We start from the raw sequence: 44366 nt of genomic DNA, 5'->3' as shown, positions 1-44366 counted from the left end.
AACTGCCGGACCGGGTAGTCTGCCGGGATGGACTCCTGGCACACTAACCGCCTCAGCGCCCAGCAGGCCAAGCTCGTGGAAACATGGCTCCCGGGGGTCCAGTTGGTGAGTGATCTTTCCTGGGACCTCTCCGATACGGCGGTTCTGGAAGTGGAGAGCGGGCAGCGCAGGCACATCGTCAAGGCCGGCGGTCCCGCGAATCACCACATTGGGCGGGAGATGAGGGCCCACCAATCCTGGGTCCATGTCCTGTCCCTCCAGAACCGCGCACCACGGCTTGTCCACGCGGACGGCCCTGCGAACGTCCTGGTGTCGGAGTATCTGGAAGGCTGCGTGGTAGAAGGCATGGACGCCGAATATGCTGCGGAGACCTACGTTCAAGCCGGAGCCCTCCTGCGCGCTTTTCATGACCAGGACGTGCGCCGTGACGCGGACTATGAGGCAGCGGCCACCGCCAAGGCCCTCGCGTGGCTTGAAGAACCCCACCGCATCAAGGAGTCTGCCGCAGACGGGGCACGGGCCATCCTCAGCGCTTGCTAGCCGGAGCCGGTCGATGTCGTCCCGACCCACGGCGACTGGCAGCCCCGCAACTGGCTGGTCGACGGGAATGAGGTAAGGGTCATCGACTTTGGCAGGTTTGACTTCAGGCCGGCTGCCAGCGATTTCTGTCGTCTTGCCGTACAGCAATGGCGTACGGATCCGCAGCTGGAGACGGCTTTCTTCTCGGGCTACGGCCCAGATCCCCGGGGTAGCCGGCTGTGGAAGGTGATGCAGCTGCGTGAGGCCGTTGCCACGGCTGCCTGGGCATACAAGGTTGGCGATATCGAATTTGAAAGCCAAGGCCACCGGATGCTTCACGACGCCTTACAGGGATTCTGAAGCAATCACCTCTCTCAGATTGTTGAACAATCCGTCTTTTTAGGGCATTCTTGAAGGACACCAATCCGAGACGGAGATCACAATGCCCAGCATCGACCTGAACAGCGACGTCGGCGAGTCCTTTGGGAACTGGTCCTTCGGCGATGACGCCGCCATTTTCGAAAGTGTATCCAGCGCCAACGTCGCCTGCGGCTTCCACGCCGGGGATCCCGTAGGCATTATGGCTACCTGCCAGGCCGCTGTGAAGGCCGGCGTCACCGTTGGCGCCCACCCCGGCTACCGTGACCTGGCCGGCTTCGGCCGCCGCTTCGTGGATATGACGCCGGATGAGCTGACCGCTGACGTGGTCTACCAGATCGGCGCTGTCCAGGCAGTGGCCCTCGCAGCCGGAACGGCCGTCCGCTACGTCAAGCCCCACGGTGCCCTCTACAACACCATCGTGGACCATCCCAAGCAGGCCGGCGCCGTGGTGGCCGCGATCCTGGCCGTGGACCCCACGCTTCCCCTGATGGTGCTCCCCAACTCCGAGATCCAGCGCCAGGCCGAAGCTGCCGGACTCCGCACGGTGGCCGAAGCCTTCGCCGACCGGGCCTACAACCCCGACGGCACCTTGGTCTCCCGGCGCGAACCCGGCGCAGTGCTGCACGAGGTGGGCGACGTCGTCGACCATGTCCTGCGCCTGGCCACCGACGGCGTGGTCCGTGCCATCGACGGATCGCTTGTCCCGGTCAAGGCGGAAAGCATCTGCCTGCACGGTGACACCCCCGGGTCCGTGGCGATGGCCGCTGCCGTCCGCGCCGCACTGGTGGACGCCGGCATCCAGATCCAGAGCTTCGCCTAGCCATGACCACGCAGCAGCACGAGACTCAAGCAGCTCCTGTCCAGCTGACCGGGATCCGACCTGCCGGAGACAGGGCGATCCTGGTTGAACTGCCCACCCTGCATGCCGTCCTCAGCCTCCATGCCCAGCTCATGGCCCATCCGCGCCCGGGCCAGGTGGACGTCATTGCCGCCGCCCGGACAGTCCTCATCACCGCTGATTCGCCGCAAGCGGCGCAGGCCCTCGCAGCGCACGTGCGCACCCTGGACCTCGAGGCCCCCGCGGAGGCCGAGAGCGCACTGGTCACCATTGACGTGGTGTACGACGGCGAGGACCTCGACGAGGTAGCCGCGCTCACCGGACTGGACCGTGCGGGTGTGGTGGCAGCCCACACGGGGCAGCTGTGGACCGCGGCCTTCGCCGGCTTCGCTCCCGGCTTCGCCTACCTCACCGGCGAGAACCACAGCCTGGAGGTTCCCCGCCGACGCTCGCCACGTACCGCCGTCCCCGCCGGCGCCGTTGCCCTGGGTGGAGCTTATTCGGCCGTCTATCCCCGCCAGTCACCGGGCGGCTGGCAACTGATCGGCCGGACTGCTGCAGCCATGTGGGACCTGGGCCGGGAACGTCCCGCCCTGGTCCGGCCCGGGGACACTGTCCGGTTCAAGGCCATCCGTGCCCAGGCGACCCTGACCCACCACCACCAAACCAGTACCGGCGCGGCATTAACCGAAGAACAGGCCACCGAAGGCCTCGCCGTCCGCAAGCCCGGCCTCCAGTCCACTATCCAGGACCTCGGCCGCCCCGGCTACGCGTCCCTTGGTGTCAGCAGCGCCGGCGCCATGGACCGCGGAGCACTACGCCGCGCCAACCGCCTGGTGGGCAACGGCGAAGGCGACGCCGGCATCGAACTCCTCTTCGGCGGACTGGAACTCGTGGCCCTCAGCGACCAGGTCCTTGCCGTCACCGGCGCAGCCGTTCCGCTGGAGATCACGCCACCGGAAGAGCCACGGGATGGCGAAGAACAGCGGACGACGGCGGTACGCCACCCCGCGTGCGACGCCCCGTTCGCCCTCCTGGCAGGGGAGCAACTGACTGTTGGCACTCCCACGGCAGGCCTGCGCTCCTACGTAGGTGTCCGTGGCGGTCTGGGCGGCCCTGTTGCCCTGGGCAGCCGTTCCACGGACACTATGTCCGGCATCGGCCCCGAACCGCTCCAGGCCGGCACCGTCCTGCCCGTCCGGACTCCGGGACGCGGGAGCATCGTGGGCCACCCAGAGATTTCGCCCCTGCCGGACCAGGAAAAAGCCACCGTACTGCGCGTGGTCCCCGGACCCCGGCGGGACTGGTTCAGCGACGAGACTTTGGAAGCGTTCCTTCAGCAGGAGTGGACCGTCACGCCCCAGTCCAACCGGATCGGCCTCAGGCTGAACGGCCAGGCACTTGCCCGCAGCCGGGACGGCGAACTTGCCAGCGAAGGAACCGTCCGCGGTGCCGTGCAGGTACCCCCGGAAGGCCAGCCCGTGCTGTTTCTCTCTGACCACCCGGTGACCGGCGGGTATCCGGTGATTGCCGTCGTCGTCCACGCAGACCTGGACAAAGCCGCCCAACTTCCCCCCGGCACCACCGTGCGGTTCGCCGCCGCCACGGTCCCGGCAGCACAGCCCGAAACACCGAAGGAAAGCCCCCATGCGTAAAGTCCTCATTGCCAACCGTGGCGAGATTGCCGTCCGGATCGCCCGCGCCTGCGACGATGCAGGCCTGGAGAGCGTGGCCGTCTACGCCGATCCCGATGCCGACGCGCTGCACGTCTCCGCCGCCACCGAGGCGTACGCGCTGCCCGGATCCCGACCCCAGGACACCTACCTGGACATCGAAAAGATCCTCGCCATCGCGGTGAAAAGCGGAGCCGATGCCGTCCACCCCGGCTACGGCTTCCTGTCCGAGAACGCAGGCTTCGCCCAGGCGGTCCTCGACGCCGGCCTGACCTGGATTGGCCCGTCCCCGGAGACCATCCGGCTCCTGGGCGACAAAGTCAGCGCCCGCGAGGTGGCCGTGCGCGCCGGCGCCCCGCTGGCCCCGGGCAGCGACGGCCCGGTGGCCAGCGCAGCCGAGGTCCGCGCGTTCGCCGAGCAGGTGGGCCTCCCGGTGGCCATCAAGGCTGCCTTTGGCGGCGGCGGCCGCGGCCTGAAGGTGGTCCGGAACCAGGCCGACATCGAGGAGAGCTTCGACTCTGCCGTCCGCGAATCCCTGGCCGCCTTCGGCCGCAGCGAGTGCTACGTGGAGAAGTTCCTGGACCGGCCCCGCCACGTGGAAGCCCAGGTCATCGCCGACACGCACGGCAACGTGGTGGTGGTGGGTACCCGTGACTGCTCGCTGCAGCGCCGCCACCAGAAACTCGTGGAGGAGGCCCCGGCGCCCTTCCTCACCCCCGACCAGCGGGCGGCCATCCACGCCTCGGCCAAGGCCATCTGCCGCGAGGCCGGCTACGTGGGTGCCGGCACGGTGGAGTACCTGCTGGACGGCAGCGGCTTCCTGAGCTTCCTGGAGGTGAACACCCGCCTGCAGGTGGAGCACCCCATCACCGAGGAGACCTCGGGCGTGGACCTGGTGGCCGCCCAGCTGGCGATCGCCGCGGGGGAGGAGCTGCCCATCCTGACGGATCCGGAGCCGCGCGGCCACGCGTTCGAGTTCCGGATCAACGCCGAGGATCCGGGCCGCGGCTTCCTGCCGTCCCCGGGTGCCGTCACCGAATTCGACGTGCCCACCGGGCCTGGTATTCGCGTGGACACCGGTGTCCGCGCGGGGTCCGTGGTGCCGGGCCAGTACGATTCCCTGCTCGCCAAACTGGTGGTGACCGGCGCGGACCGGCAGCAGGCACTGCGCCGTGCCCGCCGTGCCCTGCGCGAGTTCCGCATCGGTGGCCTGGCCACCGTGCTGCCGTTCCACCGGGCCGTGGTGGACGCACCGGACTTCACCCGCGCCGACGGACTGGACATCTACACCACCTGGATCGAGAGCGAATTCGCCACGGCCCTGGAAGCGGATCCGGCCTTCAGCCCCGCAGCCCCGGAGGAGCCCCGCCGGACCATCGGCATTGAGGTGGACGGCAAGCGGATGGAACTCGGGCTGCCCAAGACGCTGCTGGATTCACTGCTCGACGGCGGCGGCCGGCGGGGTGCGGACGCCCCGAAGCATCAGGCCGAGGAAGAGGCGGAGCAGAACGACGGCGACCTGCTGGCCACCATGGCCGGCACCGTGGTGAAGTGGCTGGCGGAGCCGGGCGCTTCGGTGGAAGAAGGGGAGACGGTCCTGGTGCTCGAAGCCATGAAGATGGAGACCGCCGTCGCCGCCCACCGCACCGGCACGCTGGGGGAGCAGTTCGCGGCGGCGGGGGACGCCGTCGCCCCCGGACAGGTGCTTACCAGCATCGGGTGACACGGACGCCGCCACTGGCCCGGGCCGATATCGTGGTCCCATGACGTTTGACGAGGTGCTGGCCGATCTCCAGGCCCAGGCCAGGACCACAAAGCACGCCGAAACGGGCCTCTGGGTGGCCGCCCAGCTGCGCAGCCGCATCGAAGCCGGCAAGCTGAAGCCCGGCTCCAAGCTCGCGGAGGAAGCCCTCCGCGAGGCCCTGGGCGTCTCCCGCAACACCCTGCGGGAGGCGTTCACCGCGCTCCACGCCGAGCACATCGTCACCCGCATCCCCAACCGCGGCGTGTTCGTCGCCCACCCCACGGCTGATGACATCCGCGAGATCTACCGCGTCCGCCGCTTCCTGGAACCCGCTGCCGTGCTGTGGGCCGGAGAGGCCCCGCTGGAGCCGCTGGAAGCCATCGTCAAAGCTGCCAGGGCCGCCGCCACGGCAGGGGACATTTCCGGCATGGCCGGCGCCAACCAGGACTTCCACCGCGCCCTGGTGAACCGTGCAGGCAGCGAGCGGCTCAACAGCCTCATGGACCAGGTCCTGGCCGAGATGCGCCTGGTGTTCCACTCGATGGCAGCCAACCCCGCGTTCCACCAGCCGTATGTGGAGGACAACGCCAGGATCGTGGAGCTCATGGACGCCGGGGACCGGGCCGCGGCAGCGGACTTCCTCTCCGCCTACCTGGGCCGCGCCGAGGCGCAGCTGCTGGCCGCCGTCGAACGCTGACCGCCGCCCTTCCCGAAAAGGGGTTGCAGGATTGTTGAACAAAACGGTATGCTGTGGATCACACCGTTGTTCTGCAGCCCACTACATCCTGCAGTTCTGACGTACCCGGGGCTCCCGCCCCCCGGCGCCGCCCAACCACATCACACGGGGCACGGACGCGCCGGCCCCCACTTTCGCAGACCCGTCACGGGTCCCCTGGGAAGGGATAATCATGCTTGTACTCATCGGGGTGCTGCTGGTGATCGTTGGCTTCGCCATCCGCCTGAACCCCCTGATTGTCGTCACCGTCGCCGGCATCGTCACCGCACTGCTGGGCGGGATGAACCCCGCCCAGATCCTCGATTCGTTCGGCACCGGCTTCGCCAGCAGCCGCTCGGTCACCATCTTCGTGGCGGTGCTTCCGGTGGTGGGCATCATTGAGTTCTTCGGGCTGCAGGAGCAGGCCAAGACGCTCATTGGCCGGCTCGCCAAGCTGACCGCCGGGCGCGTCCTGATCGGGTACCTGGCCGTCCGCCAGATCACCGCTGCGGTGGGCCTGACCAGCATCGGCGGCCATGCCCAGACCGTCCGCCCGCTGGTGTTCCCAATGGCGGAGGGAGCAGCGCTGCGCCGCTACGGCCACGTGCCGGAAAAGATCAGCGAGAAGATCAAGGGCCACGCCGCCGGCGCCGACAACGTTGGTGTGTTCTTCGGCGAGGACGTGTTCGTGGCGGTCGGCTCCATCCTGCTGATCACCACGTTCGTGGACACCACCTACCACCTGCACCTGGAACCGCTCCAGCTGGCGCTCTGGGCCATCCCCACCGCCATCGCCGCCTTCCTCATCCACGGCTTCAGGCTGCTGCGCCTGGACAAGCAGCTGGACAAGGAATACCGCGAGTTTGAGCTCACCGCCCAGAAGGAAACCGCAGGAGAAGCCAAATGATTAGCGTTGAAGCCGTTTACTGGCTGGTCGGCCTTCTGTTCGTCGCGTGGGCGTCGCTGATTGCCGCCGATACCAACCACCCCCGCCGCTGGGGCAGCTCGGCGTTCTGGGGCCTGCTGGGCCTGTGCTTCTTCTACAGCACCTGGGTCCAGGCCGGAACCGCACCCGCCTGGATCCTGGGCGTCGCCGTCTTGGTCCTGGTGGTACTGGCATCCACCGGCCTGCTGGGCCACGGCAAGCACCGCACCTCCACCGGGCCCGAGCGCGAGGCCTACGCCAAACGCTTCGGCAACAAGCTCTTTATCCCCGCCCTGACGCTTCCCTTGGTCACCGTGATCCTGGTGCTGGCAGCTCCTGTGTTGGTGATCGGCGGCACCCCGCTGCTGGACCCCAAGAACACCACACTGGTGGCCCTGGCCATCGGCGCCGTGGCCGCCGTCGTCGTCGCCCTCCTGATCCTCAAGCCCAAGAACCCGGCCACACCCATTTTCGAAAGCCGCCGCATCCTCGAATCCATCGGCTGGGCCGCGCTGCTGCCGCAGATGCTCACCACGCTGGGCATCCTCTTCACCAAGGCCGGCGTGGGAACCGCCGTGGGCACCCTGGCCTCCGGGCTGCTGCCCAAGGGCTCGCTGATCGCAGGCGTGCTGGTCTACTGCATCGGCATGTTCCTCTTCACCGTGCTCATGGGCAACGGCTTCGCCGCCTTCCCCATCATGACCGCCGCCATCGGCTGGCCCGTGCTGGTGCAGACCTTCCACGGCGACCCCGCCATCATCTTCGCGATCGGCATGCTCGCCGGATTCTGCGGCACCCTCTGCACGCCCATGGCAGCCAACTTCAACCTGGTGCCGTCCGCGCTGCTGGAGATGAAGAACAAGTACGGCGTCATCACGGCGCAGGTAGGCACGGCCATCCCGCTGCTGGCTGTGAACATCGCGCTGATGTACTTCCTGGCCTTCCACTAGCACTGACTCTCTGACCCGGCTTCAAAGGAGCATGATGGACAACGATCTTCGCCTACAGGCGGCCCCGGACTACGCCGCCGTGGTGCTGGGCAACCTCGCCGAGCCCTACCCGCACTCGGCCCACCACACCCAGGCGTCCGCCGACGACCGGCCCACTCCCGAGCAGGTCCATCCCGCGTTCTACACCTCCTTCGACTGGCACTCCTGCGTGCACATGCACTGGCTGGGGGCCAGCCTGCTGGGCGGCACTCCCGGGTCACCTCTTGGCGGGGCTGCTCGTGAGGGAGCGTCCGACGGCGCCGCGGCGGCCTGGGTGGACAGCTCCACGGAGGCGTCGCTCCGGGCAGCGCTGGGCTCCAACCTGACGCAGGCCAAGCTGGCGGTGGAACGGGACTACCTGGTGGCCAACCCGTCCTGGGAGCGTCCCTACGGGTGGGCCTGGCTGATGCGGTTGGCCGCGACATGCTCCGCCTCCTCCGACCCGCGGCTGTGCGGATGGGGCGCGGCGCTGGAGCCGCTGGTGGATGCGGTGGCGGAGCTCAGCGTGGCGTGGATGGCCAAGGCCCAATACCCGGTCCGGCACGGGCTGCACACCAACGCCGCGTTCGGTGTCGGCTACATGCTGGATGCCTTCCGGTCGCTGGGCCGGGCTGATGCTGCCGCGGCGTGCGAGGAAGCGGCCCGCACCTGGTTCGGGAACGACCGTGGCTGGCCGGGCGACTGGGAGCTCAGCGGCCAGGACTTCCTCTCCGCCGGGCTGAGCGAGGCGGACCTGATGCGCCGTGTCCTGTCCGCCGACGAGTTCTCCGCCTGGTTCGCGGCGTTCCTCCCAGGCCTCTCCGCTGAGTCGCGGATCCTGCAGCCTGTCAGCGTCACGGACGAGACCGACGGCTACCTGGTGCACCTCCACGGGCTCAACCTGACCCGCGCCGGGCAGGTGGCCCGGATCATCGCCACGCTCCGGGAATCCTCCACGTCCGGGGCGTGCGCCTCGGCAGCTGTGCTCAACGAGGCCCTGGACCCGCTGTTGAAGGCCGGCCTCCGCGGAATGGAGAGCGGCGACTTCATGTCCACGCACTGGCTGGCCAGCTTCGCCTGGGATGCGCTGGGCTCCGTGGCGGCGCTGGACTGACCATCCAGCAGGTGACGGGATGAACCAGTCACACTCGGTGTGAAGGGACGCGGCGGTGCCCATATGGGCGCCGCCGCGTTAGTCTTTTCCCACCACGCCCAGTGCGTGACCTGGGAGCAGCGGGCAGGGTCGTAATGAGCTGACCGTCCGCCCGCGAGCCCAGAGGAATTCCATGCGCCAGCACGCCAGCACCTGCACGCCAGACCCTGCAACGGCAGGGCAAACCGCCCTCAAGCCCAGGAGGAAGCGGACCAGGCATCCCCGGATCGCCGTGGGGGACAGGGTCCACTTCGCCGAGGGAACCGTCTCCGGCACCGGGGTGGTGGATGCCGTGACCTCCGACTACTCCGTTATCTGGGTATGGACGGACGAAGGCCAGGGCCGGCGGATGTTCCTGCAGGGGTACGGAAGCATCGTCACCGCAGTGGAAGCCTAATTCAGCTGTTCGGAGCGCGCGGCGCGCCGCGCGTCCGCTTGGAGGATGCCGTCCCGGACCCCCGCGCGGATCACGCCGTACAGGATGTAGAAGAAGACGGCTCCCACGAGGACAAACAGGACCAGCCCGGTAAGGTCACCCATCAGTGCGCTCCTCCTCCGGCCAGTACGGCTGAACGGACGCCGCCGCCTGACGCAAGGCCCCGCCGTCGAGCATCAAGGACGTTTCCGCCAGGCCGAAGTCGGTCCATTGGGCTACCATCCGGAGATCCCCGGCAGGCGGCAGCGGCCACAGCCAGAGGGTGCCGCTGCCGGAGAACTCCGCATCGCCCCCGCCGCCACCGCCGCCGTTCAGGGCGAGGACCGGAGGCTCCGGGTTGGTGCCCGGTTCCATCAGCCCGGAGGGAATTTGGCTGCCGGTGCTCGCTTTTGAACCGTCAGGGAATTCGACGCCGAACATCAGCCCGGTCTGCCGTTCGCTGCGCCCCCGAAAGCCCCTGCCGGGCTGGAAGAACAGCGGCTGCAAATCGTCCCAGTCCCTATCGGATTGATCGGTCCGGCGGAAGAGCCAGGACAGACTGAACAGGCACCCGGTAGAGAAGACTTCGGCGCCTTTGACCGCCACCACCATTCCCGGTGTCCGGCTCACGAACCTGCCCAGATGGACAACGGCAGGCAGTTCGTAGGCGGGTGCAGCCACCCACGGCGGCGGGACGTACCTCGTGGTCCGCGGCCGGGGCGGCAGGGGAGGGACGGGAAAGTCCTGGAAGAAGGTCATGATGGTCCTTGGGTCCGCTGGCGGCGACCGACCAGCGGAACAAGCGGCTGCGCCGTCCTGGATCCCCCAATCCGTCCTTGCCCGGCCAGTCTAGCGGGGTTGCGTCAGGGCCGGGTGGCCTCCTCGAGGATTTCCAGCAGGTGGCGGTAGGAGTGGCCGGTCGCCTTGGACATCCCCAGCTCGCAGGTGCGGTTGGTGGAGGCATAGGCATCGAACTCCCGCTCGTTGATCTCGCCGGCCTGCCGGTTGGTGGCGGAGTCGGTGAGTTCAGGGTGGAGCAGGCCCCGGTCGCCGGCGAACGCGCAGCACCCCCAGTTGAGCGGCACGAACACGTCATCCGTGACGGCCCCGGCGATGTCGAGCAGCGCGGGGTTGGTTCCCAGCTGGGTGGATGAGCACGTGGGGTGCAGGGCCATGGAACCCAGGGGAGCGGTCACCGTGAGCTGGCCCAGGACGTGCTGGTGGACGAACTCCACCGAGTCAACGAAGCGCAGTCCGGCATACCGTTCCCCGTCCGCGCCGGCAAGACGCTTCATGGTCTCCAGGCCTTCCGTGCAGGAAGCGGCATCGCACACCACGGGCAGCCTGCCGCGGCCGCTGGCCTCGTACAGCTGGTCCAGGACCTTCGCGGTCATGGCGTCGTAGCCCTGGGAGAAGCCCTTGGATTTCCACGGGGTGCCGCAGCACAGGCTCTCGATGCCTTCGGGGACGGTTATGCCCACTCCGGCACGTTCGCAGAGGTCCAGGAATGCCTGGGCCGAGCCCTTTCCCTTGCCTTCCGGGCCCTCCGCGGGGCCGAACATGGTGCCGATGCAGGCCGGGAAGAACACCGCCACGCTGCCTGGGTCCCGGCGTTCCCGGCGCCTGGAACCGCCGCCTGGCAGCACGTCGGCGTAGGCGGGCACCGCCTCCGGTCCCAGCAGCGCACGGCCGACGGCGGTGGCGGCCTTTGGCAGCGGCGCCGGCATGGCCTTGGCTACAGTTAGGGCCAGGCCGCCGCCGGCGGTCACGGCGCCCCAGTTTTCGGCGGCCTTGTTCCAGCCTGCCGCGGCGACGGTGTTGGCATTTTCCTTGCGCAGCCGCCGGACCAGGTCCCCGGTGTTGATCAGCACCGGGCAGGCGGTGACGCACATGCCGTCCGCAGCGCAGGTCTGCACGCCGTCGTAGTCATAGTCCTTGCGCAGTCTGGCGGCGAGGGCGTGGTCGCCGCGTTGCTCAGCGGCAGCAATGTCGCGCCGAAGCACGATGCGTTGACGCGGAGTAAGCGTGATGTCCTTGCTGGGGCACACCGGTTCGCAGTACCCGCACTCGACGCACCGGTCCACTTCCTCCTCGACGGTGGGAGCCACCTTGAGGTTTTCGATGTAGGAGAGGGGTTCGTCGGCGAGCAGCACGCCCGGGTTCAGGAGGTTGGCCGGGTCGATCAGCCGCTTGATTTCCTGCATAACCCCATAGAGCTCGTCGCCGTACTGGCGGCGGACGAAAGGCGCCATGATCCGGCCCGTCCCATGCTCGGCCTTGAGTGAACCGCCCGCGCCGAGGACCAGGTCCACCATCTCGTCGGTGAAGGCCTGGTAGCGCAGCAGTTGGTCCGGATCGTCGAAGCGCTCGTTGAGCATGAAGTGGACGTTTCCGTCTTTGGCGTGCCCGAAGATCACCGATTCCTTGTAATGGTGCTCGTGGAAGAGCCGTGTCAGTTCGCCGCAGGTGCCGGCAAGGGCGGGAACCGGGACAACGATGTCCTCCAGCAGTGCGTTGGTTCCGGAGGGGCGGGCGCCTGCCACGGCCGTGTACAGGCCCTTGCGGACGTGCCACAGGGCAGCCCGGTCTTTCGGGTCCGAGGTCAGCGCGAAGGGTGTTGCAAGGTCCAGCGAGTCGAACAGCTGCTGCGAGCCTGCCCGCTTGCCGGACAGTTCGGCGGCGTCCGAGCCCTGGTGTTCCACCAGCAGCGCGGCGTGTCCTTGGACCGGCAGGGTACGGATCGCGGCGGGGGCGTCGGCGGCGGCCTGGGCCACCTTCAACGCTGCCGCGTCCATGAGTTCGATGGTGGCAAGGCCGGTGGACACCAGGTCCGGCAGGGCTCCCATTGCCACGTCGAGGGTGTTGAAGACCAGCAGCCCGGTGGCGGCGGCGGGTTTGACCTCGACGGTCCGGAAGACAGCCTCCGCGACGAAGCCCAGGGTTCCCTCGCTGCCGATCATCAGGTGCATCAGGATGTCCACGGGGCGTTCGTAATCCAGGAAGGAGTTCACGCCGTAGCCCATGGTGTTCTTCATCGAGAACAGTGAACGGATGATGCGGACGGACTGGTCGTTTCCCACCACCCGCCGGCGCAGCTTCAGGAGCCCCTCGTGGAGTTCCGGTTCCAGCTCGCGCAGCCGCCGGTCGGCGTCCGCATCAGCGGTGTCGATGACCGTGCCCGAGGGCAGCACCAGCACCATTGATTCCAGCGTCCGGTAGGTGTTGAGCTCAGTGCCGCACGCCATTCCTGAGGAGTTGTTGGCGATGACACCGCCCACGGTGCAGGCGATTTCGCTGGCGGGATCCGGGCCGAGCTTGCGTCCAAAGGGGGCAAGCCTGGCGTTGACGCTGCGCACCGTGGCGCCGGGCTGGACACGGACCCGGGCGCCGCCGTCGAGCACCTCAACACCGCGGAAATGCTGGCGGGTGTTGATCAGCAGGCTGTCACTCAGGGCCTGACCGGACAGGCTCGTGCCACCGGAACGAAAGGTGGCGGGAAGCCCAAGCTCCCGGCTGCGCCGGAGCAGGGCGCCAACGTCGGCGGCATTGCGTGGGGTGGCCACCCCTTGCGGGACCAGGAGGTAGTGCGAGGCGTCATGTGCCATGGCATGGCGGTCCAGGTCCCGCGTGCTGACGGTATCCGGATCCAGCAGGTGGACGGGGGATTCGGCTCCTGCGGCTGTGGTTCTCATGCGTGGCTCCAAGAAATCAGGTAATGGGGTGGGGCGGGGTGGCGTCCCCGGCGCGCTGGTAGAACCATTCGATGTGTTCGCGCAGCAGGCGTGCGGCGAGTTCGCCGTCACGGGACTGGACGGCATCAAAGATTCCGTGGTGTTGGGTGCGCAGGGCTGCCAGGACCGCCGGCCAGTCCTCCATCGCGTCCATGGCTCCCTTGACGTAGCCCACGATCGAGCCGCTGAGGGACTCCATGATGGTGGCCATGACTTCGTTGCCTGCAAGCGAACTCAGCGCCACATGGAACCTGGCGTCCAGCTCGTGGAAGGTTGCCCGGTCCAGCTCGGGCTGGTCCATAGCCTCCAGCAGTTGGGCCGCCTGTTTCCGCTCCGCGTCGCCACCTTCGCGCGCGGCACCGGCCCGGGCAGTCCACGTCTCCAGGAGGATACGGGTTTGGACGATGTCCTGGACCGGCAGCCGGTTGCTGGCAACATGCAGCCGGAGGGCGGAGGAGAGTCCGGCGGACGGATCGGAGACCACAATGGCACCGGAGGTGGGACCGGAGCCTACCGAGCTGCGGACCACGCCCATGGCGTCGAGGATACGGATGGCCTCGCGTACGGACGCCCTGGATATTCCATAGTTTTCCGACAGGGTCCGTTCGCCCGGGAGCCGGTCTCCGACCTTGATTGTGCCGGCCCGCAGGTCCGCTTCAATGTCTTTCAGGAGCGCATCGTGGGTTCGACGTCGGGGGGCTGCTCCGGCTGCGGCGGGTGTCACGGGCGATCCTCTGGAGTGGGGGAGTGCGGGCCGGGAGGGCCCGCACCCCGGTTGTGCGCGGGTGGAGGGCTACGGGAGCATCCAGCCCAGGACTGGGGTGGATTGCAGGTAGACGATGGTGCACAGCACCAGAAGCAACCCCACGCTCCATCCGACTACCTTACGCAGAAGGACCGACTCCTGGCCGTCAAGGTTCACGGCAGTGGCGGCAATGGCGAGGTTCTGCGGGCTGATGAGCTTGCCCACCACACCGCCCGCCGTATTGCCGGCCACGAGCAGGTTCGGGTCGATGCCTGCATTCAGGCCGGCGGTCTGCTGCAGCTTGGCAAACAGTGCGTTCGCGGAGGTGTCCGAACCTGTCACGGCCGTGCCCAACCAGCCGAGCACCGGGGAGAGGAACGCGAAGAAGCTTCCGGTGCCGGCCAGCCAGACGCCGATCGAGACCGTCTGGCCCGAGTTGTTCATGACGTAGGCGAGGGCGAGCACCGTGATGATGGTCAGGCCGGCCCAGCGCATCTTGAAGATGGTCCGTCCGATTTCGGCCACGGCGTTGCCTACTGTCATGTGGAAGCGGCCGCCGTCATCGAAGCGGGCGTAGACGGCCGCGACGATCAACCCCGTGATCAGCAGGAGCGTGCCCGGGCTGGACAGCCACTGGAAGACGTAGACGGTGGAGGACAGCGGCTTGCCGTCGGCGCCCACCAGGGCGTCGTGCAGGACAGGCCATGGAACCTTGACATCGGTGGCGGCGAGGGCGGCCGGAAGGTCGACGCCGAGCTTCCACAGTTTGGCGATGCCGAACACCACAATGACCAGGAAGTAGGGAAACAGTGCCAGCCACGTGCGTGCCGGGGTGAGGCTTTCGCCGTCGGCCGCCTCTACGGTGGCGACACTGCCGGACCGGGCGCTTCGCGGACCCTGGCCTGCCGGTGTGGTGCCGGCCGCAGCGGCCTCCGCGGCGACGCCCAGCCGGTCACGCGCTGCTGTGGTGCCCCGGGGCTTCCAGAAGCGGAAGAACAGCACAGCAGCGCCCAGGCCCACCAGCGAAGCCATGATGTCGGTGAGTTCGTAGGAGAAGAAGTTCGAGCAGAGGAACTGCGCTGCGGCGAAGGAGAATCCGATGACCAGCGCGGCCGGCCAGCAGTCCTTCAAACCCTTGCGTCCGTCCAGGATGAAGAGCAGGATCAGCGGAACGAAGGTTGCCAGCAACGGCGCCTGGCGGCCCACCATGGCACCAATGTCCGTGGCGTGCAGGCCGGTGAGTCCGGCAGCAGTGGTGATCGGGATGGCCATGGCACCAAAGGCGACCGGGGCGGTGTTTGCCACCAGCACGGCAGCAGCGGCCCGGAGCGGGGGCAGTCCCAGGGCAAGCAGCATGGTGGCGGTGATGGCCACGGGCGCACCAAAGCCGGCAAGGGCCTCGAGCAGGCCGCCGAAGCAGAACGCGATCAGGACGCCCTGCAGCCGGACGTCGCCGCCGCCAATGACATCGAACACCCGCCGGAGGTCTTCAAATCGGCCGCTAAGTACCGTGACCTGGTAGAGCCAGACGGCCATGACCACGATCCACAGCACAGGGAAGGCGCCGAAGACTCCGCCCTGGGTGGCGGACAGAAGCGCCAGTCCGGCGGGCATCTTGAAAGCCAGGATGCCTACCGCCAGGGCCACCAGCAGGGCGAAGGCCCCGGCCACGTGGGCTTTGGTCCTGACGACGGCGAGAAGGACAAAGAAGGTCAGCAGCGGCAGCAGGCCGACGATGGCCGACCAGGCAACGCTGTTCAGCACCGGGTCTGTGCTGGGGGTGAAGTGGTCCACGAAGTTCCTCCACGATGAGGGCGATGGGGATGGCTTTGGTCAGACCACAATGGTCCGACCACAGAAGTGTAGCCCACTTTCGGCCAAGATGTGAGCCGGTTCACCCTCCGCCGGCGGGGTTGTCAGTGGCCGCCATCACGTGGTCTACTGTGGTCAGACCATACCCTCACCCTTCCGGAAGGCCGTCATGAGAATTGCCTTGTTCGCCACCTGCATCGTGGACGCGATGTACCCGGCCACGGCGAAGGCCACAGTCAGGATCCTGGAGCGGCTGGGACACGAAGTGGTGTTCCCCTCCGGCCAGGCCTGCTGCGGCCAGATGCACGTCAACAGCGGCTACCTCAAAGAAGCTGTCCCGGTGGTCGCCAACCACGTGGCCGCATTCGATACCTCGGATTACGACGTCGCCGTCGCCCCGTCCGGGTCCTGCGTGGCCTCGGTCAAGCACCAGCACCCCATGGTGGCGCGCGCCTGCGGCGACGCTGCCCTGGAAGCCCGGGCCACCGCCGTCGGCACCAAAACCTACGAGCTGTCCGAACTCCTGGTGGACGTGCTGGGCGTGACCGACGCCGGGGCGCAGCTGGGTTCCTACTTCCCGCACCGGGTGACCTACCATCCCAGCTGCCACGGGATGCGGCTGCTGCGGCTCGGGGACAGGCAGTCCCGCCTGCTGCGGACCGTGCAGGGAATCGACCTTGCCGAGCTGCCCGAACAGGACCAGTGCTGCGGCTTCGGCGGCACGTTTTCCGTGAAGAACGCCGATGTTTCGTCGGCCATGCTCCAGGACAAGGCGGCCAACATCGAGTCCACCGGGGCCGAGCTCTGCACCGGCGGGGACGCCTCCTGCCTGATGCACATCGGCGGCGGACTGTCCCGCCAGGGCAGCTCCACCACCACCCTCCACCTGGCTGAAATCCTCGCCAGCACCTTGGAAGAACCGGCGTCCGTCACCGGCGAAGTCCGCGTCTCCACCGGAAAGGCCCTGCGATGACCACCTTCCTGGGAATGCCCTCCCTGCCGGCCTTCGGCTCGGGCAACCTGTTCGCCGGGGAGTCCTTCCCCACGGCGGCGCACCGTGAACTGGGCAACGCGCAGTTGCGCGCCAACCTTGGCCATGCCACCCACACCATCCGCGACAAGCGCCAGGCGGTGGTCTCCGAACTGCCTGACTGGGAACAGCTGCGTGATGCGGGGTCCGCCATCAAGCAGGCGGTGATGTCCAGGCTGCCCGAGCTCCTGGAGGAGTTTGAAACGAACTTCACCGCACGCGGCGGCGTGATCCACTGGGCACGCGACGCCGGGGAAGCCAACGAAATCGTGGCCGGACTGGTCCGGGACACCGGCGAAACCGAAGTGGTCAAGATCAAGTCCATGGCCACCCAGGAAATCGGTCTTAACGAGTACCTCGAGGAGCAGGGCATCGGGGCCTTCGAAACCGATCTCGCCGAGCTCATCGTGCAGCTGGACCACGACAAGCCCAGCCACATCCTGGTTCCCGCCATCCACAAGAACCGCACCGAAATCCGGGACATCTTCCTCCGTGAAATGCCCGGTGCCGATCCTGCGCTGACCGACGATCCCTCCGTCCTGGCCATGGCTGCCCGCGAGCACCTGCGCCGGAAGTTCCTCACGGCGAAGGTAGCCGTGTCCGGGGCCAACTTTGCCCTTGCCGATTCGGGCACCCTGGCGGTCGTGGAATCCGAAGGCAACGGCCGCATGTGCCTCACGCTTCCGGAAACGCTGATCACGGTGATGGGCATCGAGAAGCTGCTGCCCACCTGGCAGGACCTGGAAGTGTTCATGCAGCTGCTCCCGCGTTCTTCCACCGGGGAACGGATGAACCCGTACACCTCCCTGTGGACCGGAGTGACGGAGGGCGACGGGCCGCAGAACGTGCACCTGGTGCTCCTGGACAACGGCCGCAGCGCCGCGCTCGCCGATGAAATGGGCCGCTCCGCCCTGCACTGCATCCGCTGCAGCGCCTGCATGAACGTCTGCCCGGTGTACGAGCGCACGGGCGGCCACGCCTACGGCTCCACCTACCCGGGTCCCATCGGCGCGATTCTTTCCCCGCTGCTCACCGGCATCCAGGCGGAAGAAAACAACTCCCTGCCGTACGCCTCCTCCCTGTGCGGTGCCTGCTACGACGCCTGCCCCGTCAAGATCAACATCCCGGACATCCTGGTGCACCTGCGCAGCGTGGATGTGGACAGCAAACGCGGCAAGAAGAAGGTCCCCAGCCAGATGGACGTGGGCATGAAAGCCGCATCCTGGGCTTTGTCCTCGGGCAAACGGCTGGGCCTGGTGGAGAAGGGGCTGCCGCTGGGCCGCCTGGCTGCGGGGCCGGACAGGAAGATCACCAAGCTGCCCGGCATCGCCGCCGGCTGGACCCAAAGCCGCGACATCCCGGCGCCGCCGGCACAGTCATTCCGGGACTGGTGGGCCAAGGAACACCGGAACGCCGGCGACGCTCCCGGCACACCGGAAGCCGGTCCGTCCCGCACGCCGTCCCCAGACACAAAGGAAACCCCGCAATGACCGCACGCGAAGACATCCTCTCCCGGATCAGGGCCGCATTGCAGGACAGCCCGCAGGCGCCGCAGATTCCGCGGGACTACCGGGCAGCATCCGAACTCGACACGGACGCACTCATCGAGCTCCTGGTGGACCGGCTGGTGGACTACAAGGCGCAGGTGGCGGTGGTTCCGGAAACGGAGGTGCCCGCACGGATTGCCTCGCTCCTTGACGGGGCGAACAGCTTCGTCGTGCCCGAAGGGTTCGACGCCGGGTGGCTGGCAGGGACCGATGAAGGCGGCGGCGGCGGGTCCCGCCGCCGCGTCGACTCTCCGGCGGCACCGCTCAGCGTCGCCGAGCTCGATGGCATCGATGCCGTGGTCACCGGCAGCGCCGTGGCCGTCGCGGAGACGGGAACCATCATCCTGGACGGCCGCGCCAACCAGGGCCGCCGCGCCATCAGCCTGGTCCCGGACCACCATATCTGCGTGGTGAAGGCCGCCGATATTACCGGGATCCTGCCCGAGGCGCTGGGCCGGATCGACGGGACCCGGCCCATCACGATGATCAGCGGGCCGAGTGCCACAAGCGACATCGAGCTTGAACGCGTGGAAGGCGTCCATGGCCCGCGCAGGCTGGACGTCATCATTGCCCGCTAGAGTCATCCCATGACCACTGCTGCTCTACGGCCTGTCTACTTCCTGTCGGACAGCACCGGCATCACCGCGGAAACCCTGGGGAATACGCTGCTGACGCAGTTCCCCGTGGACAACTTCGACCGCGTCACCATCCCCTTCATCACCACGGCTGAACAGGCCCGCTCCGTAGTGCGGACCATTGACGGCCTGGCTGCCACAGGGCCGCAGCCGCTGGTCTTTTCCACCGCCGTCAGCAGCGAGATACGGCAGATCCTGGCCGGCTGCAAGGGTGTCATCGTGGACCTGATCGGTACGCACGTGGGGGTCCTGGAACAGGCGCTGGGGGCACCGGCCAGCGGCGAACCGGGCCGGGCGCACGGGCTGGGGAACGCCGCGCGCTACCAGTCCCGGATGGCGGCGGTGGAGTACGCGATGGAGCACGACGACGGGCAGAGCCTGCGTGCGCTGGAGAAGGCCCAGGTGATCCTGGTGGCCCCGTCCCGGTGCGGCAAGACGCCCACCACCATGTACCTGGCGCTGCAGCACGGGATCTTCGCCGCAAACTTTCCACTGGTGGATGAAGACTTCCAGCACGACGGGCTGCCCAAGCCGCTGCGGCCTTTCGTGTCGAAGTGTTTCGGCCTGTCCTCCAACCCGCTGCGCCTCAGCCAGATCCGGACCGAACGGCGGCCCAGCTCCCCGTATGCGTCCCTGCGGCAGTGCGGTTTTGAGCTGCGCAGCGCCGAGCAGCTGTACGTCTCGCACCGCATTCCGTACCTGAATTCGGCCACCGTCTCCGTGGAGGAGATGGCGGCCACCATCCTGCAGCGGATGAACCTCAAGCACTAGCCCGGAATTTCACAAACGTGGCGTAGCGCACATCATGTGGAAAGTCCGCTGCAGACCTGAAACTGTTAGCTGGATCTTTCTTCCGGCCGGCACTACCGTGCGCGGCCGGCGATGCCTACGCCACCCTCTGCAAAGGAGCAGTAAATATGACGACTGACGTTCTGTGGTTCTCTGAACTCGGACTCAAGGACCTGGACAAGGTGGGCGGCAAGAACGCCTCCCTGGGCGAGATGGTGCAGAACCTGACCTCTGCCGGCGTCCAGGTTCCGGACGGGTTCGCCACCACGGCCGACGCGTACCGCAGGTTCCTGTCCGATTCCGGCCTGGACCAGAAGATTGCCGACCGGCTGGTGGGTCTGGACACCGATGACGTGACGGCCCTGGCCGCCGCCGGCCAGGAAATCCGCTCCCTGGTCCGCGATACCCCCTTCCTGCCGGACTTCGAGGCGCAGGTCCGCGAGGCGTACCAGCAGCTGGTGGACAAGCACGCCGGCTCCGCCGACCTGTCCTGGGCTGTCCGGTCCAGCGCCACCGCGGAGGACCTCCCCGACGCCTCCTTCGCCGGGCAGCAGGAAACCTTCCTGAACGTCCGCGGGATCGGGAACATCCTGCAGGCCATCAAGGACGTCTTCGCCTCGCTCTACAACGACCGTGCCATCGCCTACCGCGTGCACCACAAGTTCGAACACGCCGAGGTGGCACTCTCGGCCGGCATCCAGCGCATGGTGCGCTCCGACGTCGGCGCGTCCGGCGTCATGTTCACCATGGACACCGAGTCAGGCTTCCAGGACGCCGTGTTCGTCACCTCCTCCTACGGGTTGGGCGAGGCCGTAGTGCAGGGCGCCGTGAACCCTGACGAGTTCTACGTGTACAAGCCCGCCCTGGAGGCCGGCCGCCCGGCGATCCTCAAGCGCGGCCTGGGCGAGAAGGCCCTTCAGATGACCTACACCAACAGCAGCGAGATCGGCCGCACCATCGATTTCGTGCCGGTGGAGGACTCCCTGCGCGCGCGCTTCAGCCTGACGGACGACGACGTGGAGCAGCTTGCGCGGCATGCCGTCGCCATCGAGAAGCACTACGGCCGTCCCATGGACATTGAGTGGGGCAAGGACGGGACCGACGGCGGCCTCTACATCCTGCAGGCACGCCCGGAAACCGTGCAGTCACGCCGCGCCCCGGGCAGCATGAGCCGGTTCCGCCTGAACGGGACCGGTCCGGTGCTCGTGGAAGGCCGCGCCATTGGCCAGCGGATCGGCGCCGGCAAGGTCCGGATCCTCACCTCCATCGACCAGATGGCCTCCTTCCAGACCGGCGACGTCCTGGTGGCGGACATGACCGATCCCGACTGGGAACCCATCATGAAGCGCGCCTCCGCGATCGTCACCAACCGCGGCGGACGTACCTGCCACGCCGCCATCATCGCCCGCGAACTGGGGATCCCCGCCGTCGTGGGCACCGGAAACGCCACGGACTTCCTCACTGACGGCCAGGAGGTCACCGTCTCCTGCGCCGACGGCGAGACCGGCACCATCTACGAAGGACTGCTGGACTTCAGCGTTGAGGAAACCGGCGTCACCCAGCTGCCCGAGGCGCCGGTAAAGGTCATGATGAACGTGGGCACGCCGGAGCAGGCGTTCACGTTCGCCCAGCTCCCCAATCACGGGGTGGGCCTGGCCCGGCTGGAGTTCATCATCAACCGGCAGATCGGCATCCACCCCAAGGCGCTGCTGAACCTGGACAGCCAGCCGGAGGACGTGGCCGCCGAAATCCGTGGCCGGATCGCCGCCTACAACAGCCCCCGCGAGTACTACATCAAGCGCCTGGCTGAGGGCGTGGCCACCATCGCGGCCGCCTTCGCCCCGGAGCCGGTGATCGTGCGCATGTCCGACTTCAAGTCCAACGAGTACGCCAACCTGATCGGCGGCCCGGCGTACGAGCCGCACGAGGAAAACCCGATGATCGGCTTCCGCGGTGCGTCCCGGTACCTGGAACCGTCCTTCCGCGACTGCTTCGACCTCGAGTGCGAGGCCCTGTCTTTCGTCCGCAACGAGATGGGCCTGACCAACGTCAAGCTGATGATCCCGTTCGTGCGGACCCTGGATGAGGCGCGCGGCGTCATCGATCTCCTGGCCGAGAACGGCCTGCGCCGCGGTGAAAACGGCCTCGAAGTGATCATGATGTGCGAGCTGCCCTCCAACGCGCTGCTGGCGGACGAGTTCCTGGAATACTTCGACGGCTTCTCCATCGGCTCCAACGACATGACGCAGCTGACCCTGGGTCTGGACCGGGACTCGGCCATCGTAGCCAACAGCTTCGATGAACGGGACGCCGCCGTGAAGAAGCTGCTCAGTATGGCCATCAAGGCCTGCCGCGCCCGCGGAAAGTACGTGGGCATCTGCGGCCAGGGCCCCAGCGACCATGCAGACTTCGCCGAGTGGCTGGTGAGGGAGGGCGTCAACTCCGTTTCGCTGAACCCGGACACCGTGGTGGACACCTGGATCCGGCTCGCCGGGGCGCAGGAAGAGACGCCGAACGTTGCCGCGGCGGCCGGTGTCTAGCACGTAGCCACCTACCCCTGGGCCGGTTCGGGCAGCAGCCCGAACCGGCCCAGGTGCCCGGCTTCATACAGGGAACGTACGACGCCGGAACGCACCGTTGCGCCCCCTCGCCGGGGTCCCGGGCACACCGGAAACCCCCACATCAGGGGATTGCCGCGCCGGCCGCCGGGACGATACTGGAAGTATGTGGGAGGAGCGCGCGGAGCGTGCCCGGCGGGAGATCGCGGCCATGGCCGCCGCCGGGATGGACCTGGCCGACCTCTACGCGTCGGCGCTCGCCGTCGTGCAGCGCGAGGTGCCGTTCGAGCAGGGCTGCTGGGCCGGCGTCGACCCCGATTCGATGGCGATGACCTCCATTTCCAACTGGCAGCGGTGGCCGGTGCCCAGCCTTCAGTTCGAGGAGTACTTCCTGCGGTTTGCCCAGTCGGAGTACATGGGACGGGAGCCGAACACCTTCGTGGAGCTGCTGCGGCGGCCCCGGCCCGTAGCCAGGATTTCGGACGCGCCGCACCGGGAGGTGGCCGGCAGCGTCCGGATCAACGACCTGCTCAGGCCGCTGGGCCTGGAACACGAGCTCCGCGCAGCATTTCGGGTGGATGAGGCGTGCTGGGGAGTGGGCAGCATCTTCCGGGAGGCGGGCCGGGATTTCTCCGACCGGGAGGTGGAGTTCCTCTCCGCCATCTCCGCCACCCTGGCTGCGGCCACCCGCGCCGTGGTCCGCGTGGCCCGCACGGCCGGACCGGCCGCCGTCGGGCCCGTCATTGTCCTGGCCGGCCTGCGCGGTGACCTGCGTGCCGCTACTCCCGCGGCCGCTGCCTGGCTCGCGGCCGTGGAGGACGCGGCGCCGGGCCGGTTCAGCCAGACGCTCTATGCGGTGGTGGCACAGGCGCACGCGGCAGTGTCCGGGACCGCCCGGGCAAGGATGCGGGACGCGGCGAACAACTGGGTGGTGCTGCAGGCCAGCAGGCTGATCACCGGCGATGACCCGGAGCAGATGGTGGTCACTGTGGAACCGGCCACCACCCATGAACTCGCCGGCCTGCTGCTGATGGCGTATGGCGTCACGGCCCGGGAACGCGACGTATGCCTTGAGGTGCTGACGGGAAACTCGACGGCGGAGATCGCCCGGCACCTCTTCATTTCCCCGCACACGGTCCACGACCACCTGAAATCGGTCTTCGGGAAGGTGGGGGTCGGCAGTCGGGGCGAGCTGGTGGCCCGGCTGGTGGCGTGACGGGGAACCCGGGGGAGTCTCTCGGCGTCAGTTGGCGCGCTCCTCCGCCAGGATCTGTTCGCGCAGGATGTCTGCGTGGCCGCAGTGCTGCGCCAGTTCGCGCAGCATGTGCAGGTACAGCCAGCGCAGCGGGACGGGGCCGCGCCGGTTCCCGGTCACCACGTCATCCAGGCCCAGGGAAGCTGCCGCGGCACGGGAAGCGGCGCAGGCTTCCCGGTGGGCGTTCCGGACGGAGTTCACCGTGTCGCCGTCGTCAAGGATGAATGACTCGTCCGGCGTGGCGGGGATCCCGATGTCGCTGCGCGGGCGGCCGGTGAAAGCCTCATCGAACCACACCTTCTCCACAAAGGTGGCGTGCTTGACCAGGCCCAGCAGCGTCGTCCGGGAAGGGACGAGCCTGCGCCTGGCCTGCTCCCCGGTCAGCCCGTCCAGGCAGTCGTTGATCGCAGCCCGGTGCTCGTCCAGGAAGAACTCGAACTGGGTCCGCTCAGGCTGGTTGATGACGTCGTCCATGGAGTGGAAGTGGGGTGCCATACGCAGACCCTAGCAAGGACGGCACCGGACGGACGTCGTGTGTTTGCGCTACTTCATGGCGCCTGTGAGCATGCCTCCCACGTAGTACTTCTGCAGCAGGACGTAAATGCCGATGCAGGGGACGATCGTCACGGCGACGCCGGCCTGCAGCGCTCCCCAGTCCAGCGTCCCGAAGGTTCCGCTGGAGAGTACGTTCAAGGCCACGGGCAGGGTGTATTTGGACTGGTCCGTCATCAGGATCAGCGCTGCAAAGAACTCGTTCCATGAGGCGAAGAAGGTGAACAGAGCAGTGCTGATGACCCCCGGAATTGCTACCGGAAGCAGCACCCGGACCATGGCGCGCAGTACCCCGCATCCGTCCACCAGTGCCGCTTCCTCAATGCTTGACGGAAGCGCGGCAAAAGAATTCCGCATCAGGAAGATGCCAAAAGGCAGGTTGAAGGTGGTGTAGACGAGCATCAGGCCCAGGAGGTTGTTGGTTAGGCCGATCTGGTGCAGCACCAGGTACAGCGGAGTGATGACCGCCTGGAACGGAATCATGAACGTTGCCAGCGTTGCGAAGAACAGCAGGTTGCTGCCCCGGAACCGGAGCCTGGCGAAACCGTAGCAGGCGAGCGTGCTCAACACGATGGTCAGGAGGGTGGCGCCAACGGAGACCAGGACGCTGTTGCCCAGTTGCTGGATGAAGCCCGCGCCGCCGTTCTCGTTGGTGAAGAGCTTGGCGAAGTTCCCCCATGAAAATGAACCGGGAAACAGTGTCGGCGGCGCGGCCGCGGCCTCGGCGGGGGACTTGATGGACTGGGAGAGCACCACCCAGAACGGATAGAGGACCAGTGCCGCGAGGCTGGTATTGATGATCCACCAGGCTGCACGGGGCACCGGGCGGAGACTGGACTGCAGTGAAGTCATGGAAAATGTCCGTTTCCGAAGTGGTGGACTAGTTGTGGTCCGAATTGCGGAGGATGAGCATCTGGACAGCGCTGACAATGGCCAGCACGATCATCAGCAGGGCCGAAAGTGCGGCGCCGTACCCGAGCTGGAAACCCTGGAAGGAAACCCGGTAGATGTGGTAAACGGCGGTGATGGTCTGGTTTGCCGGGCCGCCACTGGTCATGATGTAGAACTGGTCGAACGCCAGCAGGGAGCCCGCCACCGAGAACACGAGCAGCAGGGCCAGGGTGGGCCGCAGCAGCGGCAGGATGATGTAGCGGAACACCTGCGTCCGGGTGGCGCCGTCGATCCTGGCCGCCTCTTCGAGCTCGACGGGAATGGACTGCAGCCCCGAGTTCAGCAGCAGCATCTGCATCCCCGCGACCTTCCACACCACCATCGCGCACACGATGCCCAGTGCGGTGGCGAATGTTCCAAACCAGTTGTCTGAATGGGAGGCCAGCCCTGCCCGGGTGAGCAGGTCCAGCATGGGCCCGATATTGGGCTGGGCCATGAACAGCCACAGGTACCCGGCGGCGGCAAAGCCGACCACGACCGGCAGGAAGTAGATGGACTGGAACACCCTGGACGCTTTCCCGGGGCGACGGATGAGGAGTGCCAGGGCTACGCCGATCACCAGCAGCATCGGCGTCATGATCAGCGTGTAGAGCAGGGTGAATCCGGCCGCCCGCAGGAAGTCCTGGTCCTGGAATGCCGCCGAGTAGTTTCCCAGGCCGATGAAGCTGATTTTTCCCAGCAGCGGCCAGCGGTTCAGGGACATCCACAGCATCAGGACTACGGGCAGGAAGAAGAAGACGGTGAGAAGGATCAGTGCGGGGCTGACCACCATGGCGCCGAGCCTGCTGCGCGAGGTGGAGAGGGTCCGCCGCCGCTTCAGGGGACGCATGGGCACCGACGGGCGTCCGGACTTGCCGGGCCGCGCCGTCACGATGGTGTTGTGTGCCAAGGTAGTTCTCCTTTGGGACAAGACAGGTGCTGCCGCGGCATGCGGCAGCACCTGTGGAATGTCAGGGTCCGGTCTGGATGATCTGCTGGGCAGACTGCTGTGCCTTCTGCTGCGCTGCCTGGACGTCGCCGCCAAAAACGGCCTCGTTGATCATGGTGGCCCATGGCCCGTTGTTGTCGTTGAACAGCTTGTTTTCCACCACGCTGTACGGCGTCTTGCCGGTCTCCAACGCCTTGCTGAAGATCTCATTGCGCGGATCGGCTGAGGCGTAGACGCTCTTCACGAGGTCAGTCCTGACCGGAACGATGGAGTTCTTGGCCAGCAAGGTCTGTGCCTCGTCCCCGGTGGCCCATTTGACAAAGTCCCAGGCCGCCGGCTTGTTCTTCGAACCCGTGGTGACCGCGATGTTGTCGCCGCCGGCGAAGGAGGCCGAGCCGCCGGTCTCGCCCGGGATGGGAGCGATACCGTAATCGATCTTCTTGTCCGTGTTCAGCGTCTGCGTGAAGAAGGCTCCCAGCACCACCATGCCCACCTTTCCGGCTTGGACCAGCGCGGGCTGGGCCGTGCCGGAATCGGTCTTTGCCGCCTCAGGCATCACGCCGGCGTCGTGCATCTGCTTGTAGAACGTCAACGCCTTGGTGACCTCGGGGGAGTCCAGCTTGGCGGTTTTGCCGTCGGCGGAGAGCACGTCCCCGCCGCTGGCCCAGACGCTGGGGGTGAACTCGAAAATGTTGCAGCCACCGCACTGCCCGGCCATGGTGAAGCCGTAGGTGTCCGGCCCCAGAGCCCGGATCTTCTTGGCCGCGTTGAGGATTTCCTCGAAGCTGGCCGGCGGCTTGGCAGGATCCAGCCCTGCCTTTTGGAACAGTTCCTTGTTGTAGAACAGCACGGACGCTTCCGCCGTGAACGGAAGGGCGTAGGTCTTGTCCTCCCAGGTGGAGAGCCGGGCGTGGGACGGACTGAGCTTGTCCTTGTACGGCAGCTTCGCGGCCTCATCCGTGATGTCCTGCAGGACGCCGGTGGAAGCAAAATAGGGCAGGTAGACCAGGTCGATCGAGGCCACGTCCGGTCCGGACCCGCCGGCGCTGGCGGTGCCGAACTTCTGGACGAAGTTTCCGCTGGGCACGATGGTGACCTGGACCTGGGCCTTGTGCGACTTGTTGTACGCGTCCGCAAGGATGTCCATGAATCCTTTCTGCGAATCGCGTGCCCAGAGGGTGATGGTGCCGCTGGGTTCCCCGCCGGAGGAGGCCTGCAGCGAGTCAGAGCCGGAAGGTGCGCCGCAGCCGGTGGCTGTGAGGGCGAGAGATGCCGCCAGCGCCAATGCTGCGGCGAGTTTTGTGCGTTTCATGTGCCGATCCTCTTCATAGTGATGGGGTTGAGGTGCAACTAGGCGACGGGGATCCAGACCCGCATGGCGGCCGGCCCGCGGTTTGCCCAGCGGAAATACGGAATGGCAGTCAGCGGGACGGGCCGCTCCTCCGCCGCAGCAGCGCCGTGGGTGCCATAGAGCTGCTGCCCGGCCGGGGGCCGGACCACGCCGGCGGCCCGGAGTGCCGTGCGGACTCCCGGGATGCCCGCCGCCGGGATGATGTCCACCGGAGCCGACGCGTCGATGGCGAGGTCTTCCAGGACCACACCGTCGGCCTGGTCATGCTGCTCCAGGCAATAGACCACCGGCCCGCGCACCAACGCCACCGTCCCACGCACGGCATCCACCTTGGGGTGAGCGCTAACAACGCGGACCGGCATGGGGAGTGTGAGCTGGACTGTGGTGCTTCCTTCCCAGTCGCGGCGCAGCCGCAGGTAGCCTGCCGCGTCCGACTGCGCCTCCACAGGCTGGCCGTCGATGGCCACCCGCGGATCCCCGCACCAGGAGGGGACGCGCACGGAAAGGGTCCATTCGCCGGCGGGGGCGGTCACCACGATGCTGGCTTCTTCGTCCCACGGGTATTCAGTGGTGGTGGCAACGGTGACCTCTCCGCCGAAGGGCGCCCCCGATGCCCGCACCTCGCCGTCGTGCAGCAGCTGAAGCTGCAGCCCGGACCCATCCTGCGTGGCCACATAGTGGTGCAGGGATGCCACCAGCCGGGCCAGGTTGGGCGGGCAGCAGGCGCATGCGTACCAGGAAAGGCGTTCCGACGGCGCGTCCTCGGTGGATCCGTCATGGCCGGTACGCAGTTGCAGGGGATTGGAGTAGAAGAAGCTGTCGCCCTCAATGGAGGTGGATGCCGCGATGCCGTTGTAGAGGGCACGTTCCATCTCGTCGGCATATTTGCCGTCGCCGGTGGCCAGCAGGAGCCGCCAGCTGAAGTGCAGGCTGGCGATCGAGGCGCATGTTTCGGCGTAGGCGCGGTCCGGCGGCAGCTCGAACGCGTCGCCGAATGCCTCGTCCCGGTGGCGGGATCCCAGTGCCCCGGTCAGGTAGGCCTTCTGCGAAAAGATGTTGTCCCACAGCGATTCGGCGGCCTCCAGCAGGGTGGGGTCACCGTTTTCAAGGTAGGCATCGGCCACTCCGGTGGAGAGGTAGACCTGCCGCACGGCGTGCCCGGTGGCCTCGTGGGCGGCCTTGCGGATGGGGAGGTGGTCCTGGAAGTACTGGCGTCCGAACCTGTCGTCGGGCAGGATGCCGTGGCCGCGCAGGTCCAGCTGCCGGACGGCGGTGTCGAGGTAACGCTTGTCCCCGGTCAGGCGGTAGAGCTCCACCAGGGCTGTCTCCACCTCGGGGTGTCCATCGATCTTTTCGATGCCGCCCGGGCCGAAGGCTTCCACGATGCAGTCAGCTACCCGGCGGGCAACATCCACCACCGTGGCGCTTCCGGTGGTGCGGGCCACGGCCACGGCGGCCTGGAGCAGGTGGCCGGCGGTGTACAGTTCGTGGCTCCACTGCAGCTTGTCCCAGCGCTGGCCGGGCTCCACCCCCTGGACCCAGGTATTCAGGTAGCCGTCAGGTTCCTGGACCTTGGCGAGCAGGTCACCCATGGACTGCAGGTACTCTTCCCAGCACGGGTCCGCCTGGCGGCCGGCTTCCCAGCCCACCGCTTCCAGCGTCTTGTAAAGGTCGGTGTCCTGGAACCAGAAGCCGCGGAAGGCCGCATCGCTTTCGCCGGCCAGCCGCCGGAAATTGTCCAGCGCGCCGCTGGACTCCACATTGGCAATGCAGTGCGGGATGGTGGCGGTGCGGTTCAGCTCCTGCCAGCTTCCCAGGTGCCCCTCCGGGTGCAGCCGCGCGGCGTCGAAGGCCAGCGGGCGGAGCGCATAGTGTCCTGACGCCGTCGCCCCGACGGGCCCCGCTGTGGAACCGTGGCCGGCGCCCTCGCCTGCCGCCGGTGCGTGGATATCGTGAACAGATGTCATCAATGATCTCTTCCGTAGTCTGAATCGAAGGGTGATGCGGCGGAATCCGGAAAGGCCGGAAACGGAAAATCAGGAAATCGTCTTCCGAAGCCCGACTCTAAGTGACCTGCGTCTCACGTGTCAACGGTTTCTGATAGGCTGAACAAGGATTACGAGCGAAATTTGCCGCCGGGGCAGTTGGAATGCCCGCGCCAAGAGGGGAAAGCATGTCGGAAAATAGTTTCCGTAATTCCGGCATAGCGGCAGTTGCCGCTCTCGCCGGGGTATCGACTGGAACAGTGTCGAAGGCCTTGAACGGTACAGGCCAGCTGCGGGAGTCCACCCGGCTGCGTGTCCGCGCGGCGGCGGAAGAGGTTGGCTGGTTGCCCAATGGCGCAGCGCGAAGCATCCGCAGCGGCAGGACCTACACCGTCGGGGTCATCACCACCGACAGCTACGGCCGTTTCAGCATCCCCATACTGCGCGGGGTGGAGGACGCCCTGGGCCTGGGCGAAATGCTCTGCTTCCTTTGCGACAGCCGGGACGATCCCATCCGTGAACAGCACTACCTCCGCACGCTCCTGGCGCGGCAGGTGGACGGGATCATTGCTGTCGGGCGCAAAGTGGACCCGCGGACACCGCTCGGGGAAAACCTGCCCGTTCCGGTCATCTACGCCTTCGCGCCCTCCACCGATCCGCAGGACTGCTCCGTCACCGCCGACGAACGCGGCGGCGCGCGCCGCGCCGTGGACCATTTGGTGAAGACCGGCAGGCGACGGATCGCGCACATCACGGGCCTGGAGAACCATGCGTCCGCTGCCCTGCGCGCGGAAGGCTTCCTGGCCGCCATGGCTGACCAGGGGCTGGAGCCCGTGGGGGATGTCTGGTACGGAAGCTGGAGTGAGGAATGGGGCCACAACGGGGTGCGTGCGCTGCTCGCCAACCACCCGGACGTGGATGCCATTTTCTGCGGCAGCGACCAGATTGCCCGGGGCGCCGCCTACGAGCTGGAGCGGCACGGCCGGTCGATCCCTGACGACGTGGCGCTGATCGGGGTGGACAACTGGTCCCCGTTCACTGACGGGTACCGGCCGCATCTTTCCAGCGTGGACCTGAACCTTTCCGCCATTGGCCGGCGCGCCGGTGAGGCCCTGCTGGCGGCCCTGGACGGGCAGCCCCGGCCGGGTACCCGCATCGTTGACTGCGACCTCATCGTGCGGGAGTCATCCGGTCCGCGGAGGTGACCTGCCGGGCCGCCTCAAGGATTACGTTCGCGGGCCCGGGACTTGCGGTGCCGGTGATGGAGTTCGTAGTGGTCGAAGACATCGGACGAGGTGTCGCCCTCATGGCCGAATTTTCCGCGCAGCACTTCCGCCAGGTCATCCAGGGCCGCGCTGAGCATCCGGCCGGCAAACTGCAGTTCCGCGTTGCTGCCGGCCTGGGCGTCGGAGGCCAGCCGGTGGGCGTACGCAAGGGTGGCCGGCAGCGACCCACGCTGCTCGGCCTCGTGGAAGTAGTAGGTCTCGTTGAAGGACAGGAGATCGATGCTCACCGCTGCCACGTTCTCCGCCATCGATTCCAGCAATCCCGCGGCGTGGCCCGCCTCCAGCGAGGCGATGCCGGCGGGCCCCGCTGCTTCCCGGAACAGGTTCAGCTGGTGGGCCAGCGCCCGGCGCCGGCTGAGTGCCGGGTACGTCTGCAGGATCCAGGACACGGTGGCGGTGAGCAGGCCAAAACCGGCCACCGCCTGGAACGCCATGACCAGCCTGAGGAGCGGATGGACGGCCACGATTTCGCCGAACCCTGCGGTGGAGAGGGCCACCAGCGAGACGTAGAGGGCCTCGGCAAAATCGGCCTGGCGGGGGATGCCGTTCGAATAGGAAAAGCCGTCCGGCAGGTGGGGGAGGTACAGCAGCGCCCAGCCCACGGCGGCAAGGCCGGCCCAGGCGGCAATGACGGCCGCCATGGCCAATGGCGCCGCGGCGGACGAAGCCCCGCCCCTGACTTTCTTCGACCCCAGCCAGAACACGCGCATTATGGTGCGGCCCACCGGCCCCGAACCGTGCGGGTACAGCAGCGTCAGGAAGACGTCGGCGATCATCAGCAGGATCAGCGCCGCGCCAACCGCCGTCAACAGCACGCCCTCGAAGTTCATGCCTCATCTTAGGTGCCGCAGGATCGAGTGCCGGGGAGTGTGCGGGCCGCTCGCTAGGCTGGCGCCATGGACTTTCACCTTCGCCAGGCCAATCCGGAGGATGCCGAAACCGTGGTGCTCATGCAGACGCAGGCGCACGAGGAGTGCTACCCCCACCTGCTGTCGCCGGAGTTCTTCCGCCGGCGCAGGGCGGCCATCCCGGAACGTGTGGAACGGCGTCGGGCTTTCCTGGACTCCGACGAGCCGCGCATCCTTGCGTTCGACGCCGCCAACCAGCTGGTGGGCTACGCAGACGCCGGTCCCGGACGCGAGGATGATGCCCCTGAAGCGCTGGAACTGTACTCGATCTACACCCTCCGACGGACCTATGGGACTGGCCTGGGGGCAGCGCTGGTGAGCGCCGCCGTCGGCCCCGCTCCCACATACCTGTGGGTGCTGGAAGGCAATCCCCGCGCCTTGGCTTTCTATCTGAAGCAGGGGTTCCGGCCGGACGGGAAGCGCAACACCCTCCCGCCCGAGTGGGAGGCGCTGCCTGAATTCCGGCTGGTGCGGGGGCGGCTTACAGCACCTGCGCCAGGGACCGTCCCACGGTCAGGCCGGTGAAGATGCAGCCACCCAGAAAGGTGCCCTCGAGCGCGTTGTACCCGTGGGCGCCCCCGCCGCCGAAGCCCGCAGCCTCCCCGGCGGCGTAGAGCCCGGGAACGGCAGCGCCGTTTTCCCCCAGGGCCTGGCCGGACAGGTTTGTCTGGATCCCGCCCAGGCTTTTCCGCGTCACCACGTGCAGCCGGACGGCGATCAGCGGGCCGGCGGCCGGGTCCAGGATCCGGTGCGGCTTCACGGTCCGGAAAAGCCGGTCTCCCAAAAAGCGGCGGCTGTTCCGGATGCCCGTCACCTGGGCATCCTTGGAATAAGGGTTCCGTATTTCGGCGTCCCGCTCCTCGATCTGCCGCCGGAGGTGCCCAGGGTCCAGCAGCGGCTCCTCTGTCAGCCCGTTCATCCCTCGAACCAGGTCCGCCAGGTTGTCGGCCACCACAAAGTCGGCGCCGTGCTCCTTGAACGCCTCGATGGGACCGGATGCGCCGCGGCCCAGCCTGGTGCGCAGCAGCAGTTTGAGGTCCCGGTTGGTGATGTCCGGATTCTGTTCGGAGCCGGAGAGGGCAAATTCCTTTTCGATCATCCGCTGGTTGAGGATGAACCACGAATGGCTGTACTGCTGGATGTCAGGGGTGGTCCGCAGGAGGCGCAGAGTGCCCAGGGTGTCGTATCCGGGAAGCGCGGGGGAGGGGAGCCGGCGGCCCAGGGCATCGAACCACAGCGACGACGGTCCCGGCAGGATCCGGATGGCGTGGCCCGGCCAGATGGGGGCCCAGTTTTGGATTCCCTCGGTGTAGTGCCACATGCGGTCCCGGTTCACCAGCCGCACTCCCGACCCGTCCGCGATGTCCAGCATCCTGCCGTCCACGTGCTGCGGCACGCCGGTGACCATTTTCGCCGGCGGCGTCCCCAGCCGCTCCGGCCACCAGCGGCGCACCTGCTCGTGGTTCCCGCCGATCCCGCCGGACGCCACCACCACCGCCTGGGCGTGCAGCTCGAATTCCTCAACAACGTCCCGGCTGGAGGACACCCCGCGCGGGGAGTCATCCGGTGCCAGCACCGAGCCCCGCACCCCGGTGACCGTGCCGCCGTCGTACGTTAAGCCGTCCACCCGGTGCCGGAAGAAAAACCTGATGCTGCCCGCCGCAGCTGCTGCGCGGGCCTTGTCCGCGAAGGGTTCGGAAACCCCGGTGCCCGTGCCCCACGGGACGTGGAAGCGGGGGACCGAGTTGCCGTGGCCGCCGGCCCGGCCGTCGCCGCGCTCCGCCCACCCCACCAGCGGGGTGAACCGGACGCCCTGCTCCTGCAGCCACGCCCGCTTCTCACCGGCGGCAAACTCCACGTAGGCACGGCCCCACTGCTGCGCCCACTCATCCTCCGGGTGCGGGCCGGCGAACCGGTCCCACTGCGCCGATCCCTGCCAGTCCTGCCACGCAAGCTCAACAGAGTCTTTGACGCCCAGCCGGCGCTGCATAGGGGTGTCCACCAGGAAGAGCCCGCCGAGTGACCAGAACGCCTGGCCGCCCAGGTTGGCGGCGTTCTCCTGGTCCACGATGGCCACGCGCTTGCCGGCGCGCACCAGCTCGGTGCCTGCTACAAGCCCGGCCAGCCCGCCGCCGATGATGATGACGTCCGCGTCCATCCAATACCTGCCCCGGTTGAGGTAACTGAGAGTCCCGTACAACCTACAACGGCGCGCCCGCCGGGCGGTTGTGGGCACGCTGGAGCCGGGCGCACAATGGCTCTCACCTGACCGGCTGGCATTCTGGTCTCCGCGTCGCGGTCACCCACCCGGTCCCGGCAGAAATGAGGTGGATGATGGCTGGCGGAGCAGATGAATCCGGTGACGACATGGTGGTGGGCCGGACCAACGAGAGCGAGGAACGGACCTTGCTTGTCGCCACCAACGGCGACAACGCGCCGGGAGGGTACGCCGAGGACTTCGTGCTCAACGTCTCCACCAAGGGAGACAAAGTCCTGGTCTCCACGCCCCACGGTGTGGACGGGATCCATGCCAAGGGCACGGTGGCGTTCCCCACCGGCGGTGCGATCGGAACCATCCCCGCCGGAAATGGCCTGGTGGCGCAGGGACGCAACGGCGCCGTGGGCTATGTGCACGAGGCCGCCCGGGACAAACCGCTGGAAGCTTCCGTGGGCGCCGGGCTGCTGGGCGTCGGCGGCACCACCAACGCCGGGGTGTTCGGGTCAGGCCAGAACGGCGTGGTGGGCTACGAACAGGCAACTGCCCGCGACACCGCCTTCGAGGCGTCGCAAAAGGCCGGCGTGCTGGGCCGCGGTGAAACGGGCGTCAGTGGCGACGGCGCGAACGGGCCCGGCGTTTTTGGCAGGGGAGTGCCGGGGGTGCACGGCATCTCCGGGACCGGACCCGGGCTCCTTGGCGACGGCCAGACCGGCGTGGTGGCCACAGGGCAGGATGGGCCCGGCGTGATCGCGTCCTCGCCCAGGGAGCAGGGCGCCGTGCTGGAATCGCGGCAGATGGCCCAGCTCCTGCTGGTTCCGCTCCGCATGGAAAACCCCTTGGCGCTGCCGCGGTCAACGGCAGGGGAGCTGCTGGCCACCGTGTGGCCGGACCGGGAACAGCGCGGTGTCGAGATCACCAGCCTGTGGTTCTGCACCGTGGGCGGCACCCCCGCGCAGGCGAACTGGGTGAAGCTGGCGTAGGGTCGCGCCGTTCGCCGTAAATCCGGTACCGCTCGGCGCGCCAATAGTTCGTTTGCTGATGAATTGCATGATGATTGCCCAAGGCAAGGGCCCGGCACACCAGGCCTTTCGCCTCTGGATCGATCAGACATCGACGTCATCGACAAGCAAAGGGAATCAACCATGGGCTTCCTGGACCGTGACCACTCCATTGCCCCGCCGGGCTTCAACCGCTGGCTGGTCCCGCCGGCGGCGCTCGCCGTCCATCTGTGCATTGGCCAGGCGTACGCCACCAGCGTGTACAAGACGGCGCTGGTCAAGCACTTCGGTGCCAGCCTCACCGAGGTGGGCGTGATCTTCTCCATCGCCATCGTCATGCTGGGACTTTCCGCCGCGGTGATGGGCACCTGGGTGGACACCAACGGCCCACGCAAGGCCATGTTCACGTCCGCGATGTTCTGGGTGGGCGGCTTCCTCATCGGCTCGGTGGGCATCTTCACCCGGCAGCTGTGGCTGGTGTACCTGGGCTACGGCGTAGTGGGCGGCATCGGGCTGGGCATCGGCTACATCTCGCCGGTGTCCACGCTGATCAAGTGGTTCCCGGACCGGCCGGGCCTGGCCACCGGCATGGCGATCATGGGCTTCGGCGGCGGGGCGTTGATCGCCAGTCCGGTCTCGCAGGCCCTGCTCAAGGCGTACGATCCCAACTCCGGCGCCCAGGGCTGGGTTGCCAGCGGTGATGCCGTGGGCAAGCTCTTCCTGACCCTCGCCGTCGTCTATCTCGTCTACATGCTGTTCGGTGCGTTCACGGTCCGGGTGCCGGCCGACGGGTGGCGGCCCGCCGGATTCGACCCCTCCAAGGTCAAGGCGGCCAAGCTGGTGACCACCGAGAACGTCTCGGCGAAGAACGCCATCAAGACCCGTCAGTTCTGGCTGGTGTGGGTGGCCCTGTTCTGCAACGTCACGGCAGGCATCGGCATCCTGGAGCAGGCGGCGCCCATGATCCAGGACTTCTTCCGGCAGTCCGACGGCAAGTCCCTGGTGAGCGCCGGCGTGGCCGCGGGCTTCGTGGGGCTGCTGTCCATCGGCAACATGTCCGGCCGGTTCGCTTGGTCCGCCACGTCCGACATCACGGGCCGCAAGCGGATCTACATGGTGTACCTGGGCGTGGGCGCCGTGCTCTACACGGTGCTGGCGCTCGCCGGGTCCAGCGCCACTGCCCTGTACGTGGCGCTCGCCTTCGTCATCATTTCCTTCTACGGGGGCGGCTTCGCCACGGTCCCGGCCTACCTGCGGGACCTGTTCGGAACGTTCCAGGTGGGCGCCATCCACGGCCGGCTGTTGACTGCCTGGTCCGCCGCGGGCGTGGCCGGGCCACTGATCGTCAACAGCATCCTGGATGCGCAGGGCAAGCCCGGGCAGCTCAACGCGGCGTCCTACCAGCCGGCGCTGCTGACCATGGTGGCGCTGCTGGTGGTCGGCTTTGTGGCCAACCTGCTGGTCAAGCCCGTCGATGCCCGTTTCCATGAATCCCGCCCCGAGCGGCACAAATCCACCTTGGAGGCCTGACATGAGCAGCACCGCACCCACCCACGGCGCCCACCAGCCGGTCAACAAGTCCACCGGAAGGCTGGTCGTGGCCTGGATCCTGGTGGGGATCCCGCTGGCTTACGGCGTCTTCCAGACCCTGACCCAGGTGGCGGCGCTGTTCGGCTGAGCCGCCTGCACGGTTCCGCGCCGCGTCCGGCGTCACGCAGAGCAGGCTTTTGCAGGAGCGGACGACGGCGGGGCCCGGGTTTCCGGGGTCATGCCGCCGTTCGCTGGCCTAAAGCGTGCCGTCCGCGACGCCGCGGCCCCGCTGAGTCAGGCTGCTGCGGGCTTTGCGAGCCGTCGGCGCAGGATGGTTGCCGTCACCCAGGTCACCAGGCTGCAGGCCGCGGCTCCCCAAAGGATGTCCGTGACCGCCACCAGCGCGGTGAAGTCCTTCAGGACCGCGAACCCGGTCAGGGCCCAGGTTGCGTAGGTGAAGAAGCCGAACAGGGCGGCGCCGGTGACGCGCTGCCGCAGCGTCGCTTCGGGGTGGTTCGGCCGGACGCCGTAGTGCACCATGCCGGCCACGAAGATGACATAGAACAGCACCGCGCCCGGCAGGTTGGCCTTGGGCGCCAGGATGTCGCCGATCTGGCTCTGGTACAGCGGATTGGCCACCAGCAGGATCCACGCCACGTCCAGCACGGCGAAGATCAGGGCGCTGACGACGTAGGCGGTCAGCCAGTTCTTGGTGCGGGGGCTCATGCTTGGCTCCTTGCGTCGGTGTACAGGTGTTCCACGAAGTGGCGGGCGCGTTCGGTGAAGACGGTTCGTTTGAGCTTCATGGTGGGGGTCACCATGCCCTGGGATTCGTTGAGGTCGGCCAGCAGCAGGACGAACTTACGCACCTGTTCGGACCGGGCCAGCCTGGCGTTCGCGGCGCTGACCGCCTTGCCCACCACGCTCAGCAGCCGGGCGTCCTCAACCTGCACCGCTCCGCCGTCCGCCGGAATCCGGAGCCCGGCGAGGTCCGCGATGCCTTCGCGCCCTGCCCACGCCGCCACGGACTCCGGGTCCAGGAGCACCAGTCCGCCCAGGTACGGCTTGCCTTCGCCGACCATGACGGCGTGGGCCACCAAGGGATCGCCCTCCACGTACCCCTCCCAGATAGCGGGGGTGACAGTCTTGCCGCCGGCGGTGACAATCACGTCCTTGATCCGGCCCTGGAGCGTCAGCCGGCCGTCCGCATCCAGGGAGCCGAGGTCGCCGGTGCGGAAAAATCCGTCCACGAACGCCCCGTCGTTGTCCGCCTCGCTGCGGTACCCGGCGAAAACACCGACGCCCCGCGCCAGCACTTCACCGTCGCCGGAGATGCGCAGCGTGGTCCCGGGCATCGGTACGCCCACGGATCCGGAGCGGATGGCCCCGGGGAGGTTGCCGGTCAGCGGGGCTGTGGTCTCGGTCAGGCCGTAACCTTCGATCACGGGCAGGCCCAGGCCGCGGAAGAACAGGGACAGCTCGGCATCCAGTGCGCCGGCGCCGGAAAGCAGGCAGTCCAGCCTGCCACCCACCAGCGCCCGGAGCCGGGCGTAGAAGAGCCGGTCGAACGCAGCCCGCCGCGCCCGCAGGCCCAGCGGGGCACTGACGGAGGCATCGGCGTCGTGCGCTTCCGCAAACCTGCCCCACTCCACGGCGGTCCGCTGGGCAACAGCCCACACCCTGCCGAGGTGCTTCTGGGCAGCGGCAGCCGCGGCAGATGCCTGGATCTTCTGCAGTACCCGGGGGACCACCACCAGGAAAGTGGGCCGGAGTGCGCCGAGGGCAGGCACCACGTCGCGGGGGTCGGCCAGGTGCGCGATGCGCATGCCGCTGGCCAGGCAGATCAGCTGCAGACCGCGGGCCAGGACGTGCGCCATGGGCAGGAAGATGATGGTGTTGCCGCCCTCGCGGACCACGCTGGTGTAGGCGGCGCCCACGTTGAGGATCTGGCCCACGAAGTTGCCGTGGGTGATCAGGGCGCCCTTGGGGGCTGCGGTGGTGCCGGAGGTGTAGACGATGGTGGCCACCGAGTCCAGGTCCGGCAGCAGGCGGCGCTGTTCCACGTCGCTGTCCGGGATATGGGTACCGAGCCGGACCAGGGCGGCCAGGTCGGTGTCCGGGCGGGCATCCATGGTCCACACGCCCAGGTGCGCCCTGCCCGTGGCGGCAAAACCCTGCTCCAGCAGTGACGCGTGCGCGGCGGTGCCGGCGATGGCCAGGCGGATGCCGGCGTCGTCCAGGATGGCCGTCACCTGGGGCTGGGCGGAGGTTTCGTAGATGGGAACCACGACGGCGGCGGCGAACCAGGCTGCCATGTCCGCCACGGCCCATTCGTACCGGGTGGGGGACATGATGGCCATGGAGTCGCCGGGCTGCAGCCCGGCGGCGATCAGGCCCTTGGCCAGCTCGCGGACCTCGTCCACGAACTGCCGGGTGGTCACCTGCCGCCACGGATCGGTGATGGCGGAGCCGCTGCCCCGCACCTCGAAGGCAATGTGGTCCGGGGAGGTGCGGACGCGGTGCATCAGCAGGTCGGTGGCGTTCCGGTGGCCGGACAGGTCCGCCAGCGGCGGGGAGGTGAACTCTCTCACGGGGCGTCTTTCTTGGAAAGGGAGTGCAGGTGGTCCTGCATGAGGGTCAGTGCAACGTTGAGGAAATCCACCACGGCGTCCTGCCGGGCGGAGGGCAGCGCCTCGATGTGCCGGTTGGTGGCGTCCATGAGGGGGCGCATCAAATCCACAATGCCTGCGGCGGCTGCCGGTGTGGCGCTGACGTGAACGTGCCGCCGGTCCTCCCCGGAGCGGAGCCGTTCGGCATAGCCCTTGGTTTCCAGCCGGCTCACGATCGCGGTGGTGGTGGCCGCGGTGGCGCCCAGGGTTTCGGCCAGCGTGCCCACCGTGACCGGCCCGGACTGGGCCAGCGCGGAAAGGGCGCGGTAGTCGGTGAGGTTCAGGTCCAGGCTCCGGGCCACTTCCCGTTCGGTTTCGTTGGCGAGGTTGAACAGGGCCTGCAGCGCAATGGCGGCCGGGTGATGGCTGGACACTGGCCCTCCTTCGCTCGTTGGCTTATATAGTAGTTATTGTTCTCTAGTCATCAAAAGTATTTGAATACAAGGAAGACTAGCAGGAGACAAGGACCTGCCGTGCAGCAGCGCACGGCTGGCCAGGGGAAAGGAATCTATCCGTGAACGAAAAGAGCCGCAAGGCCCTCATCAGCACCATCATTGCCGTGGTGGTGGCCGTGCTCATCGCCCTCGCCGGATGCCAGGGCGGATCGAGGATCGGCGGGTTCCCCGTCTTCGCGCTGGGGGTTGCCATCGCCTTCGTGATCCAGTGGCTGGTGTTCATCCCGTCCTACAAGGCGCAGACGGAGAAGTTCTACGACCTCACCGGCGCCCTGACCTACATCTCCATCACCGTGTTCCTGGTGCTGGCGTCCCCGGGCGTGGACGCCCGCGGCATGCTGCTCGCGGCCATGGTGGTCCTGTGGGCCGCACGGCTGGGCAGTTTCCTGTTCCTGCGGATCAGCAAGCACGGCAAGGATGACCGCTTCGACGAGCTCAAGCCGGACTTCTTCCGCTTCCTGAACACCTGGACCATCCAGGGCCTTTGGGTGGTCCTCACCGCTGCCCTTGCATGGGTTGCCATCACGTCGGACAAGAAGGTGGGGCTGGACTGGTTCTTCTGGGTGGGCCTGCTGGTGTGGCTGGTGGGCATCAGCATCGAGACGGCAGCGGACGTGCAGAAGAACCGGTTCAAGAATGACCCGGCCAACAAGGGCCGCTTCATCAGCACCGGCCTGTGGTCCAAGTCCCGCCACCCCAACTACTTCGGCGAAATCACGCTGTGGGTGGGCGTTGCCATCATTGCCCTGCCCGTCCTGCAGGGCTGGCAGTGGGCGGCCCTGGTGTCCCCGGTGTTCGTGACCCTTCTGCTGACCAAGGGCAGCGGTGTGCCGCCCCTGGAAAAGAAGGCGGACAAAAAGTGGGGCGGCCAGGCCGACTACGAGGAATACAAGAAGAACACGCCCGTGCTGGTGCCCAAGCTGAAGTAGGGAAAGCACGACGACGGCACCCGGCCGGGGTGCGGACCCGTGGAAGAAGCGGCATGGGGGAGGTCTCCCCATGCCGCTTCCGCGTATGCGGCGGGGCGCGTTGCCTAAGCCGTGGACATGGAGATAACACCCGCGGGTTCCGCCCAACCAATGAAATCCCTGCTCTATTGGCGCAAGAGCATGATCAACGGCGCCAAGACAGTTCCGGTCATCCTGGCCATGGACGCGGCAGCAACGCTGGGCATGTATGACGCCGCCGGGGTGCCGGTGTTTTCCCTGCCCGCGTCCCAGGCATCGGTCCGTTTCACGTCCATGGGGACCATGGTGGTGACCGCGCACGGGCGGCAGTACGACGTCGTGGGCGTGGGCGCGTCCCTGTCGCCGAGCCCCTCGCCCTGGCAGGTGGCGGAAATGACCGCTGATGCCGGTGGCCGCATGGACCCCACCGCGATCGGCCGCGCCGGTTCGGCCGGAGCTGCCATGAGCGGGGCCGGCGGCCTGGGTGCGGTGGCGGGCGTGGCCGGCGGCGCCGCAATGATGTTCGCCTATTACCAGGGCCTGGACGCCATCAAAGCCTGGCAGGCGGCGCTCCCCGGCGCCGGCGCCACCGTCCGGACGAGTTCCATGAAGGCCGGGCTCTATGTCTCCCTGGGTGTCGTAGCCGCCGTCGTCATCGGCCTCGTGGTGGCGCTGAGCCTCAAATAGCCGCGCCCCGCCCCTCGCGCGTGGCAGGACCGACGGCGGCATCCGGAACCAGGTGCCGTCGTCGTCCGTTCATCAGTTACGATTTAACCCATCAAGGGGAGTACTCCCGTCTGTGAGTGGCCCGTCAATACGGATGCAGCGACGCATCCCGGGCCACCGGCTCCGGTTTCCACCGGGCGGAGGAGACCTTGGCGTACATGACAGCGCCTACCCTTTGGAGTACCCGCCATGCAGGTAACACCCCTCGTCTGGATCATCACCATTGCCGTGACCATCCTGTTCTTCGTTTACGAATTCTTCGCCCACGTCCGCAAACCGCACGAGCCGTCAATCGGCGAATCGGCGCGCTGGTCGGCGTTCTACATTGGACTTGCGCTCGTGTTCGGCGTCGGGATCGGAGCCGTTTCGGGCTGGACCTACGGCGGCGAATACTTCGCGGGCTACCTCACCGAAAAAGCCCTGTCCGTGGACAATCTGTTCGTCTTCCTCATCGTGATGACCGGGTTCGCCGTGCCCAAGAAGTACCAGCAGAAGGTGCTGATGGTGGGCATCATCATCGCCCTCATTCTGCGCGGCGGGTTCATCGCCATCGGTGCCGCGCTGATCGAAAACTTCTCCTGGGTGTTCTACATCTTCGGCGCCCTGCTGCTGGTCCTCGCGTACCGGCAGGCGTTCGGGAGCCATGACGCCAACCCGGCTGACGGCAAATTCATGCAACTTGTGCGCCGCGTCCTGCCGGTCACCCCGGACTACCACCGGGACCGGCTCACCGTGAAGCAGGACGGGAAGCGCTTTGTGACCCCCATGCTGCTGACCATCATCGCCATTGGCTTCGTGGACTTGATCTTCGCCGTCGATTCGATCCCCGCGATCTACGGCCTGACCAGCGAGGCCTACATCGTCTTCACCGCCAACGCCTTCGCCCTGATGGGCCTGCGGCAGCTGTTCTTCCTCATCGGCGGGCTGCTGGAACGCCTGGTCTACCTGGCGCAGGGGCTCGCCGTCATCCTCGCGTTCATTGGCGTCAAACTGGTCTTCCACGCCCTGCACGTCAACGAACTGCCCTTCATCAACGGCGGCCAGCCGCTCCTGTGGGTGCCGGAGATCCCCATCTGGCTCTCGCTGCTCTTCATCGCCGCCACCATCCTGGTGGCCACGGTGGCCAGCCTGGTCAAGACCCGCGGCGGGTCCGGCGACGGCGGACATGCGGTCCACGCTGGGGCCGGTGCCGCCGAAGGCGAGGACGAGGATTTCACCGCGCGCATCCCGCGGTAAACGGCCCCTACCTGGGGTTGTGCAGCGGAATGGATTCCATGTGCTCGGGAACGCGGACCCTCCAGCCGAGCTGGCGTTTGATCCGGGTCCGGAGGGCATCGGAGGCATCCGGCTCGCCGTGGGTCACGTAGGTCATGGCCGGTGCCTGGGGTGCGGCCTTCATCCAGTCGATCAGTTCGTCGGCGTCGGCGTGCGCGGACAGTCCTTCCATCTGGATGACTTCCGCTTCGACCGCTACGTCCTGGCGATAGACCCTGACGTGTTGTGCGCCGGCGGCAAGGGAAGCGCCCCTGGTGCCCCCGGCCTGGTATCCGCTGAGGATGATGGCGTTTCGCCGGTCAGGCCCGTATGCCGCAAGGTGGTGCAGGATCCTGCCGCCGGTGAGCATGCCGCTGGCGGAGATGATGATCATGGGGCCGCCGCGGAGGTTGAGCAGTTTCGATTCGTCAGGGCTCCGGACGGGCGTCGCCACCTTGTACATGGCCTCGAACTCGTTGGGCTTGAGCCGGTGCTCTTCCCGGTGCCGCTGGTACATGTCGGACGCGTCGATGGCCATGGGGCTGTTGAGGTAGACCGGGATGGAGGGGATGGCGTGCTTGGCCAGCAGACGCGCGATGTGCAGCAAGACTGTTTCGGCCCTGCCCACTGCGAACGCTGCGATGAGGATGACGCCTTGCCGTTTGGCCACCCTGGTGATGATCTCGCCGAGCTCAGCTTCAGGGTCGCCGGCCGGGTGCGCACGGTTCCCGTAGGTGGACTCCGTGACCAGGACGTCCACCGGCTCAAGGCCGCGCGGCGGGTACATCAGGGGGTCGTGGGCGCGGCCCAGGTCTCCCGTGAAGTGGACGGTGCGCCCGGCCATTTTGAGCCGGACCTGGGCGGCGCCGAGGATATGGCCGGCGGGAAGGAACGTCGCTTCAATGCCTCCGGGGAGGGGGACCAGGGTGTCGAAGTCCCGCGCTTTGAAGTTGTTCAGTGACCGGACGGCGTCCTTGGCAGTGTAAAGCGGCCTGGGGGGATGATGGATGGAGGACGCCCTGTGGGCTGCATAGCGGGCTTCCTCTTCCTGGAGGTAGCCGCTGTCCGGAAGCAGCAGCGTGCAAAGCTCCGAGGTTCCAGGTGTCGCATAGACCGGGCCGTGGAACCCGTCCCGTACCAGGGCAGGGATGTATCCGCTGTGGTCCAGGTGGGCGTGGGTGAGGACGACGGCGTCGATGGTGGCTGGCGTGGCGTGGAACGGTATGCGGTTACGGTCGCGGAGGAGCTTATAGCCCTGGAAGAGCCCACAGTCCACCAGGATTTGGTGGCCCTGGGAGCGGATGAGGTACCGGGAGCCCGTCACCGTGTCCGTCGCGCCGAGAAACTGCAGCACCGGGGGATGCCTTTCGCCCATACCTGCTCCTGTCCATAGCGCCGCGGCGCAGGAGGTCACGGCATCGGCCGCGGGTGGTAGGACGCTTCGTCGGTTCCGTGGCAGGGGCTTCGCCGGGTGCGGCGCGGACTTCCAGGCCCGCCTTCAGTTAATACCTGCGGGCGGCGGCCTGATAGGGACAAAAGGCCCGGCTGCGGCACCGCCGCTCCGGGTGACAGGGACGGCAGCAATACTGAAAATCCGCCGGGTGAAATGGTCCCGACCCCTTTTTATCGGACAGGACCGGACGTAGAATTGAGGCGCCTGCAGGTAACCATCAGATGACGCCGGGTTGTTCAGGACATGCGAATGTCCGAGCCTTCTCTTAGCGAGATCGCGAAGGTACCTGCAGGTTTTGCGTGCCTGGTGCAGAGGCGGGGACGACGGCGGCAGCCGCGCCGGGTGCCGCGGGCCCGGCGTCGTGGGGCAGACTTGGGGGTGCTCCCCAACGAAAGCAGGATCCCGTGATTACCCTCCAGCAGGACGCCGACGGCTTCATCCGGATGAACCGGCACTACCCGGCCAGCGTCCGGATCCGGATCGCCTTCAACGACGGCAGCACCGGCGAGTTCTCCGGCAAGACACTCAACGACGCTTACGACACCGCGCTCGCGGAGTTCCGCGCCTCGAACGGACTCGACGCCAAAGGATTCAGCCGTGCCCCGGCAGGGCGCACCAACGCAGGCAACAAGCTGGACTTTGTTCCTGTCCATCCGGGCATGGGGGACTAGGGTGTGTCTCCTAAAGCTGTGAGCCAGATGCTGATTGCTCGGAGGACTGCT

41 protein-coding genes are annotated in these 44366 nt (G+C 67.4%); 25 read left to right on the top strand and 16 right to left on the bottom strand.

Going from position 1 to position 44366, the window contains the following annotated elements; all coding sequences use genetic code 11:
• Positions 1 to 27: 27 nt before the first annotated feature.
• The 10 genes from HNO81_RS20210 (at position 28) to HNO81_RS17015 (ending at position 9313) form a co-directional block, all read left to right on the top strand.
• Entirely contained in the window at positions 28 to 540 is a 513-nt protein-coding gene (locus HNO81_RS20210) for a hypothetical protein (protein WP_254703542.1), read from the top strand.
• A 54-nt stretch (positions 541 to 594) separates the two neighbouring features.
• Positions 595 to 879, top strand: coding sequence for a hypothetical protein (locus HNO81_RS20205; protein WP_254703545.1), 285 nt, complete (start codon positions 595 to 597; stop codon positions 877 to 879).
• A gap of 82 nt (positions 880 to 961) precedes the next feature.
• Positions 962 to 1720, top strand: coding sequence for a LamB/YcsF family protein (locus HNO81_RS17050; RefSeq protein WP_175319290.1), 759 nt, complete (start codon positions 962 to 964; stop codon positions 1718 to 1720).
• A 2-nt stretch (positions 1721 to 1722) separates the two neighbouring features.
• Entirely contained in the window at positions 1723 to 3393 is a 1671-nt protein-coding gene (locus HNO81_RS17045; RefSeq protein ID WP_175319289.1) for a 5-oxoprolinase/urea amidolyase family protein, read from the top strand.
• On the top strand, positions 3386 to 5134 hold the full coding sequence (locus HNO81_RS17040; protein WP_175319288.1) for a biotin carboxylase N-terminal domain-containing protein: 1749 nt from the start codon (positions 3386 to 3388) through the stop codon (positions 5132 to 5134). The genes HNO81_RS17045 and HNO81_RS17040 overlap by 8 nt, the downstream gene beginning before the upstream one ends.
• A 40-nt stretch (positions 5135 to 5174) precedes the next feature.
• The gene (locus tag HNO81_RS17035; protein WP_175319287.1) at positions 5175 to 5852 is read left to right on the top strand and encodes a GntR family transcriptional regulator; all 678 of its coding nucleotides are present in this window, start codon (positions 5175 to 5177) and stop codon (positions 5850 to 5852) included.
• A 211-nt stretch (positions 5853 to 6063) separates the two neighbouring features.
• Positions 6064 to 6777 (top strand): DUF969 domain-containing protein, encoded by a 714-nt coding sequence (locus HNO81_RS17030; RefSeq protein WP_175319286.1) that lies wholly within the window; start codon positions 6064 to 6066, stop codon positions 6775 to 6777.
• Positions 6774 to 7745 (top strand): DUF979 domain-containing protein, encoded by a 972-nt coding sequence (locus tag HNO81_RS17025; protein ID WP_175319285.1) that lies wholly within the window; start codon positions 6774 to 6776, stop codon positions 7743 to 7745. The genes HNO81_RS17030 and HNO81_RS17025 overlap by 4 nt, the downstream gene beginning before the upstream one ends.
• A gap of 34 nt (positions 7746 to 7779) precedes the next feature.
• Positions 7780 to 8877, top strand: coding sequence for a DUF2891 family protein (locus HNO81_RS17020; RefSeq protein WP_175319284.1), 1098 nt, complete (start codon positions 7780 to 7782; stop codon positions 8875 to 8877).
• A gap of 172 nt (positions 8878 to 9049) precedes the next feature.
• Positions 9050 to 9313 carry a hypothetical protein gene (locus tag HNO81_RS17015; protein WP_141157914.1) on the top strand — a complete coding sequence of 88 codons (264 nt, stop codon included), beginning with the start codon at positions 9050 to 9052 and terminating at the stop codon, positions 9311 to 9313.
• On the opposite strand, the gene HNO81_RS17010 is transcribed toward HNO81_RS17015, so the two are convergent.
• The 5 genes from HNO81_RS17010 to HNO81_RS16990 form a co-directional block, all read right to left on the bottom strand.
• Positions 9310 to 9456 carry a hypothetical protein gene (locus HNO81_RS17010; protein ID WP_175319283.1) on the bottom strand — a complete coding sequence of 49 codons (147 nt, stop codon included), beginning with the start codon at positions 9454 to 9456 and terminating at the stop codon, positions 9310 to 9312. The two genes, HNO81_RS17015 and HNO81_RS17010, sit on opposite strands and share 4 nt — an antisense overlap.
• A complete protein-coding gene (locus tag HNO81_RS17005) occupies positions 9449 to 10090 on the bottom strand; it encodes a hypothetical protein (RefSeq protein ID WP_175319282.1) in 642 nt (213 codons plus the stop codon). The genes HNO81_RS17010 and HNO81_RS17005 overlap by 8 nt, the downstream gene beginning before the upstream one ends.
• A gap of 104 nt (positions 10091 to 10194) precedes the next feature.
• Entirely contained in the window at positions 10195 to 13023 is a 2829-nt protein-coding gene (locus HNO81_RS17000; protein ID WP_175319281.1) for an FAD-binding and (Fe-S)-binding domain-containing protein, read from the bottom strand.
• 16 nt (positions 13024 to 13039) lie between these two features.
• A complete protein-coding gene (locus tag HNO81_RS16995) occupies positions 13040 to 13786 on the bottom strand; it encodes an FCD domain-containing protein (RefSeq protein WP_175319280.1) in 747 nt (248 codons plus the stop codon).
• A gap of 69 nt (positions 13787 to 13855) precedes the next feature.
• Positions 13856 to 15601 carry an L-lactate permease gene (locus HNO81_RS16990; RefSeq protein WP_141157911.1) on the bottom strand — a complete coding sequence of 582 codons (1746 nt, stop codon included), beginning with the start codon at positions 15599 to 15601 and terminating at the stop codon, positions 13856 to 13858.
• A gap of 187 nt (positions 15602 to 15788) precedes the next feature.
• Here HNO81_RS16990 and HNO81_RS16985 point away from each other — a divergent pair, with 187 nt between their 5' ends.
• From HNO81_RS16985 to HNO81_RS16960, 6 genes are all read left to right on the top strand, one after another.
• Positions 15789 to 16592: a (Fe-S)-binding protein gene (locus tag HNO81_RS16985; RefSeq protein WP_175319279.1), complete on the top strand. Its 804-nt coding sequence runs from the start codon at positions 15789 to 15791 to the stop codon at positions 16590 to 16592.
• Positions 16589 to 18139, top strand: coding sequence for a LutB/LldF family L-lactate oxidation iron-sulfur protein (locus tag HNO81_RS16980; RefSeq protein WP_141180897.1), 1551 nt, complete (start codon positions 16589 to 16591; stop codon positions 18137 to 18139). Before HNO81_RS16985 ends, HNO81_RS16980 begins: the two co-directional genes overlap by 4 nt.
• Positions 18136 to 18774 carry a lactate utilization protein C gene (locus HNO81_RS16975; RefSeq protein ID WP_175319278.1) on the top strand — a complete coding sequence of 213 codons (639 nt, stop codon included), beginning with the start codon at positions 18136 to 18138 and terminating at the stop codon, positions 18772 to 18774. The genes HNO81_RS16980 and HNO81_RS16975 overlap by 4 nt, the downstream gene beginning before the upstream one ends.
• A 9-nt stretch (positions 18775 to 18783) precedes the next feature.
• The gene (locus tag HNO81_RS16970; protein ID WP_141157907.1) at positions 18784 to 19602 is read left to right on the top strand and encodes a pyruvate, water dikinase regulatory protein; all 819 of its coding nucleotides are present in this window, start codon (positions 18784 to 18786) and stop codon (positions 19600 to 19602) included.
• A 146-nt stretch (positions 19603 to 19748) separates the two neighbouring features.
• Positions 19749 to 22160, top strand: a complete 2412-nt coding sequence (ppsA, locus tag HNO81_RS16965; RefSeq protein WP_175319277.1) for a phosphoenolpyruvate synthase — start codon at positions 19749 to 19751, stop codon at positions 22158 to 22160.
• Positions 22161 to 22344: 184 nt separating this feature from the next.
• Complete coding sequence (locus tag HNO81_RS16960) at positions 22345 to 23394, top strand: helix-turn-helix transcriptional regulator (RefSeq protein WP_175319276.1); 1050 nt, start codon at positions 22345 to 22347, stop codon at positions 23392 to 23394.
• Between the two features lie 27 nt (positions 23395 to 23421).
• Here HNO81_RS16960 and HNO81_RS16955 read toward each other — a convergent pair whose 3' ends face one another.
• The 5 genes from HNO81_RS16955 to HNO81_RS16935 all read right to left on the bottom strand — a co-directional run bounded on the left by HNO81_RS16955 (position 23422) and on the right by HNO81_RS16935 (position 29182).
• Positions 23422 to 23928: a DinB family protein gene (locus HNO81_RS16955; RefSeq protein ID WP_175319275.1), complete on the bottom strand. Its 507-nt coding sequence runs from the start codon at positions 23926 to 23928 to the stop codon at positions 23422 to 23424.
• Between the two features lie 48 nt (positions 23929 to 23976).
• Entirely contained in the window at positions 23977 to 24837 is an 861-nt protein-coding gene (locus HNO81_RS16950; RefSeq protein ID WP_175319274.1) for a carbohydrate ABC transporter permease, read from the bottom strand.
• A gap of 28 nt (positions 24838 to 24865) precedes the next feature.
• Positions 24866 to 25825 (bottom strand): carbohydrate ABC transporter permease, encoded by a 960-nt coding sequence (locus HNO81_RS16945; RefSeq protein ID WP_254703541.1) that lies wholly within the window; start codon positions 25823 to 25825, stop codon positions 24866 to 24868.
• A gap of 61 nt (positions 25826 to 25886) precedes the next feature.
• Positions 25887 to 27176, bottom strand: a complete 1290-nt coding sequence (locus HNO81_RS16940) for a sugar ABC transporter substrate-binding protein (RefSeq protein ID WP_175319273.1) — start codon at positions 27174 to 27176, stop codon at positions 25887 to 25889.
• A 38-nt stretch (positions 27177 to 27214) separates the two neighbouring features.
• Positions 27215 to 29182: a glycoside hydrolase family 127 protein gene (locus tag HNO81_RS16935; protein ID WP_175319272.1), complete on the bottom strand. Its 1968-nt coding sequence runs from the start codon at positions 29180 to 29182 to the stop codon at positions 27215 to 27217.
• A gap of 182 nt (positions 29183 to 29364) precedes the next feature.
• On the opposite strand from HNO81_RS16935, the gene HNO81_RS16930 reads away from it, so the two are divergent.
• A complete protein-coding gene (locus HNO81_RS16930; protein WP_175319271.1) occupies positions 29365 to 30405 on the top strand; it encodes a LacI family DNA-binding transcriptional regulator in 1041 nt (346 codons plus the stop codon).
• Positions 30406 to 30419: 14 nt separating this feature from the next.
• Here the strand turns inward: HNO81_RS16930 and HNO81_RS16925 are convergent, their stop codons facing one another.
• Positions 30420 to 31316 carry a potassium channel family protein gene (locus HNO81_RS16925; RefSeq protein ID WP_175319270.1) on the bottom strand — a complete coding sequence of 299 codons (897 nt, stop codon included), beginning with the start codon at positions 31314 to 31316 and terminating at the stop codon, positions 30420 to 30422.
• A 66-nt stretch (positions 31317 to 31382) separates the two neighbouring features.
• Here HNO81_RS16925 and HNO81_RS16920 point away from each other — a divergent pair, with 66 nt between their 5' ends.
• Positions 31383 to 31919, top strand: a complete 537-nt coding sequence (locus HNO81_RS16920; RefSeq protein WP_175319269.1) for a GNAT family N-acetyltransferase — start codon at positions 31383 to 31385, stop codon at positions 31917 to 31919.
• Here HNO81_RS16920 and HNO81_RS16915 read toward each other — a convergent pair.
• Positions 31876 to 33552 (bottom strand): FAD-binding dehydrogenase, encoded by a 1677-nt coding sequence (locus HNO81_RS16915; protein ID WP_175319268.1) that lies wholly within the window; start codon positions 33550 to 33552, stop codon positions 31876 to 31878. The two genes, HNO81_RS16920 and HNO81_RS16915, sit on opposite strands and share 44 nt — an antisense overlap.
• A gap of 176 nt (positions 33553 to 33728) precedes the next feature.
• Here HNO81_RS16915 and HNO81_RS16910 point away from each other — a divergent pair, with 176 nt between their 5' ends.
• The 3 genes from HNO81_RS16910 to HNO81_RS16900 all read left to right on the top strand — a co-directional run bounded on the left by HNO81_RS16910 (position 33729) and on the right by HNO81_RS16900 (position 36288).
• Entirely contained in the window at positions 33729 to 34592 is an 864-nt protein-coding gene (locus tag HNO81_RS16910) for a hypothetical protein (protein ID WP_175319267.1), read from the top strand.
• Positions 34593 to 34754: 162 nt separating this feature from the next.
• On the top strand, positions 34755 to 36140 hold the full coding sequence (locus HNO81_RS16905) for an OFA family MFS transporter (protein ID WP_175319266.1): 1386 nt from the start codon (positions 34755 to 34757) through the stop codon (positions 36138 to 36140).
• A gap of 1 nt (position 36141) precedes the next feature.
• Entirely contained in the window at positions 36142 to 36288 is a 147-nt protein-coding gene (locus HNO81_RS16900; RefSeq protein ID WP_175319265.1) for a hypothetical protein, read from the top strand.
• A 146-nt stretch (positions 36289 to 36434) separates the two neighbouring features.
• Here HNO81_RS16900 and HNO81_RS16895 read toward each other — a convergent pair whose 3' ends face one another.
• From HNO81_RS16895 to HNO81_RS16885, 3 genes are read right to left on the bottom strand one after another with little or no spacing between them, the layout of a single operon-like run.
• Positions 36435 to 36866: a DUF2177 family protein gene (locus HNO81_RS16895; RefSeq protein WP_175319264.1), complete on the bottom strand. Its 432-nt coding sequence runs from the start codon at positions 36864 to 36866 to the stop codon at positions 36435 to 36437.
• Positions 36863 to 38731 carry an AMP-dependent synthetase/ligase gene (locus HNO81_RS16890; protein ID WP_175319263.1) on the bottom strand — a complete coding sequence of 623 codons (1869 nt, stop codon included), beginning with the start codon at positions 38729 to 38731 and terminating at the stop codon, positions 36863 to 36865. The genes HNO81_RS16895 and HNO81_RS16890 overlap by 4 nt, the downstream gene beginning before the upstream one ends.
• Complete coding sequence (locus HNO81_RS16885; RefSeq protein ID WP_175319262.1) at positions 38728 to 39183, bottom strand: MarR family transcriptional regulator; 456 nt, start codon at positions 39181 to 39183, stop codon at positions 38728 to 38730. Before HNO81_RS16885 ends, HNO81_RS16890 begins: the two co-directional genes overlap by 4 nt.
• Positions 39184 to 39323: 140 nt before the next feature.
• On the opposite strand from HNO81_RS16885, the gene HNO81_RS16880 reads away from it, so the two are divergent.
• The 3 genes from HNO81_RS16880 (at position 39324) to HNO81_RS16870 (ending at position 42173) form a co-directional block, all read left to right on the top strand.
• Entirely contained in the window at positions 39324 to 40193 is an 870-nt protein-coding gene (locus HNO81_RS16880) for a DUF1295 domain-containing protein (protein ID WP_175319261.1), read from the top strand.
• Between the two features lie 117 nt (positions 40194 to 40310).
• On the top strand, positions 40311 to 40898 hold the full coding sequence (locus HNO81_RS16875; protein WP_254703540.1) for a hypothetical protein: 588 nt from the start codon (positions 40311 to 40313) through the stop codon (positions 40896 to 40898).
• Positions 40899 to 41126: 228 nt separating this feature from the next.
• Positions 41127 to 42173, top strand: a complete 1047-nt coding sequence (locus HNO81_RS16870; protein ID WP_254703539.1) for a TerC family protein — start codon at positions 41127 to 41129, stop codon at positions 42171 to 42173.
• Positions 42174 to 42180: 7 nt separating this feature from the next.
• On the opposite strand, the gene HNO81_RS16865 is transcribed toward HNO81_RS16870, so the two are convergent.
• Positions 42181 to 43566 (bottom strand): MBL fold metallo-hydrolase RNA specificity domain-containing protein, encoded by a 1386-nt coding sequence (locus HNO81_RS16865; RefSeq protein ID WP_175319260.1) that lies wholly within the window; start codon positions 43564 to 43566, stop codon positions 42181 to 42183.
• A 482-nt stretch (positions 43567 to 44048) separates the two neighbouring features.
• Between HNO81_RS16865 and HNO81_RS16860 the strand changes: the two genes are divergently transcribed.
• Positions 44049 to 44315 carry a hypothetical protein gene (locus HNO81_RS16860; protein WP_175319259.1) on the top strand — a complete coding sequence of 89 codons (267 nt, stop codon included), beginning with the start codon at positions 44049 to 44051 and terminating at the stop codon, positions 44313 to 44315.
• Positions 44316 to 44366: the final 51 nt, after the last annotated feature.

Origin of the sequence: Pseudarthrobacter sp. C4D7 (genome assembly GCF_013359725.1) — a bacterium.
Lineage (GTDB): Bacteria > Actinomycetota > Actinomycetes > Actinomycetales > Micrococcaceae > Arthrobacter.
This window is presented reverse-complemented; position numbering and strand designations above follow the sequence as displayed.

Excerpts from the sequence above, each read along its gene's own strand:
- HNO81_RS17045 (WP_175319289.1), top strand. The coding sequence starts at position 1,723 with ATGACCACGCAGCAGCACGAGACTCAAGCAGCTCCTGTCCAGCTGACC.
- HNO81_RS17005 (WP_175319282.1), bottom strand. The coding sequence starts at position 10,090 with ATGACCTTCTTCCAGGACTTTCCCGTCCCTCCCCTGCCGCCCCGGCCG.
- HNO81_RS17035 (WP_175319287.1), top strand. The coding sequence starts at position 5,175 with ATGACGTTTGACGAGGTGCTGGCCGATCTCCAGGCCCAGGCCAGGACC.
- HNO81_RS16975 (WP_175319278.1), top strand. The coding sequence starts at position 18,136 with ATGACCGCACGCGAAGACATCCTCTCCCGGATCAGGGCCGCATTGCAG.
- HNO81_RS17010 (WP_175319283.1), bottom strand. The coding sequence starts at position 9,456 with ATGGGTGACCTTACCGGGCTGGTCCTGTTTGTCCTCGTGGGAGCCGTC.
- HNO81_RS17040 (WP_175319288.1), top strand. The coding sequence starts at position 3,386 with ATGCGTAAAGTCCTCATTGCCAACCGTGGCGAGATTGCCGTCCGGATC.
- HNO81_RS17020 (WP_175319284.1), top strand. The coding sequence starts at position 7,780 with ATGGACAACGATCTTCGCCTACAGGCGGCCCCGGACTACGCCGCCGTG.
- HNO81_RS16875 (WP_254703540.1), top strand. The coding sequence starts at position 40,311 with ATGGAGATAACACCCGCGGGTTCCGCCCAACCAATGAAATCCCTGCTC.
- HNO81_RS16940 (WP_175319273.1), bottom strand. The coding sequence starts at position 27,176 with ATGAAACGCACAAAACTCGCCGCAGCATTGGCGCTGGCGGCATCTCTC.
- HNO81_RS16920 (WP_175319269.1), top strand. The coding sequence starts at position 31,383 with ATGGACTTTCACCTTCGCCAGGCCAATCCGGAGGATGCCGAAACCGTG.
- HNO81_RS16970 (WP_141157907.1), top strand. The coding sequence starts at position 18,784 with ATGACCACTGCTGCTCTACGGCCTGTCTACTTCCTGTCGGACAGCACC.
- HNO81_RS16980 (WP_141180897.1), top strand. The coding sequence starts at position 16,589 with ATGACCACCTTCCTGGGAATGCCCTCCCTGCCGGCCTTCGGCTCGGGC.
- HNO81_RS17050 (WP_175319290.1), top strand. The coding sequence starts at position 962 with ATGCCCAGCATCGACCTGAACAGCGACGTCGGCGAGTCCTTTGGGAAC.
- HNO81_RS16925 (WP_175319270.1), bottom strand. The coding sequence starts at position 31,316 with ATGAACTTCGAGGGCGTGCTGTTGACGGCGGTTGGCGCGGCGCTGATC.
- HNO81_RS17030 (WP_175319286.1), top strand. The coding sequence starts at position 6,064 with ATGCTTGTACTCATCGGGGTGCTGCTGGTGATCGTTGGCTTCGCCATC.
- HNO81_RS16950 (WP_175319274.1), bottom strand. The coding sequence starts at position 24,837 with ATGACTTCACTGCAGTCCAGTCTCCGCCCGGTGCCCCGTGCAGCCTGG.
- HNO81_RS16915 (WP_175319268.1), bottom strand. The coding sequence starts at position 33,552 with ATGGACGCGGACGTCATCATCATCGGCGGCGGGCTGGCCGGGCTTGTA.
- HNO81_RS16870 (WP_254703539.1), top strand. The coding sequence starts at position 41,127 with ATGCAGGTAACACCCCTCGTCTGGATCATCACCATTGCCGTGACCATC.
- ppsA (WP_175319277.1), top strand. The coding sequence starts at position 19,749 with ATGACGACTGACGTTCTGTGGTTCTCTGAACTCGGACTCAAGGACCTG.
- HNO81_RS17000 (WP_175319281.1), bottom strand. The coding sequence starts at position 13,023 with ATGAGAACCACAGCCGCAGGAGCCGAATCCCCCGTCCACCTGCTGGAT.
- HNO81_RS16935 (WP_175319272.1), bottom strand. The coding sequence starts at position 29,182 with ATGACATCTGTTCACGATATCCACGCACCGGCGGCAGGCGAGGGCGCC.
- HNO81_RS16895 (WP_175319264.1), bottom strand. The coding sequence starts at position 36,866 with ATGAGCCCCCGCACCAAGAACTGGCTGACCGCCTACGTCGTCAGCGCC.
- HNO81_RS16985 (WP_175319279.1), top strand. The coding sequence starts at position 15,789 with ATGAGAATTGCCTTGTTCGCCACCTGCATCGTGGACGCGATGTACCCG.
- HNO81_RS16900 (WP_175319265.1), top strand. The coding sequence starts at position 36,142 with ATGAGCAGCACCGCACCCACCCACGGCGCCCACCAGCCGGTCAACAAG.
- HNO81_RS16910 (WP_175319267.1), top strand. The coding sequence starts at position 33,729 with ATGGCTGGCGGAGCAGATGAATCCGGTGACGACATGGTGGTGGGCCGG.
- HNO81_RS20210 (WP_254703542.1), top strand. The coding sequence starts at position 28 with ATGGACTCCTGGCACACTAACCGCCTCAGCGCCCAGCAGGCCAAGCTC.
- HNO81_RS16905 (WP_175319266.1), top strand. The coding sequence starts at position 34,755 with ATGGGCTTCCTGGACCGTGACCACTCCATTGCCCCGCCGGGCTTCAAC.
- HNO81_RS16960 (WP_175319276.1), top strand. The coding sequence starts at position 22,345 with ATGTGGGAGGAGCGCGCGGAGCGTGCCCGGCGGGAGATCGCGGCCATG.
- HNO81_RS16930 (WP_175319271.1), top strand. The coding sequence starts at position 29,365 with ATGCCCGCGCCAAGAGGGGAAAGCATGTCGGAAAATAGTTTCCGTAAT.
- HNO81_RS17025 (WP_175319285.1), top strand. The coding sequence starts at position 6,774 with ATGATTAGCGTTGAAGCCGTTTACTGGCTGGTCGGCCTTCTGTTCGTC.
- HNO81_RS17015 (WP_141157914.1), top strand. The coding sequence starts at position 9,050 with ATGCGCCAGCACGCCAGCACCTGCACGCCAGACCCTGCAACGGCAGGG.
- HNO81_RS16955 (WP_175319275.1), bottom strand. The coding sequence starts at position 23,928 with ATGGCACCCCACTTCCACTCCATGGACGACGTCATCAACCAGCCTGAG.
- HNO81_RS16865 (WP_175319260.1), bottom strand. The coding sequence starts at position 43,566 with ATGGGCGAAAGGCATCCCCCGGTGCTGCAGTTTCTCGGCGCGACGGAC.